General features: G+C 45.0%; 36 protein-coding genes, 1 tRNA gene and 2 pseudogenes. 28 read left to right on the plus strand and 11 right to left on the minus strand.

The annotated features are described in order from the left end of the window. Window positions 1–359: 359 nt before the first annotated feature. The 16 genes and pseudogenes from gcvH to L0M98_RS22040 all read left to right on the plus strand — a co-directional run. Window positions 360–734: a glycine cleavage system protein GcvH gene (gene gcvH / locus L0M98_RS21965; protein ID WP_099292104.1), complete on the plus strand. Its 375-nt coding sequence runs from the start codon at window positions 360–362 to the stop codon at window positions 732–734. 163 nt (window positions 735–897) lie between these two features. Then, the gene (gene glmM / locus L0M98_RS21970; protein ID WP_186975138.1) at window positions 898–2,280 is read left to right on the plus strand and encodes a phosphoglucosamine mutase; all 1,383 of its coding nucleotides are present in this window, start codon (window positions 898–900) and stop codon (window positions 2,278–2,280) included. A 240-nt stretch (window positions 2,281–2,520) separates the two neighbouring features. Beyond that, window positions 2,521–3,129 carry a GNAT family N-acetyltransferase gene (locus tag L0M98_RS21975; RefSeq protein WP_227217825.1) on the plus strand — a complete coding sequence of 203 codons (609 nt, stop codon included), beginning with the start codon at window positions 2,521–2,523 and terminating at the stop codon, window positions 3,127–3,129. A gap of 112 nt (window positions 3,130–3,241) precedes the next feature. Continuing rightward, window positions 3,242–3,724: a sigma-70 family RNA polymerase sigma factor gene (locus L0M98_RS21980; RefSeq protein ID WP_227217826.1), complete on the plus strand. Its 483-nt coding sequence runs from the start codon at window positions 3,242–3,244 to the stop codon at window positions 3,722–3,724. Further along, window positions 3,649–3,813 carry an RNA polymerase sigma factor gene (locus L0M98_RS21985; protein ID WP_227217827.1) on the plus strand — a complete coding sequence of 55 codons (165 nt, stop codon included), beginning with the start codon at window positions 3,649–3,651 and terminating at the stop codon, window positions 3,811–3,813. Before L0M98_RS21980 ends, L0M98_RS21985 begins: the two co-directional genes overlap by 76 nt. Window positions 3,814–3,937: 124 nt before the next feature. After that, complete coding sequence (locus tag L0M98_RS21990) at window positions 3,938–5,128, plus strand: FecR family protein (protein WP_227217828.1); 1,191 nt, start codon at window positions 3,938–3,940, stop codon at window positions 5,126–5,128. A 109-nt stretch (window positions 5,129–5,237) separates the two neighbouring features. Further along, a complete protein-coding gene (locus L0M98_RS21995) occupies window positions 5,238–8,636 on the plus strand; it encodes a SusC/RagA family TonB-linked outer membrane protein (protein WP_227217829.1) in 3,399 nt (1,132 codons plus the stop codon). Between the two features lie 26 nt (window positions 8,637–8,662). Further along, window positions 8,663–10,123, plus strand: a complete 1,461-nt coding sequence (locus L0M98_RS22000) for a RagB/SusD family nutrient uptake outer membrane protein (protein ID WP_227217830.1) — start codon at window positions 8,663–8,665, stop codon at window positions 10,121–10,123. A 30-nt stretch (window positions 10,124–10,153) separates the two neighbouring features. Continuing rightward, window positions 10,154–10,921 (plus strand): DUF4843 domain-containing protein, encoded by a 768-nt coding sequence (locus L0M98_RS22005; RefSeq protein WP_227217831.1) that lies wholly within the window; start codon window positions 10,154–10,156, stop codon window positions 10,919–10,921. Window positions 10,922–10,937: 16 nt separating this feature from the next. Further along, complete coding sequence (locus L0M98_RS22010) at window positions 10,938–12,488, plus strand: PKD-like family lipoprotein (RefSeq protein WP_227217832.1); 1,551 nt, start codon at window positions 10,938–10,940, stop codon at window positions 12,486–12,488. 22 nt (window positions 12,489–12,510) lie between these two features. After that, entirely contained in the window at window positions 12,511–13,689 is a 1,179-nt protein-coding gene (locus L0M98_RS22015) for a thioredoxin family protein (RefSeq protein WP_227217833.1), read from the plus strand. 64 nt (window positions 13,690–13,753) lie between these two features. Beyond that, window positions 13,754–14,974: a thioredoxin family protein gene (locus L0M98_RS22020; protein WP_227217834.1), complete on the plus strand. Its 1,221-nt coding sequence runs from the start codon at window positions 13,754–13,756 to the stop codon at window positions 14,972–14,974. 610 nt (window positions 14,975–15,584) lie between these two features. Next, window positions 15,585–15,846 (plus strand): annotated as a pseudogene (locus L0M98_RS22770) (AAA family ATPase); the annotation flags it as partial. 253 nt (window positions 15,847–16,099) lie between these two features. Further along, window positions 16,100–16,960: a nitroreductase family protein gene (locus tag L0M98_RS22030; protein ID WP_227217835.1), complete on the plus strand. Its 861-nt coding sequence runs from the start codon at window positions 16,100–16,102 to the stop codon at window positions 16,958–16,960. A gap of 55 nt (window positions 16,961–17,015) precedes the next feature. Further along, window positions 17,016–17,318, plus strand: coding sequence for a thioredoxin (gene trxA / locus L0M98_RS22035; protein WP_227217836.1), 303 nt, complete (start codon window positions 17,016–17,018; stop codon window positions 17,316–17,318). Between the two features lie 17 nt (window positions 17,319–17,335). Then, window positions 17,336–18,994, plus strand: a pseudogene (locus L0M98_RS22040) (FAD-dependent oxidoreductase); the annotation flags it as partial. Between the two features lie 85 nt (window positions 18,995–19,079). Here L0M98_RS22040 and L0M98_RS22045 read toward each other — a convergent pair. After that, window positions 19,080–19,595, minus strand: coding sequence for a C40 family peptidase (locus L0M98_RS22045; protein WP_227217837.1), 516 nt, complete (start codon window positions 19,593–19,595; stop codon window positions 19,080–19,082). Between the two features lie 160 nt (window positions 19,596–19,755). Here L0M98_RS22045 and L0M98_RS22050 point away from each other — a divergent pair, with 160 nt between their 5' ends. The 3 genes from L0M98_RS22050 (at window position 19,756) to L0M98_RS22060 (ending at window position 22,989) form a co-directional block, all read left to right on the plus strand. Continuing rightward, window positions 19,756–20,352: an acyl carrier protein phosphodiesterase gene (locus L0M98_RS22050; protein WP_227217838.1), complete on the plus strand. Its 597-nt coding sequence runs from the start codon at window positions 19,756–19,758 to the stop codon at window positions 20,350–20,352. A 17-nt stretch (window positions 20,353–20,369) separates the two neighbouring features. After that, the gene (locus tag L0M98_RS22055; RefSeq protein WP_227217839.1) at window positions 20,370–21,209 is read left to right on the plus strand and encodes a mechanosensitive ion channel family protein; all 840 of its coding nucleotides are present in this window, start codon (window positions 20,370–20,372) and stop codon (window positions 21,207–21,209) included. 136 nt (window positions 21,210–21,345) lie between these two features. After that, window positions 21,346–22,989 (plus strand): B12-binding domain-containing radical SAM protein, encoded by a 1,644-nt coding sequence (locus L0M98_RS22060; protein WP_227217840.1) that lies wholly within the window; start codon window positions 21,346–21,348, stop codon window positions 22,987–22,989. A 1-nt stretch (window position 22,990) separates the two neighbouring features. On the opposite strand, the gene L0M98_RS22065 is transcribed toward L0M98_RS22060, so the two are convergent. Next, window positions 22,991–23,563, minus strand: coding sequence for an anthranilate synthase component II (locus L0M98_RS22065; protein WP_227217841.1), 573 nt, complete (start codon window positions 23,561–23,563; stop codon window positions 22,991–22,993). A gap of 173 nt (window positions 23,564–23,736) precedes the next feature. Here L0M98_RS22065 and L0M98_RS22070 point away from each other — a divergent pair, with 173 nt between their 5' ends. The 4 genes from L0M98_RS22070 to L0M98_RS22085 all read left to right on the plus strand — a co-directional run bounded on the left by L0M98_RS22070 (window position 23,737) and on the right by L0M98_RS22085 (window position 27,380). Next, window positions 23,737–24,984 carry an MFS transporter gene (locus L0M98_RS22070; RefSeq protein WP_227217842.1) on the plus strand — a complete coding sequence of 416 codons (1,248 nt, stop codon included), beginning with the start codon at window positions 23,737–23,739 and terminating at the stop codon, window positions 24,982–24,984. Then, complete coding sequence (locus L0M98_RS22075; protein WP_227217843.1) at window positions 24,968–25,714, plus strand: lysophospholipid acyltransferase family protein; 747 nt, start codon at window positions 24,968–24,970, stop codon at window positions 25,712–25,714. Before L0M98_RS22070 ends, L0M98_RS22075 begins: the two co-directional genes overlap by 17 nt. 80 nt (window positions 25,715–25,794) lie before the next feature. Next, the gene (locus L0M98_RS22080; protein ID WP_099292153.1) at window positions 25,795–26,769 is read left to right on the plus strand and encodes an aminodeoxychorismate synthase component I; all 975 of its coding nucleotides are present in this window, start codon (window positions 25,795–25,797) and stop codon (window positions 26,767–26,769) included. Between the two features lie 11 nt (window positions 26,770–26,780). Beyond that, entirely contained in the window at window positions 26,781–27,380 is a 600-nt protein-coding gene (locus L0M98_RS22085) for an aminotransferase class IV (RefSeq protein ID WP_227217844.1), read from the plus strand. Between the two features lie 2 nt (window positions 27,381–27,382). Here L0M98_RS22085 and L0M98_RS22090 read toward each other — a convergent pair whose 3' ends face one another. From L0M98_RS22090 to truA, 5 genes are all read right to left on the minus strand, one after another. Then, window positions 27,383–28,084 (minus strand): hypothetical protein, encoded by a 702-nt coding sequence (locus L0M98_RS22090; protein WP_227217845.1) that lies wholly within the window; start codon window positions 28,082–28,084, stop codon window positions 27,383–27,385. 73 nt (window positions 28,085–28,157) lie between these two features. Then, on the minus strand, window positions 28,158–29,981 hold the full coding sequence (locus L0M98_RS22095) for a MutS-related protein (protein WP_227217846.1): 1,824 nt from the start codon (window positions 29,979–29,981) through the stop codon (window positions 28,158–28,160). A 428-nt stretch (window positions 29,982–30,409) separates the two neighbouring features. Then, a tRNA-Phe gene (locus L0M98_RS22100) sits at window positions 30,410–30,482 on the minus strand. A gap of 76 nt (window positions 30,483–30,558) precedes the next feature. Beyond that, the gene (locus L0M98_RS22105) at window positions 30,559–31,713 is read right to left on the minus strand and encodes an Lnb N-terminal periplasmic domain-containing protein (protein ID WP_227217847.1); all 1,155 of its coding nucleotides are present in this window, start codon (window positions 31,711–31,713) and stop codon (window positions 30,559–30,561) included. Then, window positions 31,710–32,474: a tRNA pseudouridine(38-40) synthase TruA gene (gene truA / locus L0M98_RS22110; RefSeq protein ID WP_186975185.1), complete on the minus strand. Its 765-nt coding sequence runs from the start codon at window positions 32,472–32,474 to the stop codon at window positions 31,710–31,712. Before truA ends, L0M98_RS22105 begins: the two co-directional genes overlap by 4 nt. A gap of 159 nt (window positions 32,475–32,633) precedes the next feature. On the opposite strand from truA, the gene L0M98_RS22115 reads away from it, so the two are divergent. From L0M98_RS22115 to L0M98_RS22130, 4 genes are all read left to right on the plus strand, one after another. Then, entirely contained in the window at window positions 32,634–33,320 is a 687-nt protein-coding gene (locus tag L0M98_RS22115; RefSeq protein ID WP_227217848.1) for a YggS family pyridoxal phosphate-dependent enzyme, read from the plus strand. A 125-nt stretch (window positions 33,321–33,445) separates the two neighbouring features. Next, window positions 33,446–34,441: a dihydroorotate dehydrogenase-like protein gene (locus tag L0M98_RS22120; RefSeq protein ID WP_186975186.1), complete on the plus strand. Its 996-nt coding sequence runs from the start codon at window positions 33,446–33,448 to the stop codon at window positions 34,439–34,441. A gap of 4 nt (window positions 34,442–34,445) precedes the next feature. Then, a complete protein-coding gene (locus L0M98_RS22125; protein ID WP_186975187.1) occupies window positions 34,446–35,627 on the plus strand; it encodes a transglutaminase-like domain-containing protein in 1,182 nt (393 codons plus the stop codon). Between the two features lie 164 nt (window positions 35,628–35,791). Continuing rightward, entirely contained in the window at window positions 35,792–39,154 is a 3,363-nt protein-coding gene (locus tag L0M98_RS22130) for a hypothetical protein (RefSeq protein ID WP_227217849.1), read from the plus strand. Window positions 39,155–39,293: 139 nt separating this feature from the next. Here L0M98_RS22130 and L0M98_RS22135 read toward each other — a convergent pair whose 3' ends face one another. The 4 genes from L0M98_RS22135 to L0M98_RS22150 form a co-directional block, all read right to left on the minus strand. Next, window positions 39,294–40,139, minus strand: coding sequence for a PepSY-like domain-containing protein (locus L0M98_RS22135; protein WP_099292163.1), 846 nt, complete (start codon window positions 40,137–40,139; stop codon window positions 39,294–39,296). 55 nt (window positions 40,140–40,194) lie between these two features. Beyond that, window positions 40,195–41,040 (minus strand): PepSY-like domain-containing protein, encoded by an 846-nt coding sequence (locus L0M98_RS22140; protein ID WP_227217850.1) that lies wholly within the window; start codon window positions 41,038–41,040, stop codon window positions 40,195–40,197. Window positions 41,041–41,142: 102 nt separating this feature from the next. Further along, entirely contained in the window at window positions 41,143–42,411 is a 1,269-nt protein-coding gene (locus tag L0M98_RS22145) for a type IX secretion system histidine kinase PorY (protein WP_227217851.1), read from the minus strand. Beyond that, entirely contained in the window at window positions 42,408–43,094 is a 687-nt protein-coding gene (locus L0M98_RS22150; RefSeq protein ID WP_099292166.1) for a response regulator transcription factor, read from the minus strand. Before L0M98_RS22150 ends, L0M98_RS22145 begins: the two co-directional genes overlap by 4 nt. 169 nt (window positions 43,095–43,263) lie before the next feature. Here L0M98_RS22150 and L0M98_RS22155 point away from each other — a divergent pair, with 169 nt between their 5' ends. After that, window positions 43,264–44,736 (plus strand): putative Ig domain-containing protein, encoded by a 1,473-nt coding sequence (locus L0M98_RS22155; protein WP_227217852.1) that lies wholly within the window; start codon window positions 43,264–43,266, stop codon window positions 44,734–44,736. The last annotated feature ends 59 nt before the right edge of the window (window positions 44,737–44,795 follow it).

The raw sequence follows: 44,795 nt of genomic DNA on the forward strand, positions 1-44,795 counted from the left end.
CTCGAACCCGCGACCCCATGCGTGACAGGCATGTATTCTAACCAGCTGAACTACCGAACCTTTTTTTTGCATCAAACAACCGCTGTTGTTCTCAATTGCGGTGCAAAGATAGGTAGTTTTTCTTATTCTGCAACATTTTGATACCGAAAAATAGAAAAAAAATACGATTTCACTAAAGTTTGAGTGTTTTGGAACGCTTATGGATAAAGGAATACAGGATATTCTTATTGAGAATGAAATGGTTAAATGCAAAAGTGATAAATCAGCTCTAAAATTTCAGTTTCAGTGATTGGAGTTTAAATTTTTCCTTATATTTGTGCCTTATAATAATTGTCAAATTTAAATTAACTTATAAGATAATGAACGTACCTGCAGAATTAAAGTACACTAAAGAACACGAATGGATTCGTGTTGAAGGTGAAGAAGCATATGTTGGTATTACTGACTATGCACAAAGTCAATTAGGTGATATCGTGTTTGTTGAGGTTGAAACAGAAGGTGATGAGCTGGAAGCTGGTGATACTTTCGGAACTATCGAGGCTGTAAAGACCGTATCAGACTTGTATTTGCCTGTTTCCGGAGAAGTTTTGGAATTTAACTCAGAACTGGAAGACCAACCTGATTTGGTAAATAAAGACCCGTATGGAAAGGGTTGGATTATCAAAATAAAGATTAGTGACGAAGCACAATTAGACGGTTTGTTGAGCGCTGACGCTTATAAGGCATCTATCTAATTTTTTTGATAAGACAAGGACTGTATGCGTTATCTCTTTCGGGGTAATGGATACAGTCTTTTTTTATTTCGTGATTTGATGATTTATGATTTTAACGGTTGAAGGTTGAGTTGGTAATGTGTGGCATTTTCAATTTTCAATTTTCAATTTTCAATTGCTTGTTATGACTTTAATAAAATCTATATCCGGTATTCGCGGCACGGTTGGGGGACAACCGGGAGATAATCTCACTCCGTTGGATATCGTGAAATTTGTTTCTGCGTATGCCACTTGGCTAAAAATCGGTGCCGGGAAAGAGAAGGCGAAGATAGTGTTGGGACGCGATGCCCGTATTTCCGGTGATATGTACGCTAAACTCGTGGAAGCCACTTTGTGCGGCTTGGGGCATGACGTGGTGAATATCGGGTTGGCGACCACGCCGACAACGGAAATTGCCGTGACGGCTGAAGGGGCTGACGGGGGAATTATCTTGACCGCGAGCCATAACCCGAAACAATGGAATGCTTTGAAATTGTTGAATAACCGGGGTGAATTTTTGTCTGCCGAGGATGGGGCACAAATTCTTCAGATGGCAGAAAAAGAGTCGTTCGAGTATGCCGAGGTGGATGATTTGGGAACGGTTACTTGTAAAGATTACACGGACTACCATATCCGGCATGTGCTGGATTTGAAATTAGTAAATCCGGAAGCTATTGCCAAAGCTAACTTGAAAGTGGTGGTAGATGCCGTGAATTCGGTCGGGGGAACGGTGATTCCCGCTTTGTTACGTGCCTTGGGCGTGAAAGAAGTGGTGGAATTGAATTGTGAACCTACCGGGCATTTCAGTCATAACCCGGAACCGATACCGGAGAATCTGACCCAGATATCGGAAAAGATCAAAGAATGTGGTGCAGACCTTGGAATTGTGGTAGACCCGGATGTGGATCGTCTCGCGTTGGTTTGCGAGAACGGGGAGATGTTCGTGGAGGAGTACACGCTGGTTGCTGTTGCTGATTACGTATTGAAGCATACCCCCGGAAACACGGTATCCAATCTCTCTTCCTCCCGTGCGTTGCGTGACGTGACGCTGGCTCACGGGCAGAGTTACAGTGCCGCTGCCGTTGGGGAAGTGAACGTGGTCGCCAAAATGAAAGAAACACATACCGTGATCGGTGGTGAGGGTAACGGAGGAGTCATTTACCCGGAAAGTCATTACGGACGTGATGCCTTGGTGGGTGTTGGTCTGTTCCTTTCTCATTTCGTGGCGGAGGGAAAGACAATGACAGCATTGAAGGCTACCTACCCCCAATATTTTATCTCCAAGAATAAATTGACTCTTTCTCCCGACATGAATGTCGATAAGATTCTGGAAGGGTTGAAGCAAAAATACGCTTCGGAAGAGATTACCGATATTGATGGTGTGAAAATCGATTTCAAGGACGGGTGGGTACACTTGCGGAAGTCTAATACGGAACCGATTATCCGTATTTATTCCGAGTCAAAAGACGAAGCTGCCGCCAATCAATTGGCAGAAGAAGTGATAAAGGTTGCACAGAGTTTGTGCTAATAGGAAATCTTTTAATCTCGAATTGCCGGAGGAAGTGTTTGTTGGGAATATTTTATTGATATTAGTACCGTAATCCGGATTATTTTTTTTGTCTATTCAGATGTTAATATGCTGAATGATTGCATGAAAAAATATTTCACGGTTGCGGTACACAATATCGTTAAACTATGTATGTTTGTATTGTTTTAAATATAAAAACAAACCATGATAAAGGAGAGATTCTGAGCGAATCTGGCAATTATGAAAACAAGTATAAGCGATTTACCCCGATCGGAGAGTCAGGGAAATGAGTTCTTAATGTTACGGAAGAAAGGGCGTGAAGTGAGGATAGAAGGAGACGGATTTGTCGTGCGCGAATGGCGGTTCTCGGATTGCGATTCATTAGCCGAGAATGCCGACAATGAAAAGATCTGGAATAACGTGATGGATCACTTTCCGCATCCGTACACGAAACAAGATGCTTTTGATTATATCAGTATGGTTCATGTTTTACCCGCCCCACCGACACGGTTTGCCATTGAGGTAGACGGAAAGGCGGTAGGAAGTATCGGGTTCGGTTCCGAGGGTGACATTGAACGTGTGACCGCCGAGATCGGTTATTGGCTGGGCGAGCCTTACTGGGGAAGAGGTATCATGCACAAGGTTGTGGCTGCCGTTACCCGATACGCCTTTGAAACCTTTGGTTATCAGAAACTATACGCTCTCGTGTTCGATTACAACCCCGGTTCGATGCGGGTATTGGAAAAAGCAGGCTACAAACTGGAAGCCGTCTTGCACAAAGCTGCTGTTAAAAACGGCAAGGTGATCGATTTCTACTATTACAGTGTTATGAGGGAAGAGTTGGGATAGTCGTTTTTTTGCGGAGGGGAATGCCTTTTGACAGGTCAATTTGAAAAAAATAGATTAAATATAATGCATTATTGTGATATATTTATTTAATTTGTAGAATTAACGGGCATGTATGAAAAGGGCAGAAGAAATATTAGCAGCGTTGAAAAGCGGCGAAGAAAAAGCTTTCAAGATTTTTTTCTCGGAGTATCATGATGTGTTGGTTTTATATGCCACGAATATCCTTAAAGATGTCGATGCGGCGGAGGATGTCGTGCAGGATTGTTTCATGAATGTTTGGGAAAACTCTCTTTATAACAACCTTTCTGACGGTTTGGATAAATACATGTTCCATTTGGTTAAGAATGCCGCCTTGAACGAGCTGCGGGGCAGCAAACGCAGAGAAGTTCGTCATGAAAAAATGATGGCAGAAATGCCTGTGGTGGAAATGATGAAAGAAGACGAGCAGACTGAAATAGATATTTTATACTCCACGATTAATCAACTTCCCCCTGAACGCCGTCGTATTTTTATGATGGTGTGTGCCGAAGGAAAAAATATCAGGAAGTTGCCGACCAACTACAAATCAGCATTAATACCGTCCGCACTCAATTGATGCGTTCTTTAAAATTTCTACGTGAGAATTTGAAGGAGCAAATGATTTCAATATTGTTGTTTTGTTATAAAATACTGAAATCGATTTAATTAGCATGTAATTTTACATGGGTTAGCAATAGGTGTATAGCTGTTGCGAATTTTTTAACAAAAAAATAAAGATTCCTGTCACATGATTTGAGGGGTGGTGGTGTTATAGGGTAAAATAGTGATTATGGAAGACGAGATTTTAAAAATTATAGCTGCTGAATTAGCGGGGGAGAATGTATCAGGGGAGGAGAAGGAGAGCGTGAAAAGGTGGCGTGAAGAGAGTCGTGGGAACGAGCGAATGTACAGGATGATGGTGGAAGAGTTGGGGGAGGTCGTGGGGTTAGTAAGGATGAAGGGGGGATTGGATAGGGAAAAAGCCTACGAGAGGTTGGAAGGAGAGATGCAGAAAAAGATGATAAGGCAGAAGGAGAATGGGAAAGTGCGGCGGATGAGTTGGTGGCGATATGGCGCGAGTGTGGCAGGTGTGTTGTTGATGTTGGGCGTTGGGATGGCGATATGGATGAAACCGGAAGAAAACAAAGTGCGGTTGGAAGAAAAACGGGTTGTACCGGGGAGCGGGCAAGTGGTGTTGACGTTGGGCGGTGGAGAGGTCGTGTTGTTGAAGCGGGACACGAGTGAATTGATTTTGGCTGATACGACATTGCGGGTAACGAATGAACGGAATACATTGGTGTACTCGGAAATTGAAAACAAAAGGATGTCGGAGGGTATGGTGTACAACACGTTGACAGTTCCGGCAAATGGGGAATACCAACTTGTTTTGGCGGATGGGACAAAGGTGTTTTTGAATTCCGGTTCCGAGATTCGTTACCCGGAGGTATTTGGAAAAGATAGGAGAGAAGTCTTTTTGAGAGGGGAAGCGTGGTTCGAGGTAGCAAAAGATAGCGGACGTGAGTTTTTGGTACACGCGGGAGCGATGGAGGTAAAGGTGTTGGGAACTTCTTTTAACGTGAAGGCTTACGAGAAATTGAAAACGGTGGCAACCACTCTTGTAGAGGGAAGCGTGGAGATTGCATGTGATGGGGAGAGTTTTCGGATAGTGCCGGGAGAGCAGTTCGTGTATGATAAAAATAGTCGGGAGGCGAACGTGATGATGGTGGATACGGAACTGTACACTTCATGGAAAGACGGGTATTACAAATTCCGGCAAGCGACGTTGGAAGAGATTATGACGACACTTTCTCTATGGTACGGGTTGAACGTGTTCTACCAAAACGAGAGTGCGAAACATGTCGAGTTCACGGGAAAAGTGAAACGGTACGAGGATATCCGTACATTGTTGGATAAGTTCGAGCAAACGGAAAATGTGGTGTTTGATATAAAAGAGAATAATGTTTTTATTAAAATAAAGTAAGAAAAAAGCTGTTCGCGTAGACGTGGAACAGCTTTTTTAGTTAAAGCATGTAGACCGAAGTGTGGTTATTTGGGTTTACATGCGAAGTAAAATTCTAATGTATAAAGATATGGAAAAAAAATCGAATCGAACAAAATCCGGTGGAGGAATTTTTGTCCGGAAATGGATGATGAAGATGAAAATTGTGTTTATTTTTCTGATTTTTAGCTTGATGCAAGCGGCAGTGTATGCACAGCAATCGAAAGTTTCTGTGGAGTTGAAAAACGTGACACTGGAGAAAGTTTTTCAGGAGTTGGAACGGCAAACGGGTTATAGTTTTCTCTATAATCATCGGGAAGTCGAGACCCGGGGGAATGTGAGTGTACGGGCGGAAAATAAAGAGTTAAAGGCGGTGCTTGAAGATTTGTTGCCTCGTTTGGGACTATCATATTCTTTTGATGATAATTTGGTGATTATTAAGATTGCGTCAAGGCAAGAACCCGAGAAAAAGTCCGTGCGAGTGAAAGGGTGCGTGTATGACACGAAGGAACAGTCTATGCCGGGGGTGACCGTGAAGTTACTCGGGGGTTCTCTTGGAACAGCTACCGATGTGGATGGACGGTTTCAACTGGAACTTCCCCGGGAGAAGGGTACGTTAGAATTTTCTTTTATAGGATATAAGAGTAAACAGCTAAATTTCACGGGGAAAACAGATACCACGTTTCAGGTAGTACTCGAGGAAGATGTGGCAGCCTTGGAAGAGGTGGTCGTAACAGGTGTATTTACCAAAGCGAAAGAAAGTTATACAGGTGCAGCCACCACGATTACAGCGGCAGAATTAAAACGGGTGGGTAATCGAAATATTTTAAGTTCAATCAGAAATATAGACCCGAGTTTTAATATCGTCGATAATCCGACTATGGGCTCAGACCCGAATAGTTTGCCGGATATCACGATTCGCGGTAATTCAAGTATGACCTCGAACGTGAAAGATTTGCAATCAGAATCCCAAACCACTCAATCGGCGAATATGCCATTGTTTATTTTGGATGGGTTTGAGATTACATTGGAGCGAATGATGGACCTCGATGATAATCAAGTAGAGAGCATCACGCTTTTGAAAGATGCGAGTGCGACGGCAATGTATGGAACTAGGGGAGCTAACGGGGTGGTGGTAATCACGACCAAACAACCGGAAACCGGTAAATTACAATTGACATACAAAGGTGGATTGGCAATCGAAGCGCCTGATTTGACTTCCTATAACTTGTTGAACGCGAGGGAGAAATTGGAATACGAGAAATTGGCCGGCTTGTACACTTATAATGGGGGCCCCGGAGCTACCCAACATAGTTTGGAGACTATTTATAATTCACGTTTATTGGCTGCCGAACGGGGAGTAAACACTTATTGGTTGAAATATCCGGTACGTACTGGTGTGGGACATAACCACAGTTTGCGTTTGGAGGGAGGACGTGAAGAGATTCGTTACGCTGTTGGTCTATCGTACAAAAGCGTGGCTGGAGCCATGAAAGGCTCGGGGAGGAATACGCTGAATGGTAATATTTTTCTTTCTTATAAATTGAAAAATTTGACTTTCCAGAATGATTTGCAAGTGGTGCGGAATAATTCACGGAATTCTCCTTACGGGATATTTTCCTTGTATACCAAACTTAACTCTTATTGGAAGCCTTACGATGATGAGGGTAATTTATTAATGATTCTCGATGACCGGAATTATGCGAGTGACGTGTGGGTAAGTTATAGTAATAAAGTGTATAATCCGTTGTATAACGCTTATTTGCCAAATATAGATGAAAGCAAGTACACGCAAATAACCAATAACTTTGCCATAGAATGGAGAGTTTTACCTGAATTGGTGGTACGTGGTAAATTTAGCGTGACCTCTAAAACTTCACGTTTGGATAAATACAAACCGGCAAGCCATACTGATTTTTTGACATACACGGGCGATGATTATAACCGACGCGGTTCTTATAAAATGGGTATGGGCGAAAGTTTTAAATACGAGACGGACTTTACCTTGAATTATAATAAAATGTTTAAAGATATACATCAGATTTACGTGGGGTTGGGATATAACTTCGCGGAGGAAAAAAGTGAGAGTTTTTCTTTCGTGGGGGAAGGAATCTCGGATGATTATTCTGATTTTATGGGGCTTGCCGCTTCTTACGAGAAAAACAGTTCACCTTATGGAGACGAAGGAATTTCCCGGCGTGTGGGGGGCATCGTGAATGTGAATTATACCTATGACCGTCGTTATTTTATTGATATTTCCGGTAAGTTGGAGGGGGCGTCTAAATTTGGTGCGGATAATCGTTACGCACCTTTCTGGTCTGTGGGAGCGGGTTGGAATATTCATCAGGAGCATTTCATGAGGGAAAGTAACGGGATATTTAATACGGTGCGCCTGCGGGTTTCTTATGGTACGTCGGGGGCACAAAATTTCTCACCTTATCAGGCTATGCGTACGTTTAAATATTTTAATACACAGAATTATAATGGTAACGCGGGTTCTTATCTATTAGGAATTGGTAATCCGGATTTGGGATGGCAAAAGACGGGACAGTTGAATATCGGTATAGAGTTGAGTGTATTCGATAGCCGATTAAAAGTGACTGCAGATTGGTATAATAAATTGACAGACGATATGTTGGCAGATATCACTTTACCGTTGGCCGGCGGTTTTGGTAGTTACAAGGCGAATATCGGTAAAGTGCAAAATCAAGGCGTCGAGGTATTATTGAATGCCTATTTGATACGGGACACAAAACGGAATCTATTCTGGTCTGTCGGTGGAACGATTCTTTATAATAAAAATGAGATTAAAAAAATTTCCAACTCGCTGGAGTTTTTGAATGATGAGTTATTGGAAAGCGACGGTTCTAATCCCAGTTTCCTTTTCAAGGAAGGGCAATCCATGAATACGATTTTTGCGGTACGTTCTTTAGGCATTAATCCGGCGAATGGTAAGGAAATTTACCGGAAAGCAGATGGGCATACGCGGACTTATGATTGGGAGGCAAAAGATAAAGTGGCTTGTGGCGTGACCGACCCGAAAGTGTGGGGTAATTTTAATACGATGCTTCGTTATAAGGGTTGGACGTTAAATGCGATATTCAGTTACCGTTGTGGTGGACAAATGTACAACGCAACATTAGCGAATAAAGTAGAAAATATCCATCCGGTCAATAATGCGGATAAGCGTGTGCTCTATGATAGATGGAAAAATCCGGGTGATAAAGCCAAGTACAAAGGGGTAACCGATCTGTCGGAAACGCGGGCGACAAGTCGTTTCGTGGCAGACGAGAATACGTTGGAATGTGGTAGTGTTTCTTTGGGGTACGAGTGGACATCAGAGTGGTTGAAAAAGAATTTTTCGATATCCTATCTCTCGTTGACGGGATATGGTGAGGATATTTTCCGAGTTTCGAGCATCAAACAGGAACGCGGAACCAATTATCCTTTCGCTCGAAAGTTTTCGTTTTCGCTATCTGTCAGATTTTAAATGTTTAATTGAAAAATCAGAGAACAATGAAGAAGAGATATTTTATTGGGTTATTGGTGGGGTTCCTCGTGTTGCATTGCGGTTGCAGTGACTGGCTTGATGTAAATCCTCGTACTGAGATGAAAGAGGAAGATATGTACCAGAGCGAGAAAGGTTTCAAGAATGTGATGAATGGAATTTATATCCAGATGGCTTCCAAGGAATTGTACGGTAAAAATACGACTTATTATTTCCCGGACTTGTTGGCCGGGTATTGGTACAAGACAAATAACACGACAGAAAATTATATCATGTCGTATTTTTATAGTAACAAGGATGTGGAGAAAGTGATTAAAACAATATGGAGCAAGTATTACACGGTGATAGCCCACATTAACGATTTGATAGAGAATTTGGATAAGACAGACGTGAACTTTACTTACGGGAATAAGGAATTGCTTTACGGTGAGGCTTATGGCTTACGTGCGTTTCTTCATTTGGATATATTGCGTTTGTTCGGTCCGGTTCCGGCTGATGCATCTGACGGGATTGTGGCTATCCCTTACGTGACTGAATTGACTCGAGATCCTTCAAAGTTGGTGTCGGTTACTTACGGGGAGGTAAAAAAGATGATTCTGGAAGACTTGGATAAGGCGGAGGGGTATCTTGCGAACGATCCTTTTAAGAGTGGTTCCATGTATGATTTAAATAATCCTAATGGTAATGGCGTGAAATATAAACCCAATGATGACTGGCATTATTACCGGCAGACACATTTTAATACCTATGCAGTGGATGCCACCCGTGCCCGTTTTTATCAATGGATTGGTGATAAAACGCAAGCAGAGAAGTGCGCTAAAAAAGTGATTGAAATGAGAAATACAGACGAAACAGACAAATTTACTCTTGCCACCAATAGTACTTATAGTGATTCGGGTAAAGGTGCGTTGGTTATGGCGTGTGAACATATTTTTGCGGTAAATTGTTCGGATTTGCAGAATATTATTAATGGGGTATTGATTACTTCATCCTCTTCTTCTACTCCTGAATTGTTTTTGGAAAATAATTGGATATCAAAAGTGTATGAAAATCCGGAATCCGATAATCGTAGCAAAGGCGGGCGTTATTTTCAGACAAACGGGAGTAGGGCTTATTATCTGAAATATTACGAGAGTAGTTCAATTGCGGCAACAGATATGATACCATTGATTAGGCTTGCCGAGATGTATCTGATTTTGATAGAGAATTCTATTTTGACGGATGCCCAAGGGTATTTCGAGATATTCCGTCAAGCGAGAGGAATGGATTTTACGATTTCGATTGGAGATGAAACAAAACGGGAAAATCAGGTGGAGAAGGAGTATCGTAAAGATTTTTGGGGTGAAGGGCAGATGTTTTACTATTACAAACGTTGGAATAAAACGAGTTGGAGTTTGCCACAGAGTGTGACGATCCCGGCAAATGGATTCGTGATACCCAAACCGCAAGGTCAGACAGCGTTCGAGTAACTTTTAATGTTCATGAAATTTATGATAGATATGATGAAAAATATATGGATATATTTGATTGGCGGAATGTTCCTGCTGGTGGCAGGATGCGGGCATAATGATGCGCAAGTGTTTGAAGAAGAGGCTCGGGTGTGTTTTTCGAGAGGTGATGATGGAGGGGGACAACAAGATAGTATTCTGCAAAGTTTTTTTATTGTGCCTGAGATACAGGAGCGGGATACAGTATGGATAGAAATTGCGTTGGTCGGTTTTCCCGTGAATGAAGTTCGTCCGGTGAAAATTGTTCAAATCAATCCGGACGCGAAGGATGCGGCGATTGCTGGTACGCATTATGTTGGCTTTGACGATGCAGAAGTGAGAAGTTTTATGGTAATGGCAGCCAATCAGGTGACAGCTCGGATCCCGGTGATTTTGTTGCGCGATATTTCCCTGAAAACAGAGAAGAAGCGTTTAGAGATGGCGATAATGGAGAACGAATATTTTAAACGGGGTATCGATGCCGATTGCAATTTTATGATTCAAACGACGGAATTGGCGGAGATACCCACGAATTGGGATTCTGCTTGGAAATCCTATTTCGGGGCATGGAGCTCGCAAAAGATGTGGTTTATCGTGAACTATTTGGGATTGGATGATTTCGAGGCGGAATATGATGCCGGGTATAAAAAGTATTTGAAACAAAAAGCGCATTCAAAACTCAATGAATACAACGCTACACATGATGAACCTCTTTGTAATGATTTGACGAAACACCATGAGAATGGTAAAGCGTGTGAGAATTGTGTTGTGTTTCCTTAATTAAAAACGATTGACAATGAAAAAATATATCGAAATAGGTTGCCTGTTGGTAATGGTATTTATCGCCGGGTGTATAGATGACAAGGGTAATTATGACTACATTTCTTCCGGGGAGGTATTCCCGGTAAAAATTTCAGGATTGGACTCGAGTTTCAATTGCTTGGTCGGGGATCTATTACAATTGACTCCCGTTGTGACTGGTATAGAAGGAGAGAGAAACTTGAAATACACGTGGTTTCTCTATCGGAGGGGAATTGCTTATAGCGTGGAAGATACGTTGTGTCACACGAAAGATCTGAAATGGTTGGTCAATTGTGATGTAAACAATTACAGTTTATTGTTTGAAGTACGGGATACTGTTCGTGATTTATTTTCCAAAAAAACATTGGACTTGACGGTCAATACCGCTTATTCGACGGGGTGGTTCGTGTTAGAAGACGATGGAATGAATACGGATGTGGATATGTTGGAGGGGGGAAAGACAACCGAGAATTTAATGGAAATTTTCGGGAGTGGCAGGATGGAAGGGAAAGCGAAAAAAATTGTCTTTAAAGAACGGCACCCCCAAGAAGTAGAGAATGTAGACGGGACAGTTAAAAAGGAGTACAAGAAGGCGTTCACGATAATTTCAGAGAAGGATATGCGGGTGTATGATGCTCAAAATATGGGTATTTTGAAATATAGGAATGATTGTTTTTATGAAATACCCGAGAACTTACGACCGTTAAATGTGGCGACGGAATCTGTTTCGGATGAGGTGAACGTGGACGGGAAGTTTTATTTGATGAGTTCCGGGAATATAGGGAAATTCGGGTACCCGATGATGGGGATTGACGGGACAGAAAATTATCGTATTTTTGAAGAGGGGGTTTTATACTCGCAGTTTTGTTACTTGTGGGAGGAAGTAACCGGTTCTTTTGTTCATGCTTACATGGGTAATTCGAGATTCAATCTTTTGAATGAAGCCAAGGATGGAGAAGCTAATTACGGGGGAGTTTCTAATACCGGGAGTGAAATGAAACGATTCCGGTTTAGGAATTATAAATACGAATATAAAGTTACGCCCGCCACGTGGACTGCCTACGCGTTATGGAGGAATGGGGAAGGAAAGTACGAGATATTGGATTTGGCTTTTGTGGCAACCAACTATCCGATTAAGGGTAAATATGATTTGCCTGTCGGTAGTGGTTTGCCGGAAGCTAAAGTTATGGAAGTCCACCAGACGGAAACGAGAATATTCTTTTCGGAAGGTAATCAGTTGTACGAACACCTTGTAAATTCAAATACCAGTCTTGCCAACCGGGAACGGGTTGTTTATACGTTCCCGGCAGGGGAGGAAATATCTTGTATTCGGCATATTATTGTCAATAGAAAATCCTCGAGCGAGCAGATGAATTGTTTGGTTGTATTGACAAATATCGAGAACAGTTGGAAATTATATAGGTTTGAATTTCTTAATGGCGGTGGTGAGTTTGATATGACAGTATTACCGGAGAAGGCAATGATTGGGCAGGGAGAAGGATATGCACGCTATGTTTTGAGAATGGATAATAATTGGTCGTATTAGTGAAATATCTAAAAGAGAGAGTATGAAAAGATTAATTTTTTGTATATTAGTGATGTTTGCCGTGGTGGCAAATTCAAAGGCGCAGAATAAAAGTATAAATTTCGAGGAAACCAAAGAGTGGAAGAAAATAATCAAGAAAGCCAAGAAAGAGAAAAAACTGATTTTTGTTGATTGTTATACATCCTGGTGTGGTCCTTGCAAGATGTTGGCAAAGAATGTATTCACGAATGATGAGGTGGCCAATTTTTTCAATGAACATTTTGTGAATGCCAAGTATGATATGGAAAAGGGTATAGACGGACCAATGTTGAAAAAACAGTTCGATGTGAAAGTTTATCCTACGCTCTTGTTTATAGATCCTTTTTCTGGAGAGATTATGCATTGCGTGACAGGAGCGGGGACGCCAAAGTGGTTGATTGGTGTGGCAAAACTTGCCATGGAACCGGATAAAAATCTTAATAAGATGTTGAAACGTTATGCTGCCGGGGAGAGAGAAAAGGAATTCTTGCGAGATTATATGAGTGTTTTGTACGCGGCTCATGTGCGGGATGAGTCTGCTCGTGTGGCTTGCGAGTATCTGGAGGTCTTACCGGCAGATAGTTTATACGCCCCGGGAAATTGGTATTTAATTGAGCGCTACGTGGATGATCCATTGTGCCCTTTATTGAAACGTGTTATGGTTGATCGGGGAAAGTTTTATGCTACTATCGGGCAAACAAAGGTGGATAGTAAATTAAGTACTTCCATTTATTTGGCAGCGAAAAACGTGGCAAAGTGGCAGGTGAATATGAAGGTACCCTTTGATGAAAAACGTAATCAAGAATTGATAGATTATTTACTCCATATCGATTTCGTGGGGGCTCCGGCCGGTTTGTCAATCTTGTATACGGCAGCTTGCGTACGGGAAAAGGATTATCGCGGACTACTTGATAGGGTAGATGAAGCATTAAGTTACAATTTATTTCGGGATATTGAGGAGGTCGCTTATTTTCGGGATAACATCAAGCGATTGGTTGGTTGTGAGGATGAAATATTGTTGAAAGAGGGTATTCGGCGAATTGAACGTTTTTGGGATAAACTCACGAATCCTTCTGATAAATACGGTATTTTGACAATAAAAGCGGTTTTGCAAAAGAAAATTGGCGATATTATCGGGGCGGAGAATTCCACGAGAGATGCGGAGAAATATTTAATAAAATAGAGGTGTAGCAAGTAATTTCTCATTGGAGATACTTTTTTCATAAAAACAAATATTCTAGGAAAAAATGAAAAAATCGATATTATTAGTTTTATTAATTGTTACCGTGGTGATAAATTCAGCGGCACAAAACCGGAGTATAAACTTCGAGGAAACAAACGAGTGGCAAAAAGTAGTCAAGAAAGCCAAGAAAGAGAAAAGACTAATTTTCGTGGATTGTTATACTTCGTGGTGCGGTCCTTGTACAATGTTGGCAAGAAACGTTTTTACAAATGATTCTGTAGCTGATTTTTTTAATCGACATTTTGTGAATGTCAAGTATGATATGGAAAAAGACGCTGATGCTTCTGCGTTGAAGAAGCAGTTTGGCGTAAGAGCTTACCCGACGTTGTTGTTCGTTGATCCTTCCTCTGGAAAAGCCATACATCGTATGACGGGAGCAGGTTCTCCAAGATGGTTGATTCGTGAGGGACAACTTGCCATGGAACCGGAGAATAATCTCAGTAATATGATGAAACGATATGCCGCTGGTGAAAGAGAAAAAGCATTTTTGTGGGATTACGCGAGTGCTCTGTACACGGCTTATATGTTAGATGAAGCGGCTCGGGTTGTTTGCGAGTATTTGGAGCCGTTGCCCGTGGATAGTTTGATTCTATCAGAGAATTGGTATTTGATCAATCGTTATGTGACAGACCCTTTGTGTCCTTTATTAAAGAGAGTGATGGCTGAACGGGAAAAATTTTACGTTACTATCGGGCAAACAAAGGTGGATAACAAGTTAAGTTCCTCGATTTATTCTGCTGTAGAATATTTGACACAATGGCATGGAAAGATGAAAAGGGCGTTTGACGAGAAGCGTAATCAGGAATTGATAGACTATTTGCTGAATACAGACTTTGTGGCTGCTCCTGCTGGCTTGGCTATGTTGTACACGGCTGCTCGTGTGCGGGCGGGAGACTTTCGAGGTATGTTGGAGCAGGTAGATAAAGCGATAAGTTATAATGTATTCCGAAATAACACGGAAGTTGCTTATTTCCGAAATAATATCAAGAAGCTAACTGGTTGTGGGGATGACGCTTTGGCACGAGAAGGAATTTTGCGAATAGATCATTTTTGGGATAACGTGACAAATCCTTTCGAGAAATCTAATCTTTTGAAAGTAAAAGCAAGTTTGCAAACTATAATCGGAGATACAATCGGAATAAAAATTTCCACGAAAGGTGCAGAGAGATATTATATGGAAGGGCTTAATGGTTTATCGCAAGAAAAAAAGCAAAAAAAAATTTGATAAATTGAAAGTTATCAAAGTGTATTAATTTGCTATATTTTAAAAGGGGATAGGATTACGAGTGATTCTATCCCTTTTTCCTGAAGATTTTATCTGTGTGCACCGGAGTTATGCCGTTTGTTTGGACCTCGTGGACCGATTGGTCGGGAATACGATTTACATTGGCAAACAGGATTTCCCTGTGAGTCCTGCCTACAGTTTAGATTTACACTCCCGTTTCCGCTTTTTAGGAAAGGTAAAAGGTTTGCATAAATCTAAACTCGTGAAAAATAATAAATAAACATGTATAATCCGTCCCGAGAGGCAACCTCTTGGGCAGGTTTGTGGTGATTGGATTCTCGTGGAATAAATATATTTGTTGTTGAAAATAGGGGGAAAACGGGAAGAGAACAAGGTGAGAACAGGCTACAACTCCAGTGTAACACTTACTGTACACCACTATAACACCGGAGGGGGCGATTGGTAGTCAATGGGGGGTGCGATTGTAATGAAGAAATGAAGTTTTATCTTTGCTTCTTTGCAACACGTGAATGGCGAAAATTGGAGGACAAGTAAGATTTATCGGAGATTTTTCCGTAAATTTGTAAAGTAAAACAAAGGAAAAGCAGTTATGGAAAAAATGTCACGCAAGCTCCCTATCGGGATACAGACCTTCGAGGATATTCGTAAAGAGGGTTATCTTTACGTGGATAAAACGGCTTTCATTTGTCGAATCGTGAACACGGGTAAGCCTTATTTTTTAAGTCGTCTCCGCCGTTTCGGCAAAAGCCTGTTGTTGTCGACTTTCGAGGCTTATTTCGCTGGAAAAAAAGGATTTGTTCGAGGGACTTGCCATCGCCGGGTTGGAGAAGGAATGGAACGAGTACCCGGTGGATGCCAATAACCCGATTCCGTTGATTTACCAGAGCGGCTATTTGACGATAAAGGATTATGACGAGGAATTTGAAAATTATTTATTGAAATTTCCCAATGATGAGGTGAGATACGGGTTTATGAGTTTCCTTTTATAGTTCGATTTCGGATGAGGACAAAGGTTTTTACATAGGTAAATTCGTGCAAGAACTTCGAGAGGGAAAGGTGGATGATTTCATTTTTTAAGCCAAATAAACTTTAAAATGATATGATATGACGTTAAGTATAGACCAAAGCAGTTGCATAAAATGCGGAAAGTGCGTGAAGGTTTGTCCGGCGGCAATTTTTACACAGGTAAAGGTGGGTGAAGTCGTGGGGATCGAGCACGAGGAGATGTGTATCGGGTGCGGGCATTGTGTTGCGGCGTGTCCGACGGGTGCGGTGAAGCATAGTGATTTCCCGGTGGAGAAAGTGCACCCGATTGATTACACGCTGTTGCCGACCCCTGAGCAGATGATGCTTTTGTGCAAGGTGCGACGTTCGAATCGGACGATGACAAAACAACCTGTTCCGGTGGAGATGTTGGATATGATCGCGGAGGCGGCACATCGGGCTCCCACGGCGACGAATGCGCAGAGCGTGTCGTTCACGTTGGTTACAGACCCGAAACGGGTGCGTGAAGTAAGCGAGTACACGCTTGGCATTTTTGGCGGGGTGTTGAAGAAATTGAAGAATCCGGTATTGAAACCTCTGTTGAAACCTTTGTTGAAAGGGGTTTACAGGTATGTGCCTGTTTTTGAACGTTTGCTCCGGGAAGATCGAGCCGGGAATGACCCGATACTGCGTCATGCCACGGCATTGCTTTTCATTCATACACCCGAGTCGAATCGTTTCGGGTGTGAAGATTGTAATCTGGCTTATCAGAATGCCTCGTTGATGGCGGAGAGCCTTGGCGTCAGTCAAGTATACATGGGATTCGTGATGTCTGCCGTCAAGCAGGACAACAAGAGAGGGTTGGCGAAATCGTTGGGGATAGACGGACATATCCATGCTATCATGGCATTGGGGATGCCTGCTTTTCGTTACCCGAATTACATCGACCGTAAAGATATAAAAGTGACGAAATTGGAATAACTTGTCTTCGCCGGTTGACGTATATCGGGTATGAATTAACGAAAACAATAAAGCTATGGACAAGTTCAACGAATTGATTAATGGTGACAAACCGGTATTGGTAGACTTTTTCGCTACTTGGTGCGGACCTTGCAAGATGATGCACCCGATACTTGAAGAGGTAAAGAAACGGTTGGGGGATAAGGTGGTTATTCTGAAGGTGGATGTGGATGTCCCGGTTAATCGTCAGCCGGTGTACCAATATCATGTTCAGTCGGTACCGACACTCATGTTGTTTAAAGGAGGACGTATGTTGTGGAATAATAGCGGTGTGGTACAGGCCGCACAGTTACAGCAAATTATAGAACAGTATATGTGACATTTAAAATAAATTGTATGAAGTATGTGATAGTCGGTGGTGTGGCGGGAGGAGCCTCTACGGCAGCCCGTTTGCGTAGACTGGATGAAAATGCTGAAATAATCCTTTTCGAGAGAGGTGAGTATATTTCTTACGCGAATTGCGGGTTACCTTATTATATCGGGGATGTGATTTACGAGCGACAGAAATTATTCGTGCAGACGCCGGAGAGTTTTGCCGCTCGTTTTAATATAGAAGCCCGGATACGTTCCGAAGTGGAGGGAATAGAACCGGGGAAAAAGGTGATAACGGTGCGCGACTTGAATTCGGGAAAACGTTACGAGGAGTCGTATGACAAGTTGATCCTATCGCCGGGTGCGGAGCCTGTGCGTCCCCCGTTACCGGGAATCGATGGCGACGGGATATTCACCTTGCGTAATGTAAGCGATACGGATCGGGTGAAAGAGTACGTGGAGGAGCGTGACGTGAAGCGGGTAGTGATTGTCGGTGCCGGTTTTATCGGTTTGGAGATGGCGGAGAATCTGCACGAGTACGGAATTGACGTGTTGATCGTGGAAATGGCCGATCAGGTGATGACTCCCGTGGATTACGAGATGGCGGCGATTGTACACCAGCATCTTAAAGCAAAGGGCGTGGGACTTTACCTACAAGAGGCAGTGACAGCCTTTCGGCAGACAGGGGAAGGCATGGAAGTCGTGCTGCGAAGCGGGTTGATATTGCAAACAGACATGGTACTGCTCTCTATCGGAGTTCGTCCGGATGCCCGTTTGGCAAAAGCTGCCGGGTTGGAGATTGGGGAAACGGGAGGAATCAAGGTGAACGAGTATTTGCAGACTTCCGATCCGGATATTTATGCGGTGGGTGATGCCATAGAGTTTCCCAATCCCGTGAGCGGTCGTCCGGCTCTGGCATTTTTGGCGGGTCCCGCTAATAAACAGGGGCGAATTTGCGCGGATAACGCGGTTTACGGTAACAGGAGAAAATATAAAGGATCAATCAACACGGCTATTGCGAAGGTATTCGACCTGACGGTAGGGGCAGCGGGTTTGTCGGCAAAAATGCTCGAACGGTTGCAGCTCCCTTACAGGGAAGCTATTATTCACGGGGCTTCGCACGCGGGGTATTACCCGGGGGCAATCATGATGGATATCAAGATCAATTTTTCCCCGACAGACGGGAAATTGCTGGGAGCGCAAGTGGTCGCCGCGGACGGGGCAGACAAGCGATTGGAAATGATGTCGGCAGTGATACGGGAAGGTGGTTCCGTGTACGATCTGATGGAGTTGGAACAGGCATATGCGCCCCCTTATTCTTCGGCAAAAGATCCGGTGAATATGGCGGGGTTCGTGGCAGATAATATGTTGAGCGGAAAAGTGAAGATGATTAGCTGGCGCGAGTTGCAAGCGATGGATACCGAAAGCACGCTCTTGGTCGATGTCCGTATGCCGGGAGAATTCGCGGAAGGTAGTATAGAAGGTGCCGTGAATATTCCTTTGGACGGATCACGTGCCGAGTATCGGAATTTACCGAAAGATAAAACGATCGTGGTCTTTTGTGCTATCGGTTTACGGGGATACATTGCTGCGCGGGTATTGATGCAATTGGGATACAACGTGCTGAACTTGAACGGGGGATACCGTACTTATGCTGCGGTTACGACAGGACAAGGTAATCCGGTTAATCTTTTTAGCGTACCGTGTTCGGGACCTGTAAACAAAAAATGAATGACTCACTAAGATATTGAAACAGATGATCCGGGAACTACCAGACTTTCCCGGATTTTCTCCACCCCTTTTTATAATAGTTCTCACTCAGGTGACTAACGATGACTCCTTTCGAGGTGCTGGCATGGACAAAATAGCCGTTCTTGAGGAATATACCGACGTGTGTTAATCCTCGCCTTTTCTTTTTGGAGAAGTTGAAGAACACGAGGTCACCGGATTTTACCCTTCGTTTCCCGATGCGTTGACAATCTTTGCTATACATGTTTGCAACCGTACGTTGCAATGATTTATGATAGACATTCTTGTACACCGCTCCCACGAAGCCTGAACAATCAGCTCCCATGCGAGTGGTTCCCCCGTAACGGTAGGGGGCGCCAAGCCAAAGACTTACTTCTTCAAACAGGGGCAGGTTGTCCCGTTTGCTCACGGTGAAGCCCAATTTACGTGATAATTGCTCTGTTTTACTTTTTTGGACGGCGAGTTGCCGCGATGAACTACAAGAGGATAGTGCCAATGCCAAAAAAAGGATGCTCCAATATAGAATCTTTTTCATCTGATTTACAACGTTTATATGCTTATTTGCCCTGCTTATTTGACAAAGATAATTAAATAGTCCGAGGTTTTTGTTATTTTCGCGTGGGTAGAGTTGTTAAAAATAGTCCTATTCATTTGAAACTTGTTATAGGCAATTAACGTTGAATCCGAGTAGTAAGATGAATTATTTGGCACATATATTTCTTTCAGGAGATAACCGGAAGATACAAATTGGAAATTTTGTCGGGGATGCGGTGAAAGGGCATGCCTATAACAAGTTTTCTCCCGATTTCCGGAAAGGAATATTGTTGCACAGGGCGATAGATGATTACACGGATCATCACCCGTTGGTGCGTGAAGCTATCGAACTGTCAAGAGGAGAATTTGGCAGGTACGCCGGGGTGATGACGGATATTTTTTTTGATTATTTCCTTGCAACGGGTTTCAGACGCTATACGGGAAAATCCTTGCGACGGTTTGCTTTCGGGTTTTACGCTTCGTTGATTGTGAATTACCGTTATTTACCGGAGCGTTTCAAAGGATTCCTGTGGCATTTTATTCTCACCAACCGTTTGGTGAAGTATGCTTCGTTAGCGGGAATCCAGCGTTCTCTGGAGATTATGGTCGAGTATAAAAATCTGGGAGTAGACCCGGATAAAGCCATTGGATTTCTCGCGGCGAACCGGGTGCAGTTGCAGGGTATATTCGAACGATTTTTTCCCGATGTACAGGAAATGAGTCGAGTGAAGTTGAATGAAAATATGATTATTAACTAGATAAATAAAAAAAGAGTATGGAAGAATTATTTACAAATCCGTCTAATGTTTCTATGGATGCGTTTTTGAGCAGGATGGTAGATTTGGGGATTACCGTCGGCTCTAAAATTTTATTTGCTGTTATTGTTCTGATCGTGGGGCGTTGGCTCGTGCGGCGATTGAACAAGTTGGTGAACAAGATTCTGACCAAACGGGAAGTGGATGCTTCGTTGACTACCTTTGTAAGGAGTTTGGTGAGTATCACGTTGAACTTGTTATTGGTTATCGTGATTATTGGAATACTTGGAATTGAAACCAGTTCGTTTATCGCCCTCTTCGCTTCTGCCGGTGTTGCTGTCGGTATGGCGTTGAGCGGTACACTTCAGAACTTTGCCGGGGGAGTGATGATTTTGTTGTTTAAACCTTTCAAGGTTGGCGATTTCATTGAAGCACAGGGACAAAGCGGTACGGTGAGAGAGATACAGATTTTTAATACGATACTTACCACGGCTGATAATAAGGTGATCATTATCCCGAATGGAGGTTTGTCAACCGGCTTGATGAAGAATTACTCTAAGGAACCGACTCGTCGGGTGGATTGGGAGTTCGGTATCGCTTACGGGGATGATTACACGAAAGCGAGAGAAGTATTAGCTCGTTTATTAGATGCTGATTCCCGAGTGTTGAAAGAGCCGCCTTATTTTATAGCCTTGACTTCATTAGGCGCGAGTTCCGTGAATATCGTGGTTCGTGCTTGGGTAAATTCCGCCGACTACTGGGGTGTTTATTTCGATATGAACGAAAAAGTGTACAAGACATTTGCACAGGAGAATCTGAATATTCCTTTCCCGCAAATGGATATACATTTGCATCAATAGGTTTAATAAGGTTTGTAAAGTTCATAAGGTAAGATTCTGTTTGAAGGATTACCTTATGAACTTTTTTATTATCTTTCGCCCTCGAAATCTTGGAAGTCTTCCGGAACTTTATAAACCTTATAACTTTATACACTTTATGAACTCATTAGTTTGGTTGGATTTGAATTCATCATATGCTCATTCTTCTTTGGCTCTTCCGGCGATTCACGCGCAAGTGAAAGGAGATGAAGGGGATGTCACGTGGAGTAAGGTTTCGGCGACGATTAATTCAAACGTGGGGAGTGTGGTCGCGGAGATCGTGGAGAAGAAACCGGATATATTGGCTGCCACGGCATGGTTGTTTACTCATGAGGTGTTATTGAAGATAACTTCGCGGGTGAAAGCTCTGCTGCCGGAATGTACGATTATATTCGGCGGGCCGGAGATGTTGGGTGATAACGGGGAGTATTTACGAAGATACCGTTTCGTGAGTTGCGTGTTCCGCGGGGAAGGGGAGATCGGTTTTCACGAGTGGTTGAGGGTATATGATCGTCCGGAGGATTGGTATTCGGTGACGGGACTTTGCTGGTTGGATGCCGAAGGAGTGTATCATGACGGCGGATTAGCGAGGGTGATGGAGTTTGAGCAGTTACAAGTACCGGAAACCAGTCGGTTCTTTGATTGGTCAAAGCCTTTCGTGCAGTTGGAAACGACACGGGGGTGCTTTAATACTTGCGCGTTTTGCGTGAGTGGTGCGGAGAAACCTGTGCGGGTGCTTTCCGTGGAGCGAATACGGGAGAGATTAACTGTTATCCGGGAGCACGGCATCCGGGATATACGTTTGCTCGACCGCACGTTTAACGGGAGCTCGGAACGGGCTATTCGTTTATTGCAACTGTTCCGGGAGTTTGCCCCCGCGATGCATTTTCATCTGGAGATACACCCCGCTTTGCTTTCCGATGAGGTGAAGGTGTTGTTGCGGGAGTTACCGACGGGTTTATTGCATTTGGAAGCGGGGATACAAAGTCTGCGGGAAGAAGTATTGCAAGCCTGCCGTCGAATCGGTAATTTGCAGGCGGCTTTGGATGGTTTGCGTTATTTGGCGGGGTTGCCTAATCTTGTCGTGCATGCCGACTTGATAGCGGGATTGCCTTTATATACCTTGGAACAGATGGTTGCTGACGTTCGGGTGCTGGCTTCATTCGGCACAGGTGAAATTCAATTGGAGTTGTTGAAATTGTTACCCGGCACGGTGATGCGGGAGGAGGCAGAGAGCTTGGGAATAATATATTCTCCGGATGTACCTTACGAGGTGTTGTGTACCCGGGAGATGAGCGTGGAGGATTTATGGCAAGCCCGGTTATTGTCCCGCTTGATAGACGGATTTTATAACGCCGCGGCATGGCAGGAAGTGGTGCGCCGCTTGATAGTTCATGATGAACGTTTCTTGCCGGATTTCTTGTCGTGGTTGGAGAGGTTGGAACTACTGGAACAACCGTTGAGTCTGGAAAAACGGGGAGTCCTGTTATATGAATTTTGTGAAGATCGTTATCCGGCATTTTTAACGGATATTTCCGTGGCGTGGATCGTGGCGGGTATTCCTTTTGCCAAAGAACCGGGCAAACGGTTGAAACCTTGGAATAGTGAGATTCCGGGAGGCATCACGGTTGTAACGGGTGAATACACGGAAGTGATGAGGGTATATTATTTCATGGATGGGGTAAAGGAGTACTGGTTCGGTTTTGACCGGGGAAAGTCAGCATCGAAGCCTCTCTTTGTCGCTTGTCGGGGAATAGATTGAATTACAAGGTGATCCAGTTGCTTATGATTTCCTTCCCATGAGAAGTGATGATGGATTCCGGGTGATATTGGACTCCGTGGAGCGGGAGGCTTTCGTGATAAAAAGACATGATATTGCCCTCTTCGTCAACGGCGCTTATTTTCAAGCATGGAGGAAGCGTTCGCGGGTTAACAATCCAAGAGTGGTAACGTCCTACCTGCACGGGGGTGGTGATTTCATGATAAAGCGTGTCCGCGGAGTCGGTAATAAAAAGAGGACTCGCGTGCCCGTGTTTGGGATGATCCAATTGTTGTAAGTGTGCCCCGAAACATTCGGCTATTGCCTGATGTCCAAGACATACGCCAAGTATGGAATGTGTATGTTTGCACCGGTCTATGAGAGGGAGCAGGTCGCCTGCTTCTGCCGGGATGCCGGGACCGGGCGAGAGCAGAAGTTTGTCGTAGCGGTCAAGAGCGGAAAAGTCTATGTTATCATTGTAGACAATATCGAATTGGCAATTTTCACATTCCCGTAAAATCTGAACGAGATTGTAGACAAAAGAATCGTGATTGTCAATGACTAGAACGCGTTTCATGAAGGCAATTTGTTTTTTTACTTTGCAAACTTTATAAACTCTTTCGGTTGCAAAAGTAGGAATTCGGAGCTAAATAAACTACCTTTGACCTGACAGTTTTTCGGGAGAAGCGCGTGATTCCCGGGGTTGCAATGAATTTGCAACTTGTAGTCTGTTGGTTATAAGTGTATGTTATGGCAAAAAGAAAAAATTGGTTCTCCCTGTTCTTCACGAATTATTTAGGAGTATTGAATGATAATTTCCTGAAGACATTAGCGTGCTTTATTTGTATCGCTTGGGTGGGTAAAGAGAACGAGTCAATGGTCGTCACGTTGGCATCGGCTGCATTGGTAATTCCCTATTTATTGTTTTCCCCGTTGGCGGGACGTTTGGCGAAGATATACAAGAAACGGAAAATCGTGGTATGGGCAAAGTTCGCGGAGATGTTGATCATGCTCGTGGCCGCGGCAGGGTTTCTGGCGCACTCGACATCGCTCGTGTTGGGTTCTATCCTTCTCATGGGATTGCAAAGTGCTTTATTTTCGCCCTCTAAATACGGATTGATACGGGATATCGGGGGTGAAGAGGGTATTTCTTTCGGTTCGGGTGCAATGGAAATGTTTGCTTTCGTGGGGATTTTGACCGGAACGCTGATGGCTGCTTTCCTGTCGGAAAGCGCAGGTATTCCGGTGTTGTGTGCGATCCTTTTCGGGGTGGCGTTATTCGGTTGGTTGTCGAGTCTGACGATTCGTGCGAACGAGAGCGAACCGTTGAAAGAGAGTCACGAGACGTTGAATCCCTTGAAGTTCGTGAAAGATATGTTCTTGCGTGCGAAAGCTTTTAAAGGATTGAACCTTATCGTGGTAGGACTTGCCACATTTTGGTTTATCGGTTCTATGATACAGATGGTGCTTATCGTGTATTGCCGTTCCGATTTAGGGATGAGTGATTCGGAAACGGGTATCGTGATGTCGTTGGCGGCTATCGGTATCGGGGCGGGATGTTATCTGGCGGGAGTGTTATCCCGTCATGATGTCGAATTAGGGTTGGTGCCGTGCGGGGGGATTACCACGGGACTGATGTTGTTGGCAATTTTTATTTTTGACGCGGGGGGAGTGTTCTTTGCCGTACTGGTATTCTTTGCGGCGTTTTTCAGCGGGATGTTTAAGGTTCCGCTGGATGCTTGGATTCAGGCAAACGTGAAAGGACGGGAGCTGGGGGATATGTTGGCTTATTCTAACTTGATCACATTTCTGTTTATGCTTTTTGCTTCGGGATGTTTCGGGGCGATAAATATGTTTTTTGATTCCAGAATTGTGTTTATTTTTCTTGCGGTACTGACATTTGCGATAACTTTCATCCTGTTTGTCAGGGTGGTTGAAGTCCGGGAACGGTTTCGTAAGTTGAGGATAGTAAAGTTTTTTTATGGTAGCAAGGTATAAAAGAGTATTGGCAGCTTTTTACCGGGGCGTGTTGAGTTCCCGTTACCGGGTACATTTGAAAGGAGCGAAATTGTTGACGGAGTCGAAGACAACATTGTTTCTGCCGAATCATCAGGCTTCGGTCGATCCGCAGATCGTGTGTTCTCAATTATTGCGTTACACGGATGTATCCCCGTTAGTGACAGAAGGGTATTTTAAGATTCCCGTTGTGGCACAGATACTTCATTTGATGGGAGCCGTGCGGGTTCCCGATCTTGAAAAAAGTCGTCGGGGCGTGGAAGTCGTGGCAGGATTGAACAAGGTCGTGGTGGACGCTTTGGCAGCAGGCAGAAACGTGTTGATTTATCCGGCGGGACAGTTGACCAACGGCGGGCTGGAGCATGTCGGTAACAAACAGGGAGCGTGGCAGGTATGCCGCCAATTGCCGGACGGAACGCGAGTGGTCGGTATACGGATTCAAGGATTGTGGGGAAGTATGTGGTCTAGGGCTAAGACGGGAAAAACTCCTAATTTCTTGTGGACTTATATGAAAGCTATCTTTTACGTGTTGGCGAATTTCATTTTTTTTGTCCCTCGTCGGGATGTGACAATTACCTTTGAAGATATCACGGGGGACGCCGTACGTTACGCGGAAGAAGGAAGACAGCCTTTTAACCGCTATCTGGAGAGTTTTTATAATGCGGAAGGAGAGGAGAAGCCGCTTTATTTGAAGCACCTCTTTTATAATTGAAAATGGAGAATTGAAAATGAACTCTTTCGTCGGTAAGCGGGGCGGAAATCATAAATCTAAAATCATAAATCTAAAATAGGATGACCGCGAATGAAATAAGAGAGCGAATGAATCTGTCGGGAGGTCGGCGGGAACCATTCTTGTTCGGGGTGGATTTCGAGTTGACAAAAGGCTTTTTTATACCTTCTCCTTTGCAACAGCAGGACATTCTTTTTGAAGTAGGAGGTGTGACGAATGTACCGGAAAGCAAAAATGTTCCGACAGGAGGATTATTCGAGCGACATCCGGTTTCCCGTGAGGAATACGAGAGGAAGTTTAATGTCGTGAGGCAAGGATTGATGAGAGGGGATTCGTTTTTACTAAATTTGACTGTTGCGACCGCTCTTGAAACGGATTGGACTTTGGAGGGGATATTTTATCGGGCACGTTCCCCGTATCGTTTGTTGGTGCCGGGTGAATTTGTCTGCTTCTCTCCCGAGATTTTCGTGCGAATCAAGGACGGGGTGATTTCATCTTTCCCGATGAAAGGAACCATTGATGCCCGTGTGCCGGATGCCGAGCGGGTGATTCTTGAAGATTACAAGGAGCGTGCCGAGCATTATACCATCGTGGATTTAATCCGTAATGATTTGAATCGGGTTGCCGAGCGGGTGCGGGTTCCTCGTTTTCGTTATATCGATCGTTTGGGTACAAGTAACGGGGAAATACTTCAAGTGAGTTCCGAAGTGGCGGGAGATCTGACTGGAGATTGTTTCTCCCGTTTAGGAGATATCGTGTTCGGGCTATTGCCTGCCGGTTCCATTTCCGGGGCACCGAAACCCTCGACTCTGAATATTATCGCCCGCGCGGAAAAGGAACCCAGAGGTTATTACACGGGTGTATTCGGTTATTTTGACGGCGAAGGATTCGATTCGGCGGTAATGATCCGGTTTATCGAGCAACGGGACGGAAAGTTCTATTTCCGTAGTGGCGGGGGAATCACGATCAATAGTGACCGGGAAGCGGAATATAAAGAAGTGTTGGAAAAGGTGTATCTGCCGTTTTGTGATAATTAAATATATATGGTATGAAAAGTAGTTTCGTGGAAACAATCAGGGTGAATAACGGGCAATTTTGCCATTTGGCTTATCACGAATGTAGGGCTAGGGCTACTTCCCTTGCTGTGTTCGGTTGTCCCTTGGAATGGGATGTTGCCGGAATGACTGTACCTGATGAGGCACGCCAAGGGGTGGTGAAGTGTCGTGTCGTGTACGATACGGTAATAAGGGACGTGACTTTCTCTCCCTATACTTTTCGGCGTATCGGTTCTTTACGGTTGATTGAAGATAACGCGATAGACTACCGTTTCAAATCAACCGATCGTGTCGCGCTTGAACATGTATTTGCGCAACGGGACGGGTGTGACGATGTACTTGTCGTGCGGCAAGGGATGATTACCGACACTTCTTTCTCTAATATCGTGCTGGAAGATGCCACGGGGTTGTACACGCCCGATACGTTTTTACTCAACGGTACCCGGCGTCAGCGATTACTTGACGAGGGTGTCGTGCGGGAGCGTGCTGTTCCGGTGAGTGAACTTTGTCGTTATGACCGATTATACTTGATTAATGCCATGCTCGGACTTGAAGACAACATATCACTTCCGTTGAGTGCGGTGAGATTCTGATATTATTCTGCCGTTGTCCGGTAATACACTCGTTTGCTGGTTTTGAATATCAATTCCATTTTATCGTAATTGACGAAGGCCTCGCTACGGAAATTCGTGAGCGGGTTGCTGGCAAACTGGATGTAATCTTCTTTTAATAAATACCATGTCCCGTTGGCTTCTCTCGTGGTATTGGCTGCAATATCGAGAATGCTGAATCTATAAGTATAGTCGGGATAAAGCGTGAACGTGAATCTCTCGGACGGTTTGATATTATTGGGAATATAGGTGATATAACTTCCGGTTAAAAGACGTGATGCCTGACATTTTGTTTCCGGGTTAAGACTGATGGCACGCGTGATAACGAGTTTCTGTCCGGGAATTTGTTCTACCTCGTCGTTGGGGGTAATATAACCATAAAATTGAGCGTATACCGGAGTCCCCTCGGGTAGATGTAATGCCTTGTATTCTTTCTCAACCTTATAGGCCACCTCACCGAAGGTGATCGAAAGTGATTTCCCCGTGGCACAATCTTTTAGTGTTGCTTTTTTGCCTGCAAGCACGTATTCTCCGGCAAAATAGTAATCGGCAGCGGAGGTCGGCATGGCACTTAACACGGTATCCACGGATGTTGCAGGTTGCCGTGCTTCTTTTGTTTTTGCTTTATTTTTGCATCCGCAAAGGACGATGATGATAGATACGAATAATAACGCGTGTGTTTTCATTGCTTTTTTATTTTAGAAGTAAAACGGGGAAAAAGCTTGAAAGGTTCACGTATTTAGAATTTAGATAGGGTATTTAGACCAATTTCATTTTTTCCAATAATATTGAAGCATTCATATTTTGACTGATACCGGGTTTCAACTTGTAGTCGTACACGATGTCATCATCGGTATGAGTGATCTCGAAACAACGATTGAAATAGTGCTCCGGTTGAGTATCCGCGAGCGCACCGAGTTCCAGATCATGCGTGGCAACGAGTCCGGCAATGGGAAGTGTCAGCAGTTTTTGCAGGAAACGACGGGAACCGTTGAGTTTGTCGCGGGAGTTCGTTCCTTTCAGTATCTCGTCGAGAATGATAAATGTTTTTTCTTCCCGCTCTGCCATGGTAACCAGCTTTTGCAGGCGAAGCAGTTCGGCATGAAAATAAGAGGTGCCCTTGGCAAGATCATCAACCGTGCGCATGCTGGTAAATATCGCCATCGGTTGAAACTCGAACGAGGAGGCACGTACCACCGCACCACAGCAAGCCAGCACTAGATTAACCCCGACAGCACGCAGGAATGTACTTTTACCTGCCATATTAGCCCCCGTGATGATATAGAACTCGTGAAGACGGTCAATCCCGAAATCATTTGTCACGCAACCTTCGGCGGATAGCAGGGGATGCCCGATAGCCGCACCTCGCAGGATCACGTCCGTGTTCAGCGCGGGAGTGACAAAATCCGGGTGGTTGTACTTGTAATTGGCGAGGCTGACAAGAGCGTCAAGTTCTCCCGTGGCGTTTACCCATGCCGGGATGGCTTCGGCGTATTCCCGTTTCCATGCCACGAGCCGTTTAAGTAAATGCAATTCCCGTAATAGTAGCCCGTTCAGTAATATGGCGACCAACACGTTAGTACGCTGGTCAAAACCTTCTTGAATCTTGCGCAGGGAACGGAGTGCCGTGTCCGCGTTCGAGGAGGTGGAGAACAATTGCTCTCGAACGGATAGCAGTTGGCTGCTATGGCACGGGAAGTCGGCAAAATGATGGATTAACTCGTGCAAGTTGCTGAACGAACGTGTAAACTCATCCAACCGCAGGTGCGCCCGAAGCGTGCGACTCGCCGGGACATAGCAAAGAATGAGCGAGAGGCAGGAAAGCGTGAACGGGAGATTCCAAGCTATCACGGAAAAGATATTCAATATCCATGCGGAAATGGTGATTACCGGGAGAATATACAGAAACGGCGTGCTCCAACGGGGCAATGATTCCCGCTCTTGTTGCCATTTTTCGATTTGTTGTATGGCGAGAGGGGATACCCGTTGACTGTTTCCCGTGGCACGGAATGCGTGACACCAGTCCGGGTTGCCGCTTAACTCGCTTGCCGCTTGTTGCCGTGCGGTGATTTCTTTTTCTGACTTCAAGGGATTGAGCAACCACTGGCGCATCTTTTCTCTTCCGTGAGGAGTCACCGTCCGATTGACCGCTTGAAAAAGCGAGCTGTCACCGAAAAGATCGAGATCATGTGCGTAAGGATGCGTCTGATCTTTATATTCGTTTCCCGCGGGAAGGTGTTGCAGATTTCCCGCCAGATATTCCAACTCCACTTCCGAACATTTTTTCAATTCACTCAAGAACGCGATCTTCTTCAATAATTTGGTTTCCAAAATGTTTATAACTATAAACAAGGCAATCGCTACAAAGAAAGCGCAAAGGTAAACGACAGCACTCGTGTTCGCGAACGTGTATATAAAAAAGACGGCCGAGAGGAATAGGATGATTTTTACTAGCGTGATCCCGTTCCGTTTCTGTTTGTGATTCTTCAACAGTGCGGTTACTTCTTCCAATTTGCCGTGATAGTATTGTTCAGGTTGTTGCATGACTCGTGTGCTGTTTTTCGCGAATATACGGCTAAACATGGAATTTTCATTGTTTTTTATGGTGAATCTATAGAGAACCCACTGTAAACCTACCCAAGTAATACCGTAATCCTACCTCATCTTCAGTTATGCTCCGTTTATCCTCTGAACTTCCTGTTATCTCCAATATAGAAATGCTGGAGTTAAAGCAGAGTAGCATCGGCACTATGTACTTATTACCCTAGGTCTTGGGTAGGTTTACAGTGGGTTCTCTATAGGAGTTTGTAGAGTAAAGAAGTGTATTTGGAGTATGTTAAATTTCAATTTTTCACAAGAATAGCGGTTAAGTATCTTTTGTATTTGATTACTCTATGTTTATGTCTGAATTCTAGTTTCTGGTTGACAAATTGGTTGACAAAACGGTCAAAAACACCTAAAAATAACCAAAAAGAAAAAGAGAGTCACTTTTGTAACTCTCTCTGATTCAGTGGTGCCACCAGGAATCGAACCGGGGACACAAGGATTTTCAGTCCTTTGCTCTACCAACTGAGCTATGGCACCATTTTGGAATTGCGAGTGCAAATATAGAGGTTTTATTTGAACTTGCAAGGCGTGGGATGCAAAAAGTGGAAAAATATTATTTCTGTACTTGTCGCAAACGGATGCAGAGGTATATCATCCACACGAAAATGACCATGGAGGCGTAAGGTACTGCCGGAATGAAAAGGAACCAGAGCAGGAAGCCGATGATTAGGACGTAGAGATATACGAAGATGTATTTGTTGATAATCCACGGTAATTTCTCTTTGCCGATAAAAAAGGCGGCGATGAGGTTGAGTGGATTAGCCCAAAGAGCGTTGAAGTTGGGGTACATCGTGGGATGTTTGGTGAAAAAGCAAAGGAAGACGATAAGGCAACCGATGATACCCGTGATGATAAAAAACGGGATGGCAATGGCTTTCAACAAGCGTCTGCTTCTGTATTTTTGCAGGAGCAGGATAAGTGCTAACGTGCAAACGGCAAAGACAAAAAACGGGGAAATGTACCACGGGTTATTGGGAGTCTGGTCTGGGGCTTGGTAAATCACTTTAATCGGTTCAACCAGAGGCTTGCGGTTGAAATAGGCAGAGTCCAGTCGATACATGAGGTAATCGGGCAGGAACATCTGTTCCCGGGTGGTCACGATAGAGGTTGCAGGGGAACCGAGAATGGTATGGATACCCCATTGCGTCCACTGGGAGCGGCAGAGATATTCGTCCAACATGTTCCAGAAACTCTTGGTGGAAGGTTCTGCTATCCACGTGATACTGTTGTCGGTGCTTTTCTCGACAATATCCCTCGCTCTGGTTGTACAGTTGTCGTAAAGGAAGTTATAGAGATAAGTCCGGTTTTGTGGCTGATAATTTTCCACGAGTAGATCCATGAGTCGTTGTTTCTGAATGGAGTCCAGATTCAAGATTTGCGAGTACACGCTACGTTCCTCGTAAACATAAGAGGCCATGAAGCGGTCGAAATCCGAACAGGACAATTGATAGGGGAGTAATCCTCGGGCGAACTTGAAATAGAAACCTTGCGTGTTGAAATCAAACGTGCCATAGTTGAATACGATATCCAAATTATTTGCCTTGTCAGTGACACGGATGCCCGTGTGCCCGAAAAGAGAGTAGAGTTCATTTCCCGGTGCGCACGTGAGGATACTGATCGTGGCATCTTTCGTTAGCTTGATTGCCGATGTGTTTCGGGCAAACATACATAGAAAAAGGATGAATAATATGAATATTTTTGTTTTCATGCTTCGGGTGTTAGTTGTGTTTTACATGGCGGATACTCGATATCGCAGAGGAACAGCGCGTTCCCGGGGACTGAAGTGCCCGCGTTGCAGCGGTTTTTGCTTTCGATGATTTGTTGGAATTGTTTCAAGTCGATCCGTTTCTGACCGATGTCTAGCAGGGTTCCCACGATAGCCCGTACCATGTTTCGCAGGAAACGGTCTGCTTTTATCGTGAAGACAAGTTGTTCGTCGGTTTCTTCCCATCCGGCTTGCATAATTCGGCAAATATTGGTTTTCACGTCCGTGTGGAGTTTCGAGAAACTGGTGAAGTCCTCGTAACGTGTAAGTAACTCGCATGCTTGATTCATTAACCGGATATCGGGTAACGGGTGAGGTGTGTAAGCAAACGGGTAGGTGAACGGGTTCTTTGTTTTATTGATGTAATATTTGTATGTCCGCGAGAGCGCAGAGAACCGGGCATGAGCGTCCGGAAGGACGGGATAGATCTCTTTTATGGAGATGTGTTTCCCTAGGAAACGGTTAAGCTTATCGGTCAGGGCTTTCGTGTCCGCTACGGGAGTGACGCTGTCGAAATGGGCGACAAAAAAGGATGCATGCACACCCGTGTCGGTACGTCCGGCGCCGGTTACGTTGATGTCTTGCTTTAGCAACAGGGACAAGGCTTTGTTTATCTCTTCCTGCACGGAAGGAGCGTTAGGCTGGATTTGCCAACCGTTATAACCACTTCCGTTGTAAGCTAGTTCTATAAAATACCTGTGCATATTTTTCCTTTTGAAAGTCCAAAATTAACACAATTCGGGGAGACTTGCAACCGTCGGTGTAAAGTCTTAAAATTTTAAGATGTTTATCCCGACATTATGGATTTTACGTTATATTTGTAAGTCCATAGTTTCACGGACATCGATAAACGTTGAAATGAGATGAATAGTATAGCTGAAAATTTGAAACGTATAGCCGATAGTTTGCCAGAAGGGGTAAAGCTGGTGGCTGTGTCAAAAACGAAGCCGGTAGAGGCGATAGAAGAGGCGTATAATGCCGGACAACGGGTGTTCGGGGAGAACCGGGCACAGGAGTTGGCGGAGAAGTACGAGGTGCTCCCAAAAGATATAGAATGGCATCTGATAGGACATTTACAAACCAACAAGGTGAAATACGTGGCTGGATTCGTGGCAATGATTCACGGCGTGGAAAGCTTGAAGTTGCTGGAGACGATAGACAAGGAAGCAAAAAAACACAACCGGGTGATCCCTTGTTTGTTACAATTCCATGTGGCAAAGGAGGAAACGAAGTTCGGGTTGAACATGGAAGAAGCCCGGGAGTTACTGGAAAGCGAGAGTTACGCGAACATGAAGAACGTGCGGATTGAGGGTGTGATGGGAATGGCGACTTTCACGGACGATCTGGTGCAGGTTCGGGAGGAATTTCGGCATTTAAAAAGGATATTCAATGAGTTGAAGCAACAGTATTTTGCGGATAAATCGGAATTTAAAGAGTTATCTATGGGTATGTCTGGGGATTACAAGATTGCTGTTGAAGAAGGAAGCACGATGGTGAGGGTAGGAAGTTCGATATTCGGGGCAAGGCAATACAAAGCAATTGAAAATTGAAAATGCAGAATTGAAAATGAAATGAGAGAATAACAACTTGCAACTTACCGAAGGCAAATGTAACTTGCAACTTGTAACTCGCCGAAGGCGAACAAAAATCATAAATCATAAATCTAAAATTAATTATGGCAGAATTGAAGACGAAGTACATGGGACTGGAATTACGGAGTCCGATTATTGCGGCGAGTTGCGGGTTGACTTCCGATGTTGAGAAGATGGTGGAAATGGAAGAAGCGGGCGTTGGGGCAGTCGTGTTGAAATCTATTTTCGAGGAACAGATAAACCAAGAAACGAGCGGTGTGTTTAATGCCGGGTACGGGATGAGTGATGGTTACCCGGAAGCGGAGGATTACATCAAGGCTTATATCCGTTCCAACACGATACAGAAATATGTAGAATTGGTGCGCAACGCCAAAAGTCGTTTATCGATTCCCGTTATTGCCAGCGTGAATTGTTTCAGTGGTGGTGAATGGGTTAGTTTTGCCCGTCAATTGCAGGATGCCGGGGCTGATGCTTTGGAATTGAATGTTTTTATTTTGCCTGTGAACGAGTTTACAGAGAGTGCGGAGGTGGAGAATGTATACTTTGAGATCATGAAATCGATCAAAGAACAGGTAAAGATACCCGTTGCCATCAAGATCAGTCATTATTTCACGAATTTATCGGCTTTCGTGGATAAGATGAAAGCTTACGGGGCGAATGCCACGACAATATTCAACCGTTTTTACGAACCGGATATTAATATCAATAGCTTGACAATGGGAGCGGCTTCCGTGTTCAGTACGGCGACGGAGTTGAGAACGACGTTGCGGTGGACGGGTATTCTGGCGGGTAAGGACAAGAATCTGGAGATTTCTGCTTCGACGGGAGTGCATAGCGGTGAGGCGGTCGTGAAACTGCTATTGGCGGGAGCTACCACCGTCCAATTGTGCTCCGTGCTTTACGAGAAGGGGATAAGCGTGATCGGTGAGATGAATACTTTTATCAAGACGTGGATGGAGTCCAAAGCTTTCGAGAGTATTGATGACTTCCGGGGCATGCTGTCTTACTCTTCCATCGATAATCCCGATTTATACGAGCGAGCACAGTTTATGAAATACTTTAGTAATAAATCCAATTAAATTCATGAAAAACCTATTTATCTTGTTGTTGTGTTGCGTGTGCGTGGCATGCGCGAAATATCCGGGAGTACCGGAAAAATACCATGCGTTACTGGACAAAGCTTTGGAAAAAGCGGGTGCTAATCAAACCGAGCTCGTGAAAGCTCTGAAGACTGCCGCACCCGAGATGAAAGAAGGGGTTGCTTTCCTTATTGCTTATATGCCGGAGCGTGATTTGACTTCCATGACAGGCGACGATTTGTTGTCGAACGTTCAATTGGCTTACGAGGCTCGAAATCGTTTTGCTTGGGCGAAGAGCGTGCCGGATTCAATTTTCTTGAATGACGTGTTGCCGTACGCTTCCTTGAACGAAACTCGCGAGAATTGGCGTGCCGATTTTTACAGGCGATTCGCCCCGTACGTGGAGAATTGTAAAACGTTGGACGAGGCGATTGCTGCCGTGAACAGGAATATTCGGGATGAGGTAAAGGTGGATTACAACACCGGCCGCGAAAAACCGGACCAGAGTCCGTTCGAGTCCATGCGCCAGAATATGGCTTCTTGTAGCGGGTTGTCTATTTTGTTGACGGATGCTTTCCGTTCTGTCGGGATTCCGTCGCGCATTGCCGGTACTGCCAACTGGCATGACAATCGCGGAAACCATAACTGGTGTGAGGTGTGGTTGGACGGGAAATGGTACTTCACGGAGTATTATCCCAACAAGTTGGATCGTTCATGGTTCCTTGCCGATGCCGGGAAAGCGGACCCGAATGACCGTATGCACGCTATCTGGGCTTCCTCTTTCAAACCGACCGGGGAGAGTTTCCCGCTCGTGTGGGATTTCAACATCAAGTATGTACCCGCGTTAAACGTGACTCAACGCTACCTTGATATTTACAAGCAAGTGTATAACGAGCAACTGGAAGGCGGAAATTACGTGAAGATGAAAGTGATGATGTACAAAGACAAGCGTAATACGCGCAAGTCGGACGACCGGGTTGCAGCCAACGTGGACATTTTCTGCGGTAAAGACCAGATCGGTGGCGGACGTACAGCCGGCCCCAGACAGGATATGAATGACGTGTTGGAGTTTGTCGTGGAAAAGAATAAAGAATACACCTTGTATTATTTCGATAAAGACGGGAAGTGGGTCGGAGAGAACGTGAAAGTGAAAGAAAAACCGGTAGAGGTGAAACTGCATCTGTAAAGAATGAAATATTCTAAATAGAAAATCCCGGAAGCGTAAACTTCCGGGATTTTTCTTGAATTATTATTTGTGTTACAATAATTGCCTTTTTTAATAAAATATCCCTATATTTGAGCGATAGGTGGTAAAGCTTTGTGCGTCGATGTTTTATTAAAATTCAAGCTATGAATCTACATGACATTTTACATGTTGCCTTGTACGAGGCGAAGCAACAGCGTAGGCAATGGGAATTTCGTTTATTTGTTTTTATTGCGGTGATTGGTATAACGTTGTACCAGTTCTTTTTGCAAGGGCAGGGCTACTGCTCGAACTGGAAGATGGTGGCTTTGCCTTGTTCCGTACCGCTGGTGAATGCTTACTTGTATAGTGTTGTGCAATCGCTGTTCGTGATTCTGATGGTTACCGATTTTCCTCGCCGGGAAAAGTTGGGCGGGGCGCTTGACCCTATTCATGCCCGCCCGATGGAGAACGGGGAATACACGTGGGGAAGGGTGTTGGGTAATATGATACTTTTCGGTGCGGTGAACCTGCTCGTGATGTTGTGCTGCGTCTTTTTCGTGAACTTGAATAGTATGGCGCCTCTCGGTATCCAATATTATATATTCTATTTCGTCACCTTGAACATCCCGTCGCTGGTCTTCGTGATGGGGTTGAGCTTGTGGTTATCACGGGTGTTCAGGTGGCGTTACCTGACTATGGTGCTTTTGTTCTTGTGGTGTGTGGTATCTGTTATCTGGTTGCCTTATCGGTTGCACGGGATACTGGATTTCTTGGGTACAGGAGTACCTAACTTGTTCTCGGGCGTGACGGGACACGTGGGATTGTGGTATTACCTGTTGCATCGGCTGGGTTTCCTATTGCTGGGACTGGGACTTTTGGCTTATAGCGTGCGGGGCGTGGAACGCCTGCCAAGTACCGTGAAGCAAGTGAGGCGTTACTCGCTCGGGGGCGTGACGCTTGTCGTGTCGGGGCTTCTTTGCGGGGTGGTGATGGCGGTAAGTTATATACCTGCCCGGAATGCCCGTGAAAGTTACCGGGAGAGTTTCCGGAAACATTGGCTCGGCATGCCTTGTCATGTCAGCAGCCACGATATTACGCTGAGGCAGGAAGGTGAGAATCTTGATGTGCGTAGTGATCTGGTGGTATGCAACCTGAATGGCAAGGAGGTGAAACAGCCGCTTCTCTTCCTGAACCCGGGATTGCGTGTGACTGCGTTGGAGGAAAACGGGCGGGCGTTGCCTTTCACTCGGGACGGGCAGGTACTTGTTATCGATCGTTCCTTGGCAAGTGGCGATACCTTGCGTTTGCGGGTGTCATATTCCGGTAGGATCGATGAACGATTTACCGATTTGCATATACCGGATGATAGTTACGAGGATAGTTTCCGGTTTGACAATTTCTTTCCCACGGGACGGCGGAGCGCTTTCGTATCGGATGATTATCTTCTGGTGACCTCCGCTTGCGGGTGGTATCCGACGGCATTGCCTCCCGTGAACCCGGTATACCCGGTATGCAGCGGCAAGGATATGACCCGTTTTCGCTTGACCGTGGCTCATCCCCGGCAGCGGGAGTTGTTTTCCCAGGGGATCGCTTCCACCGGGGCGGATTCTTCTTATTTCCGTCCTTCCCACGTCCTGTCCGGGATTTCGCTTTGCGGGGGACAATTTGAAACGGTGGAATTGGATATTGACAGTATGAAATTTGTCGTGTCGTCTTTCGGGATTCCGGCTCCCTTGTCGGAGCATTTCGAGGCTCTCGACTTGAATGGAATCAAAGGGTACTTTGAGTACTTTTTTAAACCCGTGATGAAATTCGTCGATTTGAGTTGGTACGAGAAGGAGCAACCTTGTTATCGCTTGATAGAAACCCCACTTCCTTTTCGAACCGAGTTTAACGAGGGGCGATTGATTAGCGGGCAAATGGAGCCGGGTGTGGTATTTTTGCCGGAAAAGGAATTCGATATGAAACTTATGACGGTGTTGAATATGCCCATCGAGGAACCGGAACCGGATCTGGCATTTCTCGGTGAAGGTGTGGCGCTTCCTGAGCGAACGCCTTGGGCGGCTGGACACATGAGTATGTTATTCGGTAGTGTGGATAATCTATTTGACAATCATGAATGTAGCCATCCGATACTGCAGTTGGGTTTTGATCGGGAACGAACCGGGTTCAATCTTTGGAATATACATACGTTGTTCGCATCCCCTCGTTTGTCTGTTTATTCCGAGAAATATCCTTATGTTGGCGTGTTGATCGACAAGTTATATTCCGAGCGCAAATTTATACTCGGGCACGTGGGGATGTACGTTCCGCCGGAAGATGCCCGAAAAATCAATGCGTACGCACGGGAGCACAGTCTGGAAGAAGCCTTCCTCGAGCGGGGATTTCCGCGGGTATTGCTGGCTGGGATGATGCTGTCGAACGTTCGGGATCTCGTGAATTATCTCGGGTTGGAGGTTTCCGTGGATTCCCTTTTCAGAGCTTTGGATGACATTTATCATACCCGTTCCGGGGTGATTCATTTTGACGAATTATCGCGGGTATTGGGCGAGCGGGTTGGAGGTGATCTGGAACGGGTGTTCGAGAAATGGATCGGGGTTCGGCATGACCAATATTTTAAAGTAGCCGATATGAACAGTTATTTTTACCCGGATGATAAAGTGTATGGGCCGGGATGGATAGAGATTGAGGCGAAGGTCATGAATTGCGGAAAAGAAGGAGGCTTCGTGTACATGGATATGAGCGAGAAAGGGGAGAAAAAATATTATAGTTGTTACGTGGAGCCGGGAAAGGCGAAGGCTTTTTATATGGCACGGCGGGTGGAAAGGGCGTATGATTTGTACGGGAATTTCAACTCGGGAATGTCAATCAATCGACCTGTCGACTTCGAGTTCGTGCACGGGGAAAGAAGTAAACCCGCGGGGTTGGCGGAAACCCCGGGAAGATGGGTAGATACGGATATTGCGGCATTCCTGCCTGACCCGAATGTGACCGTGGTGGACGACACGGACGAGGGGTTCTCGTTTGACGACCGGGCTAACCAGACGATCTTGCAAAAATGGTTCGGGGTTAGCCGGGAAGAAGTTTTCGGTCTTGTCGGGCGGCAAGAACTGCGCTATTGGACTCCCGTGATCAGGAACAATTACGAGGGGGATTCCCTTCGGCGGGCGTATTTCAAGAGCTTCGGCAAGGGCGATTGTTCTGCAACGTGGACTGCCCGCTTGAAAGAAAAAGGGAAATACCGGGTGATGGTTAAGACCAACTTGGAAAAAATAAGTTATGGAGAAATGGGCTTGGATTACTCCGATTTCACTTTAGCTTACACGATAAAACACGGGGATCAAGAGGAAAAGATCGACTTTAACATGGGTGAAGGGGTAGAAAACAGAACGATTGACGACTGGATGGTTCTCGGGGAATTCGATTTTCCGGCGGGGGAGGTCAGCGTGATTCTTTCGGATAAAGACGATCGGGGACGAAAAGATATCGTGATTATGGCGGATGCCGTGAAGTGGGTGAGAATGTAGGAAGTTTGTAAAGTACATGAAGTCTATAAGGTCAATAGACCTGCGGTGCTTTGTCCACGGCTGCTCGGGTTGCCGTTAAACTCTGTCCAAAGGACACCCGTGTTTTATGGACTAATAAAAGGGACGAAAGTCCCTTTTATTAATTTTTCGGTGTCGTGGATATTACTTCCAGACTATTGGCGTTTATCGTGACATAAACTTCTTTGTTGCCTTGTTCTACCTCGAAGATGTAGACATTCGTTCCGTCGGCTCTTTCTTCATAATCGATGTCGTCGATGCGATAATTGGCGTATGCCGAGGTTTTCAGAACGTTCATCACGTTGGTGGGGACTTCACTTTGGCGAACTTCCCATGTCGTGACCACCCACTCGTTCTTGTGGTTGAATACCACGTCTTTTTTGAGACGGTTGTCGATGATTTCTATTTTCAACAGTCCTTTTTCCTGATCAATTTCCACGATGTTTGCTTGCGGGTATTTTTGTTTGATGAATTGCAGGACGGTTTGGGGCATCGTTTCCGGGAAATAGCCTTTGTTTTCTTTGTCCATTACCGTTTTCACGAGAGTACCGTTTTCAAGGTAATGCAGGTCTACTTCCTGTTCGCCGAGTTCCACCTCGATGATGTAAAGGGTTTCCATACCGTCTCTCTCGAGTTTATCCACGTCTTCCACTTTCCATTTGGCATATTCCCCGGTTTCAAAACTGTTACGGATAACGGCGGGCAGAGAGCGGAAGGATACGTCGCTTTCCGTCATCACCCATTTGCCGTTGTTGTCGAACCAAGCTTCTGCTTCCGTGAATCCGATGCGGAATTCGGCGACTTGATACGTGTTCTTCACTTCCCATTCCACTTGTTTGGCTTTCGGGTACTTGGCCTTAAACGCGTTCACGATGTTCTTGGCGGGGACGTAGCCGTCGCTTTTGCAACTGCTGAAAGCGAACATGGAGGAGAGCATGATTATTGCAGCGATAAATGTTGTTTTCATAATTTCATGTTAGTTTTTGTTTTACAATATAGCTTTTCACTCCTTTTACGTGTGATTACTTCACGATGTTTCCTTCCATGTCCACGGTTACGTAAATATCTCGGTCATTTTCTTTCTCCAATTCGAATACATACACATCGCCATTAGGTCTTTCCTCGTATTCGATGTCGTCGATTTTGTAGCCTTTATGATTTTGACTAATAGCGTTATTAATAGTGGTCATCACTTCTGTTGGAACTTCCGACTGTCTTACGTCCCATGAGGTGTACAACCATTCGTTTTGGGCGTTGAAGTGTACTTCTTTGGACTTACCCTCGTGGCGGATATCAATCTCTGTGATACCTTTCTCAACGTCTATATCCAATATCACGGCTCCCGGATAGCGGTTGTCGATATCTGTCTTTAACGCTTCGGGGACAGTTGTCGGGCGGTGTTCGTCATTGTTGTCCGTGTCTTCCACGGCCTTGAGGAGCGTGCCGTCTGCCGCGTAGTGCAGGTCAAATTCCTGTTTCCCTTGTTCTACCTCGATCACGTACACGGGTTCCATCTCCACTCGTTCGAGCATATCCACGTCGTCAATTTTCCAATCCTTGTACTCGCTTGCTTGAAATGCTGACTGTACTTCTGCCGGGAGATCGGTGTAGCGGATGTCGCTTTCGGTCATTACCCATTCTCCTTGCGCGTTGATCCAAGCCTCTCTTTCGATACCCTCGAGATAGAAGTCTGCCACGTAATGGTCATATTTCTTTTCCCACTCCACGCGTTGGGCGTTCGGGTACTTGGTGATAAATGCTTCCTGTATCTTCCCGTCCGGGGTGTAGTTGTCGTCGTTATCATCACAGCTCGTGAAAGCGAAACCTGATAATAAAAGTGCGGTAAAAAGAAAATTCTTTGTTCTCATAGCTTTTTATTTTTAATGTTCATGTATTAATTCAATTTCTGAGAACAAAGTAAAGGGGCAATTTGGGAAAGATTTGGGAAAAAAGAGAGGAATTGAAAAATTTTAGATTTTTACCGTGAAATGATGCATCCCGTCGTACGAGTAGGTGATACGGATGCCATAAAGATTTGCGATGCTTTGCACGATGGCAAGTCCCAGCCCTGTGGAGTCCGGTTTCTTGTTGTCGGCTTGATAGAAGCGGGTGAAAAGGCGGGAATTATCCAAAGGTTTTCCTTCGCCACTGTTGGAAATGGTGATTTGATAAGGAAGTATGCTGACCATAATTTCGCCGTTTACCGGAGTGTGTATCATGGCATTTTTGAGCAGGTTTGTCACGAGGGTATTGGCTAAAGATTCGTTTGCGCGAATCTTGCAGATGCCCGTTTCCTCGAGGTGTACCCGGAGTTTCTTGTGTTCGTATATTTCTTGAAAATCCTCGATAAGTTCTCGAATGATCGGGTTGAGTTCTACCTCTTTCTCGTTGTGGAATTGCCCGTTTTCAATGCGGGAAAGGAACAACAGGGATTTGTTGAGTTTAATGATGCGTTCCACGTTGCGGTGAATATCGGCAATTTCTTGCAATTGTTCCTCGGTACAGTCCGGTCTTTCGGCGAAGAGTTCGAGTTTGTTGCGGCATATTGCCAACGGGGTTTGCAACTCGTGGGAGGCGTTCCCGATGAATTGCTTCTGTTGGGAATACATTTCTTCGCTCCGTAGAGTCATTTTGCGTATCGTGTCGTTTAACTGGTTGAATTCTTTGATTTTCGTGGGATTGTCCAACGGGGGATTCTTTTCCCCGAGAGTAAATGTATTGAGCCAGCGAAGCAGCTTGTAGAAAGGCGACAGGCTCCGGCGAAACACGAGCTCGGATACGAGTATAATACACACGAGAAGGGTGAAATAGAGAATGATAATCCATTGCAGGATGGCCTCGATCATATCGTCCTGTTCCAGCGTGGAGATCATGACAGTCAACTCGTAGAATCTCTTGTCCTGTCCCCGGAATGCGGTTTTTAGTACCCGCACGGGGTCGAATTCCAGTTCTGTCTCGTAGAAGCGGGTGGAGTCGAAATAGCGTTCCCGGTAATGGATGGCTTCTTCCTCGGGTATTTCCTTGAGCATGTATTGGCTCATCAGATCGTTATGATTGTCAATGGCGGATGTATCCGTGAGTACCTGACGGATGATAAGGTTTTTATAGTTTTCAAGACTATCGTCCGTTTCATCAAGAATCTCATCGAGTATGTTAAAATAGAAAAGACAAGCCCATGCAGTGAGGATGATGATCAACACGACAGAGAGTTTGCTTATGGTATAGTGGATGAGTTTCATGCTTCCGGGGTGGTTATCAGTTTATAGCCGAAGCCGTAAACGGCTTTGATTTCCGGAATAGCTTCGGCTTGTTTCATTTTCTTGCGTAGATTTTTTACTTGGGAGTAAATAAAATCCAGACTGTCTGCCTGATCGATGTTGTCGCCCCAAACGGATTCCGCGAGAGTGGTTTTATTGATCAGGCGGTCGGGATTAGCGACAAAATAATACAAAAGGTCAAATTCTTTACGGTTCAATTTCAGTTCATTACCATCAATAAAGACGGTGTGATTGTCGGGGTAGACAATTAGATTGCCGATCTCTATTTTGATATCCCCGTCGTTTTGTTTTCTCCGGATGACGGACTTTACCCTGGCGTGGAGTTCCGCCAGATGGAAAGGTTTTGCCAGATAATCGTCCGCGCCGAGGTCTAGCCCTGTCACCTTATCTTCAATGGAGTCTTTCGCGGAAACAATGATAACGCTTTCGCGTTTGCGTAGTTTTTTCAGTTCCTCGAGGATCGACAGTCCGTTGCCACCGGGAAGCATGATGTCCAGCAGGATGCAATCATAGTCGTAATCATTGATTTTCTGCAATGCCGTGGCGTAGTCCGTGGCGGTTTCCACGATAAAACGTTCTTTTTCGAGTGATTGTGTCATCACTTCCCGTAATCCTTTTTCATCTTCGACAATCAGTATCTTCATGGCTTTCCGGTTTTAGTCTACACAAAAATAGAAAAATATTCTGGAAAGAATTAGGAATAAAGCGGTAGAACAAACGCATTTTCACGCGTTTACTCTGTGTGATGGCTTTGTCGTGTGGTTATTTATCTATTATTTGTTATATTTGTGCATGATTGTTAAAATATAGTATATGAAAAATGTATTGTGGTTTGTTTTGATATTTGCCCTGTTCGGGTGTACGGGGAAGAGAGGGAAGTTCGAGGGCGTCTTCGAGGGGGAGCCTCGTGTGAATCCGCCTTACGTGGTGGGGAATTATCCCGGTACGGAGTTTATTTTCGCTATTCCGACTTCGGGTGAGCGTCCCATGACTTGGACGGCGGAAGGGTTACCGGGGGGATTGACCTTGAATGGCGAGACTGGAATTATACGGGGTATCGTGGAGAATGCCGGGGAGTATAAGGTGAAGATTACGGCTACTAATAAGCTGGGAAGCAGGGTGATCGAGTTGAAAATACAGATTGGCAAGGAGTTGGCGCTGACGCCGGTGATGGGGTGGAATAGTTGGAATACTTTCGGACAAGATTTGACGGAAGCCTTGGTTATCGAAACGGCAGAGGCGATGATCGCGAACGGAATGCGTGATTTGGGATATAATTACATTAATATTGACGATTTGTGGCAGTTGAAAGAGAGAGGGGCGGACGGGCATATTGTCATTGACTCGACGAAGTTTCCAAGAGGAATAAAATATGTTGCCGATTACCTGCACGAGAGAGGATTCCGTTTAGGTATCTATTCGGACGCCTCGAAATATACTTGCGCGGGCGTGTGCGGAAGTTACGGCTTCGAGGAAATAGATGCCCGTGATTTCGCCGAGTGGGGAGTGGACTTGTTGAAATACGATTATTGTGGTGCTCCGGCATCACGGGATACGGCGATTGCACGTTACCGGAAGATGGGGGAGGCTCTGCGGGCTACCGATCGTTCGATTATTTACAGTGTTTGCGAGTGGGGACGTCGTGAGCCGTGGGAGTGGGCGAGAGAAGTCGGCGGGCATTATTGGCGTACAACGGAGGATATTCGTGACGCTTGGGATTTGAGAGAATCGGGAACAGGATTATACGGCATACTGGATATTATTGACAAGAACGCTAAATTGGCCGATTACGCTTTCCCGGGGGCATGGAATGACCCAGATATGTTGGTTGTCGGAATTTGCGGGAAGAGTTCGAGTATTAACTCCGGCGACGTGCAATATGGTTGTAATTTAAAAGAGTATCGTACACACATGAGTATGTGGTGTATGATGGCCGCTCCCCTGTTATGCGGGAACGATGTTCGGAATATGCCCGACTCTGTTTTAAGAATATTGACAAATCCGGAGATTATCGCGATTAATCAAGATGTGCTAGGACTGCAAGGGAGAATGATGAAGAAAGAGGGAAATTGCGAGATATGGATGAAACCGCTGGATGGCGGGCGTGTCGCTTTAGCCGTGATGAATCGGGGGGATGAACCGGAAGAGGTCGTGGTACCATTGGATTTATTGGGATTCGGGAAAGCGTTCGTGCGAGATGTCTGGTTACATCAGAACGTGGGAGAATTTGAGCAATTGAAACTCAATTTAGAACCGCACGTGACAGCCGTATTTAAGCTGGAATAGAAATAAAGGGACTGTCTAACAATAAAATGTTGGCAGTCCTCTTTTTTTCTTTTCCTATA

The sequence above is a fragment of the Butyricimonas sp. DFI.6.44 genome, assembly GCF_022132345.1.
GTDB classification, from domain to species: Bacteria; Bacteroidota; Bacteroidia; order Bacteroidales; family Marinifilaceae; genus Butyricimonas; species Butyricimonas muris.

Bases quoted from the DNA above. Each gene is read 5' to 3' on its own strand.
- truA (WP_186975185.1), bottom strand. From the start codon at position 32,474: ATGCACAGGTATTTTATAGAACTAGCTTACAACGGAAGTGGTTATAAC.
- L0M98_RS22120 (WP_186975186.1), top strand. From the start codon at position 33,446: ATGGCAGAATTGAAGACGAAGTACATGGGACTGGAATTACGGAGTCCG.
- L0M98_RS21975 (WP_227217825.1), top strand. From the start codon at position 2,521: ATGAAAACAAGTATAAGCGATTTACCCCGATCGGAGAGTCAGGGAAAT.
- L0M98_RS22075 (WP_227217843.1), top strand. From the start codon at position 24,968: ATGGTAGCAAGGTATAAAAGAGTATTGGCAGCTTTTTACCGGGGCGTG.
- glmM (WP_186975138.1), top strand. From the start codon at position 898: ATGACTTTAATAAAATCTATATCCGGTATTCGCGGCACGGTTGGGGGA.
- L0M98_RS22010 (WP_227217832.1), top strand. From the start codon at position 10,938: ATGAAAAAATATATCGAAATAGGTTGCCTGTTGGTAATGGTATTTATC.
- L0M98_RS22005 (WP_227217831.1), top strand. From the start codon at position 10,154: ATGATGAAAAATATATGGATATATTTGATTGGCGGAATGTTCCTGCTG.
- L0M98_RS22085 (WP_227217844.1), top strand. From the start codon at position 26,781: ATGAAAAGTAGTTTCGTGGAAACAATCAGGGTGAATAACGGGCAATTT.
- L0M98_RS22070 (WP_227217842.1), top strand. From the start codon at position 23,737: ATGGCAAAAAGAAAAAATTGGTTCTCCCTGTTCTTCACGAATTATTTA.
- L0M98_RS22150 (WP_099292166.1), bottom strand. From the start codon at position 43,094: ATGAAGATACTGATTGTCGAAGATGAAAAAGGATTACGGGAAGTGATG.
- L0M98_RS22155 (WP_227217852.1), top strand. From the start codon at position 43,264: ATGAAAAATGTATTGTGGTTTGTTTTGATATTTGCCCTGTTCGGGTGT.
- L0M98_RS22135 (WP_099292163.1), bottom strand. From the start codon at position 40,139: ATGAAAACAACATTTATCGCTGCAATAATCATGCTCTCCTCCATGTTC.
- L0M98_RS22090 (WP_227217845.1), bottom strand. From the start codon at position 28,084: ATGAAAACACACGCGTTATTATTCGTATCTATCATCATCGTCCTTTGC.
- L0M98_RS22030 (WP_227217835.1), top strand. From the start codon at position 16,100: ATGACGTTAAGTATAGACCAAAGCAGTTGCATAAAATGCGGAAAGTGC.
- L0M98_RS22125 (WP_186975187.1), top strand. From the start codon at position 34,446: ATGAAAAACCTATTTATCTTGTTGTTGTGTTGCGTGTGCGTGGCATGC.
- L0M98_RS22050 (WP_227217838.1), top strand. From the start codon at position 19,756: ATGAATTATTTGGCACATATATTTCTTTCAGGAGATAACCGGAAGATA.
- L0M98_RS21995 (WP_227217829.1), top strand. From the start codon at position 5,238: ATGGAAAAAAAATCGAATCGAACAAAATCCGGTGGAGGAATTTTTGTC.
- L0M98_RS22080 (WP_099292153.1), top strand. From the start codon at position 25,795: ATGACCGCGAATGAAATAAGAGAGCGAATGAATCTGTCGGGAGGTCGG.
- L0M98_RS22065 (WP_227217841.1), bottom strand. From the start codon at position 23,563: ATGAAACGCGTTCTAGTCATTGACAATCACGATTCTTTTGTCTACAAT.
- L0M98_RS22115 (WP_227217848.1), top strand. From the start codon at position 32,634: ATGAATAGTATAGCTGAAAATTTGAAACGTATAGCCGATAGTTTGCCA.
- L0M98_RS22140 (WP_227217850.1), bottom strand. From the start codon at position 41,040: ATGAGAACAAAGAATTTTCTTTTTACCGCACTTTTATTATCAGGTTTC.
- L0M98_RS22095 (WP_227217846.1), bottom strand. From the start codon at position 29,981: ATGTTTAGCCGTATATTCGCGAAAAACAGCACACGAGTCATGCAACAA.
- L0M98_RS22055 (WP_227217839.1), top strand. From the start codon at position 20,370: ATGGAAGAATTATTTACAAATCCGTCTAATGTTTCTATGGATGCGTTT.
- gcvH (WP_099292104.1), top strand. From the start codon at position 360: ATGAACGTACCTGCAGAATTAAAGTACACTAAAGAACACGAATGGATT.
- L0M98_RS21980 (WP_227217826.1), top strand. From the start codon at position 3,242: ATGAAAAGGGCAGAAGAAATATTAGCAGCGTTGAAAAGCGGCGAAGAA.
- L0M98_RS21990 (WP_227217828.1), top strand. From the start codon at position 3,938: ATGGAAGACGAGATTTTAAAAATTATAGCTGCTGAATTAGCGGGGGAG.
- L0M98_RS22020 (WP_227217834.1), top strand. From the start codon at position 13,754: ATGAAAAAATCGATATTATTAGTTTTATTAATTGTTACCGTGGTGATA.
- L0M98_RS22000 (WP_227217830.1), top strand. From the start codon at position 8,663: ATGAAGAAGAGATATTTTATTGGGTTATTGGTGGGGTTCCTCGTGTTG.
- L0M98_RS22060 (WP_227217840.1), top strand. From the start codon at position 21,346: ATGAACTCATTAGTTTGGTTGGATTTGAATTCATCATATGCTCATTCT.
- trxA (WP_227217836.1), top strand. From the start codon at position 17,016: ATGGACAAGTTCAACGAATTGATTAATGGTGACAAACCGGTATTGGTA.
- L0M98_RS22130 (WP_227217849.1), top strand. From the start codon at position 35,792: ATGAATCTACATGACATTTTACATGTTGCCTTGTACGAGGCGAAGCAA.
- L0M98_RS22015 (WP_227217833.1), top strand. From the start codon at position 12,511: ATGAAAAGATTAATTTTTTGTATATTAGTGATGTTTGCCGTGGTGGCA.
- L0M98_RS22045 (WP_227217837.1), bottom strand. From the start codon at position 19,595: ATGAAAAAGATTCTATATTGGAGCATCCTTTTTTTGGCATTGGCACTA.
- L0M98_RS22145 (WP_227217851.1), bottom strand. From the start codon at position 42,411: ATGAAACTCATCCACTATACCATAAGCAAACTCTCTGTCGTGTTGATC.
- L0M98_RS22105 (WP_227217847.1), bottom strand. From the start codon at position 31,713: ATGAAAACAAAAATATTCATATTATTCATCCTTTTTCTATGTATGTTT.